The sequence below is a fragment of the Candidatus Paceibacterota bacterium genome, from assembly GCA_028714275.1.
GTDB lineage: Bacteria > Patescibacteriota > Minisyncoccia > Phycocordibacterales > CAINVO01 > CAINVO01.
The window spans coordinates 1-55,935 of record JAQTMP010000001.1 but is presented as its reverse complement, the minus strand read 5'-3'; the positions used below and the strand labels follow the sequence as shown (position 1 = coordinate 55,935).

General features: G+C 43.9%; 65 protein-coding genes and 1 pseudogene (1 of these 66 only partly in view). 57 read left to right on the top strand and 9 right to left on the bottom strand.

Annotated elements, in window-relative coordinates; translation table 11 throughout:
* From PHF79_00330 to PHF79_00290, 9 genes are all read left to right on the top strand, one after another.
* On the top strand, positions 1-317 hold the 3' portion of the coding sequence (locus tag PHF79_00330) for a reverse transcriptase/maturase family protein (protein ID MDD5318257.1). 685 nt of this gene lie to the left of the window's left edge; 317 of the gene's 1,002 nt are visible here — the last part of the coding sequence; its start codon lies off the left edge, out of view; its stop codon occupies positions 315-317.
* A 151-nt stretch (positions 318-468) separates the two neighbouring features.
* A complete protein-coding gene (locus tag PHF79_00325; protein ID MDD5318256.1) occupies positions 469-2,223 on the top strand; it encodes an ATPase, T2SS/T4P/T4SS family in 1,755 nt (584 codons plus the stop codon).
* A 46-nt stretch (positions 2,224-2,269) separates the two neighbouring features.
* A complete protein-coding gene (locus PHF79_00320) occupies positions 2,270-3,484 on the top strand; it encodes a type II secretion system F family protein (protein ID MDD5318255.1) in 1,215 nt (404 codons plus the stop codon).
* A 22-nt stretch (positions 3,485-3,506) separates the two neighbouring features.
* Positions 3,507-5,315 (top strand): prepilin-type N-terminal cleavage/methylation domain-containing protein, encoded by a 1,809-nt coding sequence (locus PHF79_00315; protein ID MDD5318254.1) that lies wholly within the window; start codon positions 3,507-3,509, stop codon positions 5,313-5,315.
* Between the two features lie 8 nt (positions 5,316-5,323).
* Positions 5,324-5,947, top strand: a complete 624-nt coding sequence (locus tag PHF79_00310) for a prepilin-type N-terminal cleavage/methylation domain-containing protein (protein ID MDD5318253.1) — start codon at positions 5,324-5,326, stop codon at positions 5,945-5,947.
* A gap of 2 nt (positions 5,948-5,949) precedes the next feature.
* Complete coding sequence (locus PHF79_00305) at positions 5,950-7,353, top strand: pilus assembly PilX N-terminal domain-containing protein (GenBank protein MDD5318252.1); 1,404 nt, start codon at positions 5,950-5,952, stop codon at positions 7,351-7,353.
* A gap of 18 nt (positions 7,354-7,371) precedes the next feature.
* On the top strand, positions 7,372-7,608 hold the full coding sequence (locus tag PHF79_00300; protein ID MDD5318251.1) for a hypothetical protein: 237 nt from the start codon (positions 7,372-7,374) through the stop codon (positions 7,606-7,608).
* Between the two features lie 32 nt (positions 7,609-7,640).
* Positions 7,641-8,489 carry a triose-phosphate isomerase gene (tpiA, locus tag PHF79_00295; protein ID MDD5318250.1) on the top strand — a complete coding sequence of 283 codons (849 nt, stop codon included), beginning with the start codon at positions 7,641-7,643 and terminating at the stop codon, positions 8,487-8,489.
* A gap of 34 nt (positions 8,490-8,523) precedes the next feature.
* Positions 8,524-9,666, top strand: coding sequence for a phosphoglycerate kinase (locus tag PHF79_00290; protein ID MDD5318249.1), 1,143 nt, complete (start codon positions 8,524-8,526; stop codon positions 9,664-9,666).
* A 116-nt stretch (positions 9,667-9,782) separates the two neighbouring features.
* On the opposite strand, the gene PHF79_00285 is transcribed toward PHF79_00290, so the two are convergent.
* A complete protein-coding gene (locus PHF79_00285) occupies positions 9,783-10,220 on the bottom strand; it encodes an HIT domain-containing protein (protein ID MDD5318248.1) in 438 nt (145 codons plus the stop codon).
* A gap of 53 nt (positions 10,221-10,273) precedes the next feature.
* Here PHF79_00285 and recJ point away from each other — a divergent pair, with 53 nt between their 5' ends.
* Genes recJ through PHF79_00270 form a run of 3 tightly spaced genes read left to right on the top strand, consistent with a single transcriptional unit; the run spans position 10,274 to position 14,553 of the window.
* A complete protein-coding gene (recJ, locus tag PHF79_00280; protein MDD5318247.1) occupies positions 10,274-12,097 on the top strand; it encodes a single-stranded-DNA-specific exonuclease RecJ in 1,824 nt (607 codons plus the stop codon).
* A gap of 44 nt (positions 12,098-12,141) precedes the next feature.
* Complete coding sequence (locus PHF79_00275) at positions 12,142-12,900, top strand: ribonuclease HI (GenBank protein ID MDD5318246.1); 759 nt, start codon at positions 12,142-12,144, stop codon at positions 12,898-12,900.
* Positions 12,901-12,960: 60 nt separating this feature from the next.
* Complete coding sequence (locus PHF79_00270) at positions 12,961-14,553, top strand: ComEC/Rec2 family competence protein (protein ID MDD5318245.1); 1,593 nt, start codon at positions 12,961-12,963, stop codon at positions 14,551-14,553.
* Here PHF79_00270 and PHF79_00265 read toward each other — a convergent pair.
* Positions 14,454-15,062: a Fe-Mn family superoxide dismutase gene (locus PHF79_00265; GenBank protein ID MDD5318244.1), complete on the bottom strand. Its 609-nt coding sequence runs from the start codon at positions 15,060-15,062 to the stop codon at positions 14,454-14,456. The two genes, PHF79_00270 and PHF79_00265, sit on opposite strands and share 100 nt — an antisense overlap.
* Positions 15,063-15,079: 17 nt before the next feature.
* On the opposite strand from PHF79_00265, the gene PHF79_00260 reads away from it, so the two are divergent.
* The 4 genes from PHF79_00260 to PHF79_00245 all read left to right on the top strand — a co-directional run bounded on the left by PHF79_00260 (position 15,080) and on the right by PHF79_00245 (position 19,753).
* Positions 15,080-15,838, top strand: a complete 759-nt coding sequence (locus PHF79_00260; GenBank protein MDD5318243.1) for a hypothetical protein — start codon at positions 15,080-15,082, stop codon at positions 15,836-15,838.
* 409 nt (positions 15,839-16,247) lie between these two features.
* The gene (locus PHF79_00255; protein ID MDD5318242.1) at positions 16,248-17,681 is read left to right on the top strand and encodes a hypothetical protein; all 1,434 of its coding nucleotides are present in this window, start codon (positions 16,248-16,250) and stop codon (positions 17,679-17,681) included.
* 261 nt (positions 17,682-17,942) lie between these two features.
* Positions 17,943-18,929, top strand: coding sequence for a hypothetical protein (locus PHF79_00250; protein MDD5318241.1), 987 nt, complete (start codon positions 17,943-17,945; stop codon positions 18,927-18,929).
* A 26-nt stretch (positions 18,930-18,955) separates the two neighbouring features.
* Positions 18,956-19,753 carry a CRISPR-associated protein Csx3 gene (locus PHF79_00245; protein ID MDD5318240.1) on the top strand — a complete coding sequence of 266 codons (798 nt, stop codon included), beginning with the start codon at positions 18,956-18,958 and terminating at the stop codon, positions 19,751-19,753.
* On the opposite strand, the gene PHF79_00240 is transcribed toward PHF79_00245, so the two are convergent.
* Positions 19,743-20,333 (bottom strand): HD domain-containing protein, encoded by a 591-nt coding sequence (locus PHF79_00240; protein MDD5318239.1) that lies wholly within the window; start codon positions 20,331-20,333, stop codon positions 19,743-19,745. The genes PHF79_00245 and PHF79_00240 overlap by 11 nt on opposite strands.
* A gap of 3 nt (positions 20,334-20,336) precedes the next feature.
* A complete protein-coding gene (locus PHF79_00235; protein MDD5318238.1) occupies positions 20,337-21,104 on the bottom strand; it encodes a helix-turn-helix domain-containing protein in 768 nt (255 codons plus the stop codon).
* A gap of 359 nt (positions 21,105-21,463) precedes the next feature.
* Between PHF79_00235 and PHF79_00230 the strand changes: the two genes are divergently transcribed.
* Positions 21,464-21,787: a CRISPR-associated protein Csx3 gene (locus PHF79_00230; protein MDD5318237.1), complete on the top strand. Its 324-nt coding sequence runs from the start codon at positions 21,464-21,466 to the stop codon at positions 21,785-21,787.
* 232 nt (positions 21,788-22,019) lie between these two features.
* Here the strand turns inward: PHF79_00230 and PHF79_00225 are convergent, their stop codons facing one another.
* Positions 22,020-22,280, bottom strand: a complete 261-nt coding sequence (locus PHF79_00225) for a DUF3850 domain-containing protein (GenBank protein MDD5318236.1) — start codon at positions 22,278-22,280, stop codon at positions 22,020-22,022.
* A 210-nt stretch (positions 22,281-22,490) separates the two neighbouring features.
* On the opposite strand from PHF79_00225, the gene PHF79_00220 reads away from it, so the two are divergent.
* The 4 genes from PHF79_00220 to PHF79_00205 all read left to right on the top strand — a co-directional run bounded on the left by PHF79_00220 (position 22,491) and on the right by PHF79_00205 (position 26,592).
* Positions 22,491-23,672 carry a hypothetical protein gene (locus tag PHF79_00220; GenBank protein ID MDD5318235.1) on the top strand — a complete coding sequence of 394 codons (1,182 nt, stop codon included), beginning with the start codon at positions 22,491-22,493 and terminating at the stop codon, positions 23,670-23,672.
* Positions 23,673-23,715: 43 nt separating this feature from the next.
* On the top strand, positions 23,716-24,258 hold the full coding sequence (locus PHF79_00215) for a nucleoside monophosphate kinase (protein MDD5318234.1): 543 nt from the start codon (positions 23,716-23,718) through the stop codon (positions 24,256-24,258).
* A complete protein-coding gene (locus PHF79_00210; protein MDD5318233.1) occupies positions 24,243-25,145 on the top strand; it encodes a hypothetical protein in 903 nt (300 codons plus the stop codon). The genes PHF79_00215 and PHF79_00210 overlap by 16 nt, the downstream gene beginning before the upstream one ends.
* Positions 25,146-25,245: 100 nt before the next feature.
* Complete coding sequence (locus PHF79_00205) at positions 25,246-26,592, top strand: aminotransferase class V-fold PLP-dependent enzyme (protein MDD5318232.1); 1,347 nt, start codon at positions 25,246-25,248, stop codon at positions 26,590-26,592.
* Between the two features lie 58 nt (positions 26,593-26,650).
* Here PHF79_00205 and PHF79_00200 read toward each other — a convergent pair whose 3' ends face one another.
* A complete protein-coding gene (locus PHF79_00200) occupies positions 26,651-26,893 on the bottom strand; it encodes a bL28 family ribosomal protein (protein ID MDD5318231.1) in 243 nt (80 codons plus the stop codon).
* A gap of 82 nt (positions 26,894-26,975) precedes the next feature.
* On the opposite strand from PHF79_00200, the gene PHF79_00195 reads away from it, so the two are divergent.
* The 6 genes from PHF79_00195 to PHF79_00170 all read left to right on the top strand — a co-directional run bounded on the left by PHF79_00195 (position 26,976) and on the right by PHF79_00170 (position 32,635).
* Complete coding sequence (locus PHF79_00195) at positions 26,976-27,566, top strand: site-2 protease family protein (protein ID MDD5318230.1); 591 nt, start codon at positions 26,976-26,978, stop codon at positions 27,564-27,566.
* Positions 27,567-27,614: 48 nt separating this feature from the next.
* Positions 27,615-28,031, top strand: coding sequence for a 30S ribosomal protein S12 (gene rpsL, locus PHF79_00190; GenBank protein MDD5318229.1), 417 nt, complete (start codon positions 27,615-27,617; stop codon positions 28,029-28,031).
* A gap of 21 nt (positions 28,032-28,052) precedes the next feature.
* Complete coding sequence (rpsG, locus tag PHF79_00185; protein ID MDD5318228.1) at positions 28,053-28,523, top strand: 30S ribosomal protein S7; 471 nt, start codon at positions 28,053-28,055, stop codon at positions 28,521-28,523.
* A gap of 166 nt (positions 28,524-28,689) precedes the next feature.
* Positions 28,690-28,974: a type II toxin-antitoxin system RelB/DinJ family antitoxin gene (locus PHF79_00180; GenBank protein ID MDD5318227.1), complete on the top strand. Its 285-nt coding sequence runs from the start codon at positions 28,690-28,692 to the stop codon at positions 28,972-28,974.
* A 405-nt stretch (positions 28,975-29,379) separates the two neighbouring features.
* The gene (gene fusA, locus PHF79_00175) at positions 29,380-31,524 is read left to right on the top strand and encodes an elongation factor G (GenBank protein MDD5318226.1); all 2,145 of its coding nucleotides are present in this window, start codon (positions 29,380-29,382) and stop codon (positions 31,522-31,524) included.
* A 406-nt stretch (positions 31,525-31,930) separates the two neighbouring features.
* Positions 31,931-32,635, top strand: a complete 705-nt coding sequence (locus PHF79_00170; GenBank protein ID MDD5318225.1) for a hypothetical protein — start codon at positions 31,931-31,933, stop codon at positions 32,633-32,635.
* Positions 32,636-32,721: 86 nt separating this feature from the next.
* Here the strand turns inward: PHF79_00170 and PHF79_00165 are convergent, their stop codons facing one another.
* A complete protein-coding gene (locus tag PHF79_00165) occupies positions 32,722-34,410 on the bottom strand; it encodes a prephenate dehydrogenase/arogenate dehydrogenase family protein (GenBank protein ID MDD5318224.1) in 1,689 nt (562 codons plus the stop codon).
* Positions 34,411-34,755: 345 nt separating this feature from the next.
* On the opposite strand from PHF79_00165, the gene tuf reads away from it, so the two are divergent.
* The 15 genes and pseudogenes from tuf (at position 34,756) to rplE (ending at position 42,681) form a co-directional block, all read left to right on the top strand.
* Positions 34,756-35,946, top strand: a complete 1,191-nt coding sequence (tuf, locus tag PHF79_00160; protein ID MDD5318223.1) for an elongation factor Tu — start codon at positions 34,756-34,758, stop codon at positions 35,944-35,946.
* Between the two features lie 159 nt (positions 35,947-36,105).
* The gene (gene rpsJ, locus PHF79_00155; GenBank protein ID MDD5318222.1) at positions 36,106-36,396 is read left to right on the top strand and encodes a 30S ribosomal protein S10; all 291 of its coding nucleotides are present in this window, start codon (positions 36,106-36,108) and stop codon (positions 36,394-36,396) included.
* A 36-nt stretch (positions 36,397-36,432) separates the two neighbouring features.
* Entirely contained in the window at positions 36,433-37,035 is a 603-nt protein-coding gene (gene rplC / locus PHF79_00150) for a 50S ribosomal protein L3 (protein ID MDD5318221.1), read from the top strand.
* Between the two features lie 9 nt (positions 37,036-37,044).
* A complete protein-coding gene (gene rplD / locus PHF79_00145) occupies positions 37,045-37,776 on the top strand; it encodes a 50S ribosomal protein L4 (GenBank protein MDD5318220.1) in 732 nt (243 codons plus the stop codon).
* 4 nt (positions 37,777-37,780) lie between these two features.
* Positions 37,781-38,080, top strand: a complete 300-nt coding sequence (gene rplW / locus PHF79_00140; GenBank protein ID MDD5318219.1) for a 50S ribosomal protein L23 — start codon at positions 37,781-37,783, stop codon at positions 38,078-38,080.
* A gap of 37 nt (positions 38,081-38,117) precedes the next feature.
* Positions 38,118-38,957: a 50S ribosomal protein L2 gene (rplB, locus tag PHF79_00135; protein MDD5318218.1), complete on the top strand. Its 840-nt coding sequence runs from the start codon at positions 38,118-38,120 to the stop codon at positions 38,955-38,957.
* A gap of 81 nt (positions 38,958-39,038) precedes the next feature.
* Positions 39,039-39,383 (top strand): 30S ribosomal protein S19, encoded by a 345-nt coding sequence (gene rpsS / locus PHF79_00130; GenBank protein ID MDD5318217.1) that lies wholly within the window; start codon positions 39,039-39,041, stop codon positions 39,381-39,383.
* Positions 39,384-39,418: 35 nt separating this feature from the next.
* Positions 39,419-39,796 (top strand): 50S ribosomal protein L22, encoded by a 378-nt coding sequence (gene rplV, locus PHF79_00125; GenBank protein MDD5318216.1) that lies wholly within the window; start codon positions 39,419-39,421, stop codon positions 39,794-39,796.
* A 4-nt stretch (positions 39,797-39,800) separates the two neighbouring features.
* On the top strand, positions 39,801-40,508 hold the full coding sequence (gene rpsC / locus PHF79_00120) for a 30S ribosomal protein S3 (protein MDD5318215.1): 708 nt from the start codon (positions 39,801-39,803) through the stop codon (positions 40,506-40,508).
* Between the two features lie 27 nt (positions 40,509-40,535).
* Entirely contained in the window at positions 40,536-40,967 is a 432-nt protein-coding gene (gene rplP / locus PHF79_00115; protein ID MDD5318214.1) for a 50S ribosomal protein L16, read from the top strand.
* Between the two features lie 19 nt (positions 40,968-40,986).
* Entirely contained in the window at positions 40,987-41,178 is a 192-nt protein-coding gene (gene rpmC / locus PHF79_00110) for a 50S ribosomal protein L29 (GenBank protein ID MDD5318213.1), read from the top strand.
* A gap of 56 nt (positions 41,179-41,234) precedes the next feature.
* Complete coding sequence (rpsQ, locus tag PHF79_00105; GenBank protein MDD5318212.1) at positions 41,235-41,504, top strand: 30S ribosomal protein S17; 270 nt, start codon at positions 41,235-41,237, stop codon at positions 41,502-41,504.
* Between the two features lie 17 nt (positions 41,505-41,521).
* On the top strand, positions 41,522-41,893 hold the full coding sequence (gene rplN, locus PHF79_00100) for a 50S ribosomal protein L14 (GenBank protein ID MDD5318211.1): 372 nt from the start codon (positions 41,522-41,524) through the stop codon (positions 41,891-41,893).
* 21 nt (positions 41,894-41,914) lie between these two features.
* Positions 41,915-42,124 (top strand): annotated as a pseudogene (gene rplX, locus PHF79_00095) (50S ribosomal protein L24).
* 11 nt (positions 42,125-42,135) lie between these two features.
* Positions 42,136-42,681 (top strand): 50S ribosomal protein L5, encoded by a 546-nt coding sequence (rplE, locus tag PHF79_00090; GenBank protein MDD5318210.1) that lies wholly within the window; start codon positions 42,136-42,138, stop codon positions 42,679-42,681.
* Between the two features lie 175 nt (positions 42,682-42,856).
* On the opposite strand, the gene PHF79_00085 is transcribed toward rplE, so the two are convergent.
* Positions 42,857-43,276 carry a hypothetical protein gene (locus PHF79_00085; GenBank protein ID MDD5318209.1) on the bottom strand — a complete coding sequence of 140 codons (420 nt, stop codon included), beginning with the start codon at positions 43,274-43,276 and terminating at the stop codon, positions 42,857-42,859.
* 395 nt (positions 43,277-43,671) lie between these two features.
* Here PHF79_00085 and PHF79_00080 point away from each other — a divergent pair, with 395 nt between their 5' ends.
* The 15 genes from PHF79_00080 (at position 43,672) to PHF79_00010 (ending at position 55,635) form a co-directional block, all read left to right on the top strand.
* Positions 43,672-43,950 carry a hypothetical protein gene (locus PHF79_00080; protein MDD5318208.1) on the top strand — a complete coding sequence of 93 codons (279 nt, stop codon included), beginning with the start codon at positions 43,672-43,674 and terminating at the stop codon, positions 43,948-43,950.
* A gap of 366 nt (positions 43,951-44,316) precedes the next feature.
* Positions 44,317-44,502 carry a type Z 30S ribosomal protein S14 gene (locus PHF79_00075; GenBank protein MDD5318207.1) on the top strand — a complete coding sequence of 62 codons (186 nt, stop codon included), beginning with the start codon at positions 44,317-44,319 and terminating at the stop codon, positions 44,500-44,502.
* Between the two features lie 32 nt (positions 44,503-44,534).
* Complete coding sequence (rpsH, locus tag PHF79_00070; GenBank protein ID MDD5318206.1) at positions 44,535-44,924, top strand: 30S ribosomal protein S8; 390 nt, start codon at positions 44,535-44,537, stop codon at positions 44,922-44,924.
* A 28-nt stretch (positions 44,925-44,952) separates the two neighbouring features.
* A complete protein-coding gene (gene rplF / locus PHF79_00065; GenBank protein ID MDD5318205.1) occupies positions 44,953-45,486 on the top strand; it encodes a 50S ribosomal protein L6 in 534 nt (177 codons plus the stop codon).
* Positions 45,487-45,509: 23 nt separating this feature from the next.
* A complete protein-coding gene (gene rplR, locus PHF79_00060) occupies positions 45,510-45,857 on the top strand; it encodes a 50S ribosomal protein L18 (GenBank protein ID MDD5318204.1) in 348 nt (115 codons plus the stop codon).
* 33 nt (positions 45,858-45,890) lie between these two features.
* Positions 45,891-46,586, top strand: coding sequence for a 30S ribosomal protein S5 (locus PHF79_00055; protein MDD5318203.1), 696 nt, complete (start codon positions 45,891-45,893; stop codon positions 46,584-46,586).
* A 9-nt stretch (positions 46,587-46,595) separates the two neighbouring features.
* Positions 46,596-47,039 (top strand): uL15 family ribosomal protein, encoded by a 444-nt coding sequence (locus PHF79_00050; protein MDD5318202.1) that lies wholly within the window; start codon positions 46,596-46,598, stop codon positions 47,037-47,039.
* Positions 47,039-48,316 (top strand): preprotein translocase subunit SecY, encoded by a 1,278-nt coding sequence (gene secY / locus PHF79_00045; GenBank protein ID MDD5318201.1) that lies wholly within the window; start codon positions 47,039-47,041, stop codon positions 48,314-48,316. The genes PHF79_00050 and secY overlap by 1 nt, the downstream gene beginning before the upstream one ends.
* A 357-nt stretch (positions 48,317-48,673) precedes the next feature.
* Positions 48,674-49,330, top strand: a complete 657-nt coding sequence (locus PHF79_00040) for a nucleoside monophosphate kinase (protein MDD5318200.1) — start codon at positions 48,674-48,676, stop codon at positions 49,328-49,330.
* A gap of 12 nt (positions 49,331-49,342) precedes the next feature.
* On the top strand, positions 49,343-50,116 hold the full coding sequence (gene map, locus PHF79_00035) for a type I methionyl aminopeptidase (protein MDD5318199.1): 774 nt from the start codon (positions 49,343-49,345) through the stop codon (positions 50,114-50,116).
* Positions 50,117-50,123: 7 nt separating this feature from the next.
* The gene (locus PHF79_00030) at positions 50,124-50,849 is read left to right on the top strand and encodes a hypothetical protein (GenBank protein MDD5318198.1); all 726 of its coding nucleotides are present in this window, start codon (positions 50,124-50,126) and stop codon (positions 50,847-50,849) included.
* A gap of 8 nt (positions 50,850-50,857) precedes the next feature.
* A complete protein-coding gene (locus PHF79_00025) occupies positions 50,858-53,605 on the top strand; it encodes a DUF87 domain-containing protein (protein ID MDD5318197.1) in 2,748 nt (915 codons plus the stop codon).
* Between the two features lie 53 nt (positions 53,606-53,658).
* Positions 53,659-54,186, top strand: a complete 528-nt coding sequence (locus PHF79_00020; protein MDD5318196.1) for an NYN domain-containing protein — start codon at positions 53,659-53,661, stop codon at positions 54,184-54,186.
* Positions 54,187-54,445: 259 nt separating this feature from the next.
* On the top strand, positions 54,446-55,225 hold the full coding sequence (locus tag PHF79_00015) for a hypothetical protein (GenBank protein ID MDD5318195.1): 780 nt from the start codon (positions 54,446-54,448) through the stop codon (positions 55,223-55,225).
* A 275-nt stretch (positions 55,226-55,500) separates the two neighbouring features.
* Positions 55,501-55,635, top strand: coding sequence for a hypothetical protein (locus PHF79_00010; protein ID MDD5318194.1), 135 nt, complete (start codon positions 55,501-55,503; stop codon positions 55,633-55,635).
* Here PHF79_00010 and PHF79_00005 read toward each other — a convergent pair.
* The coding region (locus tag PHF79_00005; GenBank protein MDD5318193.1) for a four helix bundle protein at positions 55,630-55,935 on the bottom strand (306 nt) is incomplete at its 5' end. The genes PHF79_00010 and PHF79_00005 overlap by 6 nt on opposite strands.

The window sequence follows — 55,935 nt, the reverse complement described above, 5'->3', positions numbered from 1 at the left end:
TGATCATGCACCACGATAAAGACACATTGCTCAAAGTTCTTCCAAAAATTTCCCAATTTTTATACGAAAATCTGAAACTTTCGCTTCATCCGGATAAAATCTATCTCAAAACCTTTTCATCAGGCGTTGATTTTTTAGGATGGGTACATTTTCCCACTCATCGAGTTTTACGGACCACCACCAAGAAAAGGATGTTTAGGAATATCCACAAAGACACAAAAAAGGAGGTAATCCAATCTTATCTAGGGCTTTTAAGTCATGGAAACACAGGGAAGTTGCAGAAAAAGGTCGCTAACCATCAGTTTAAAGTCTCTTGAGGGAGACTTGCGAGCTCGACGGAGCGAGCACGAGGAAAATCCTAGCAAGGATTTATCCGTGCTCCCGAAAGAGACTTTAGACTGATAGTTTCATTCTCTTGCCCCTAAAAATTTGATACAATATATATGAAAATACTTTTTCACCCTATTTATGCACATCGAAGAAGAGCAATTAAAAAAATTTATCCTGGACTCGGGACTGGTCAGTCGAGCGGATATTGACGCGGCGGAAATCGAAGCCAAAAAACGAGGGCAGTCGATAGGGGATATTTTGGTGAGCGGGGGAAAAGTTTTGGAGGATGATTTCCGCCGCATGCAAGCGTATCTATTCGGCATTCCTTTTATTGACTTAGCGGATCAAAAATTGGACTTTGATGTCTTGTCTACTATTCCAGAACCGATTGCCCGCAATCACAACATCGTGGCCTTTAAAAAACACAAAGACACTCTCGAGGTGGCTATGCTAGACGCCGAGGATCTCAGTGCCATTGATTTTATTAAGAAAAAAACTGGTTTAAAAATTCTTCCTCGACTTACCAACAATGATTCAATCAAGGCAGCCTTACTTCAATACCAGAAAAGCCTTAAGGCGGATTTTGGAGATATCATCCAAAAGGAAGCGGCTGGACTTAAAAATGTAGGAAATTCTTCTGGAGATGATCAGACAAGCGCAGACGATTTAAAAAAATTGGCTGAGGATCTGCCAGTGGTGCGTATTGTGGACACGCTCCTCAAGCACGCCGCCATTCAAGGGGCTTCGGATATTCACATTGAGCAGATGGAAACAGAGGTGGTGGTCCGTTATCGGATTGATGGTATTTTGCACGATGCCATGATTTTGCCAAAAAGTGCCGGTTCGAGCATTACGGCGCGTTTGAAAGTGTTGGCCAATCTCAAACTCGACGAAAAACGCCTTCCTCAGGATGGCCGCTTTAAAATAGATCTAAACGGGGAAAAAATTTCTTTCCGTGTCTCTGTTCTGCCAACCTATTTTGGAGAAAAAACCGTCATGCGCTTGCTGCGAGAAAATGCTTCAGGTTTTTCTCTCGAGGGTCTGGGTTTTCATGGTGAAGGACTTGAACTTTTGCATGAATCGACCAAGCTCACCACCGGCATGATCCTCACTACCGGTCCCACCGGCTCCGGAAAAACCACCACTCTCTACACCATGCTGGACATTTTGAACACTCCAGATGTGAATATTTCGACCATCGAAGATCCTGTGGAATATCAAATGAAACGGGTCAACCAGACTCAGGTCAAACCCGAAATCGGTTTTACATTTTCTTCAGGTCTGCGCTCACTTGTTCGCCAGGATCCAGATATCATCATGGTGGGGGAAATCCGTGACAATGAGACGGCTTCACTCGCCATCAATGCAGCTTTGACTGGCCACCTCGTGCTTTCGACACTGCACACCAACTCTGCAGCCGGTGCCATTCCTCGTCTGATAGATATGAAATGTGAGCCCTTCTTGCTCGTGTCGACTCTCAATGTCATTGTGGCTCAGCGTTTGATTCGTAGATTGACTAACGCAAAAGACAAATATCTTTTATCAAAAGATGAGCTTGCTCAGGTTAGTAAGAAGATTGATATGGATAAAGTTCTCAAGGTTTTGAAAGAAGAAAACATTGTGGCTGCTAATGCAGAGTGGAAAGAGATTCCTTTTTACAAACCTCGTCCGAGCGCGGATTCGGAAGACGGCTATGGAGGCCGCGTAGGTATTCACGAAGTGTTGAAAGTGAGCTCAGCGATCAAGGAGTTGATCATTCGCGGGGCTAGCTCAGATGAGATTGAAAAACAGGCGCGGAGTGAAGGCATGCTTACTATGATAGAAGATGGTATCTATCAATGTGTCAAAGGAGTCACTACTATCGAAGAAGTTTTGCGGGTGATTTCGGAATAACAAAACCGACGGGTCATGTTTTAGTTAAAATTTTAATAAAATTTCAATGAAATTTAAATATACAGCGGTCACCAAAGAAGGTCAGACCTATACTGCCGTAAAGGAAGCGGCGGATCGCTCAGCCCTTTTTCGCGAGCTGAAAAAAAATGAGGAATCACTCGTGTCTGTCGAGGAAGTGAAGGCGGGGATTGCCCATTTGGAGCTTTCCTTTAATTTTTTTAAAGGCATCAAACAGCACGAAAAAATAATTTTTGCCCGCAATTTGGCTGGTATGCTTGAGGCCGGGCTAGCCTTGTCCCGCGCCCTTTCGGTCATGGAGAGACAGTCAAGCAATACAAAGTTGAAGAAAATTTTAGGAGAGCTTAATGCTTCAATCAGCTCAGGTAAGACTTTTAGCGGGGCCTTGGCAGCCTACCCCAATATCTTTAACACGCTTTTTGTCTCGATGGTCAAGGCTGGGGAGGAAGGGGGGAATGTGGTCGGAGCCCTTCGCGAAGTGGCCTCTCAAATGGAAAAAAACTATACCCTTCAGAAAAAAATAAAAGGGGCCATGATTTACCCTGCGGTGATTGTCTCAGTCATGGTTTTGATTGGTATTCTGATGCTCGTATATGTAGTGCCTAGTCTGACTGCTACTTTCAAGGACGTAGGGGCTGATTTACCTAGCTCGACAAAGTTCATCATCTTTTTGAGCGATTTTTTAAAAAATAATTATATTCTCGCCCTTATGCTTGTGTTAGGGGTTGCCGCTCTTTTTTATTTTGCCGGAAAAACCCCTCAGGGGCAGAGGGTTTTTGATTATATTTTTCTCCACACTCCTGTCATTGGTCCTTTGGTCAAGGAAACTAATGCTGCCCGCACCACGCGCACCCTCGCTTCACTTTTGACTTCAGGAGTGGATATGGTCTTGGCCGTCAAGATCACAGGAGACGTGCTTCAGAATTCATATTACAAAGAAATTCTCAGAGCGACCGAAAAAATTGTTGAAAAAGGCGACCCTATCTCGACAGTTTTTTCTGAAAAAACCAATCTGTACCCAATCTTTGTGTCAGAAATGATGAGTGTAGGAGAGGAGACAGGAAAACTAGCCTCAATGCTTGGAAATGTGGCTGTTTTTTACGAAAATGAGGTGGAGCAAAAAACAAAAGACATGTCCACTATCATTGAACCTTTTCTGATGGTGATTATTGGAGCGGTGGTTGGATTTTTTGCCGTTTCAATGATCACACCGATGTATACCGTGATGAATAATATTAAATAAATCTTTTAAAGATTTTTTTAAAATGAAAAAAAATACATTACACATAGCCTCTTTTCAAAAAGGTTTTACCCTCATCGAAAGCTTGGTGAGCATCTTTATTTTTGTACTCTTGGCTTTGGCTGTTTATCAGACCAGTGCGGCCGTCATTCGGGAAACAAGAACTTTTCGAGAGACTACTACTATTTCAGGGTTGGCGGATCAGTACATGGAGGTAGTCAGAAATATGCCCTATTCTCAAATAGGTACCATCAATGGAAATCCCCACGGCAATCTCTATGACCAGCCCAACGCTACCACCACGGTCGTAAATGGGACCGCCTACCAAATTTATTATGTAGTCAATTATATAGATGATCCTGCCGATGGGACTATTTTGGCGGGTACCGATCCTGCTCCAAATGATTATAAGCAGGTCAAACTGTACGTTAAAAATACTGTCACAGGGGTGACGACTAGTTTTTTTTCCAATTTTGTTCCAAAAGGCTTGGAAAATATAAATAATGCGGGAGCATTTTCAATCAAAGTCTTTGACGCGGTCGGGCAGCCAATTTCCGGCGCCAGTATTTCTATCCGCAACGCCACTATCACCCCGGCCATCAATCTTAGCCGTATCAGTGATGCCAGCGGAAACTGGATTGAGGTGGGTCTTCCAGACGCAGCCAATAGCTATCACGTCGTGGTGACCAAAAATGGTTATTCGACAGATCAGACCTATCCTGTCAGCGGCAGCAATCCCAATCCGATCAAAGCTGATTCGACCATCGCCAATGGTCAAGTCACCCAGGTCAGTTTTTCGATAGACCAATTGAGCAATCTTGTCATTAATACTGTCGATCAAACTTGCAGCGCCCTTTCGGGGGTGGGTCTAAGAGTCCAAGGTTCAAAATTAATCGGGACGCCAAATGTTCTAAAATTTGACAAGACCTATACCTCGGATGGAAATGGGCAAGTTTCGCTTTCAAACCTAGAGTGGGACAATTATACTCCAAGCCTGATTAGCACGAGCACTTATATGGTTTACGGCTCATCACCCATCCAACAAATTAACATTTTGCCAAATACAAATCAGACTTTTGCTTTACTTCTTGGTCCAGAAACTGCCAATAGCCTTTTGGTGATTGTCAAAGATGCATCAACCGGGAATGCTATTGAGGGGGCCAATGTTGATTTGCAAACTCTCAGCCCTCAAACTGACACAAATAAATTGACAGGAGGGAGCAATTGGAGTCAGCAGTCGTGGACAGGAGGGTCAGGTCAAGAGAATTTTGTTGACCCAACGATGTATTCTCAAGATGATGGCAATATTAGTACCAATGATATTCCCACCGGCATGCGCTTGATCAGTAACAATGGTCAAGCGGTTGTTAATTCTGGTTCGCTGATCTCTTCATCTTTTGATACAGGAGCTACTACTACGACTTACACCAATCTAAACTGGCAGCCAACTTCTCAAGATCCCGCTGCCACTGTCAAATTCCAAATTGCCACAAACAACGACAACGCTACTTGGAACTTTGTTGGTCCTGATGGCACGGCCAGCACATATTATACGGTGCCAGGCACAAGTATTAGCCCTTCAAGCAACAACAATCGGTATATTCGATACAAAGCCTTCCTTTCGACCACGGATCTAGCCAAAAATCCTGTAGTCACCAGTGTAGGAATTAATTATGTCGCAGGTTGCTTTACGCCAGGGCAGGTTTTCTTTCCAGGTTTGACTGCTGGCTCCAATTATCAGCTGGTGGTCAGTATGCCAGGGTATCAGACCAAGACTATCAGCGACTTAAATATTAGCGGTTATAATATTTTACAGGTATCCTTAAGCCAGTAATTCGCTATATGCATAAGAAACATCAAAACTATGGATTTACTCTGGTAGAAACCCTCGTTACTATTTTTGTTTTTCTTATTCTCATGTCAGGAGCCTCGCTTCTGTTTAAAGAAATATACAGCGGCTCTAGTCAAAAAAATCTAGCTCTAAATAATATCGACCAAGCTCGATTGGCGGAATTTAATTTCATTAACGAAGTCAGAGATGCTACTCCCGGAAACGATGGCTCTTACCCAGTCAACCAGGCGGACAATTCAACCTTGGTTTTATATACTAGCTATGGAGCCAGCGGAAATGCGGTCAACCGAGTGCGTTATTATGTGTCTGGAGCGACTCTTTATAAAGGAGTCATCATACCCTCTGGCAATCCTTTGACTTACAATTCCGCTTCAGAAAAAATTACGGCGGTTCAGTCTGCTCTCGCCAATGGCAACGTGCCGGTCTTTTATTATTATGATTCAAACTATGCTGGCACGAGCTCTCCGCTTGTCCCTCCGATAAATTTAAATCAAGTTAAATATGTCCAAATCAACTTGGTCATTTCCAGCCAAGATCAAAGAAACGGCACCACTACTTTTTCAGTCCAGGCCGGCTCAACCATTAGGAGCCTTAAGACTAATTTAGGAAATTAAGTATGATTAAAAAAATAACATCCAAAAGCGGAGGACAAGGAGGAGATGTGTTGGTCTATCTTTTGGTTATTATTTTTCTTTTTTCAATCATGATGCTGCCTGTGGTGGACGCGGTGGTGTTAAAAATGAAAGTAGCTTCTACGACTATAAACAAAGAAGAAGCTTTGCAAATTGCCGAAGCCGGCATTGATTATTACCAGTGGCATCTTGCTCATTATCCGAGCGACTACACGGACGGGACAAATGCTGCCGGTCCGTATATTCATAGTTACTCTGATTTTGACACTCAGAAAGTGGTAGGCCAATACAGCTTGACGATCACTCCTCCGGCTGTCGGTTCAACTGTAGTCACCATCCAATCAACAGGTTCTACCATCGATAATCCCGCGATTACCAGGACCGTGACAGCCAAGTACGGAATTCCTTCACTGGCCCAGTATTCTTTTTTGAGCAATGACATTATTTGGATTGGCAGCAACGAAACAGTCGGAGGGCAATTGATGTCAAACAGCGGTATTCGTTTTGACGGGGTAGGCAATTCTCCTATTGGTTCGGCCAAGGCTACCTATACTTGCCCTTCTTCTCAAGGCAGCCCTTGTCCCGCAACTGAGAATGGGGTGTGGGGCAGTGCCGATCAAGCTACTAAAAATTTCTGGCAATTTCCTGTGCCCGCAGTGGATTTTTCGACTTTGACTTCCAACTTGGCCAGCCTAAAGAGTAGTGCTCAAAATGGGGGCATCTATTTACCTCCTTCTAATAGCCAAGGCTACTCGCTGGTGTTTAATAATAATGGCACTGTAAGCGTGTATAAAGTGACTAGTCTCGTTTCTGAACCAACAGGCTGGGATGTCTACGGGAACGCTCATAATGAAAATTTTGATTATAAAAATAGAACGTTGCAGTACACAAAAAGTATCCCTAGCAACGGCATTATTTATATAGAAGATAAAATATGGGTCGAAGGCACAGTCAACGGTCGGGTGATGGTGGCGGCTGCTTTGCTACCGTACAATTCTTCGACGGCTCCGACTATTTATATTCCAAACAATATTCTTTATTCAGCTAAAGACGGCAGTAGTGTGCTGGGGCTTCTTTCCCAAGGCAGTATCGTAGTGACTTACGGCGCCCCGAACAATTTAGAGATTGACGCGGCTCTGATCGCCCAAAACGGGAGCGCTCAATTTTATTATTATAAAAACAATGTGGTCAAAAATAGCATTACGGTTTTTGGTTCTATAATGACTTTTGGTCAGTGGACATGGTCTTGGGTGGACTCATTTAATAACGTGGTCTCTGGGTACGCAAACACTACAGATACCTACGATAGCAACCTCCTCTTTTACCCTCCGCCTAGTTTTCCAACTTCGTCTTCAGGATATCAGCAAATAAGCTGGACAAGTAATTAAAATAAATTCGAAAAATATATGAAAAATACACTTCAACCCCCTCCTCAATATATCCACGCCAACATTTCTGGCAATATTCAGGGTAATCTCAATCCAGCAGAAAATGCAACGGCTAGCACTACTGATTTAGCTACCCAAAACGGGCAACCTCTTGTCAAAAACGCCGGAAGCTATTTTCCTATGGTGTTTTTGACTCTTTTGGCGGTATTGGTGTTGGTGGCGGCTGCCCTTTGGATGATTAGAAGGGCAAAATAGAAGTTTTGATTGTGATATAATGCCTGTAACCTATGAAAAAGCGCTCTAAAAAAGTCTTGAAGAAAAAAATAAAGCCGAGGAGCAAAAAATCGGTAAACAAAATAGCAACAAAACCTAAAAAAATCATCATTGCCAATTGGAAGGAAAATCCAGGGTCACTGATGGAAGCCAAAAGTCTTGCGGTAGGGGTTCGTTCGTTTGCCCGTGAGCTCAAGAAAACGGTTCTTGTCATTTGCCCACCCCATCCGTTTTTGACAAGTGTAGCCGCTTATTTTTCGAGGACAAAAGATAGTAAACATATTTTTGTTGGAGCCCAAGACTTGTCTGCCAAAAAGGGTGGCTCATTTACTGGGGAAGTGGCCGCTTCCATGCTAAAAAGCCTCGGGGCAGGGTATGTGATTGTCGGACATTCAGAGCGCCGTGCCATGGGCGAGACGGATGCTATAGTCAATCAAAAAGTTTTGATTGCACTGGAAAACGGTTTGAAACCGGTGGTCTGTGTGGGAGAGTCAGCGCGGGATGATCAGGGGGATTATCTTTCTCATATAAAAAATCAAATCAAAGCAGCCTTGCAAAACGTCATCGGCAAAGACATAGCCAATATTGTGATTGCCTACGAGCCGCTCTGGGCTATCGGCAATCAGGCTTTTCAAGTTGTTACTCCTCATGATATGCACCAGATGAGTATTTTTATCAAAAAATATTTAATGGAGTTGGTGGGCGGCGCTCCAGCTTCAATGGTAGCCGTCATATACGGAGGCTCGGTCACAGCTGAAAACGTCAGCAGCATAATCAACGAAGGCCAGGCTGACGGAGTGTTGGTGGGCCGTGAAAGTTTGTCAGTCGAAAATTTTCGTCATCTTTTAAAAAATAGTGATTAGTTTATAAGAAATTATTAGGAATTTTATTTACTGTATGCTCATCCCAAAATCCATCACCACCTTGGAATCCCTTGCCGGTAAAAAAGTACTTGTGCGGGTAGATTTTAATGTCCCCATCGAAAACGGTAAAATCACTGGAGACACCCGAATCAAAAAAAGCCTTGCGACTATTGAGTTTTTACGCAATCAAAAGGCAAAGATTATCCTCATTAGTCACATTGAAGGCAAGGGCGGAGATTCCCTGCGGCCTATCTATGATTATTTAATGAAGATTTTTCCTTTAACTTTTGTTGAAGATATTTTTAGCAAAGAAAGTTTAGCCGAAATGTCTTCTATGGCGGACGGAGATATCATTCTCGTCGAAAATATCCGCCAATACCCAGAAGAAAAAAAGAATGATCGAGAATTTTCTAAAAAACTAGCTGGTTTTGCAGACATCTACGTGAATGATGCTTTTTCTGTCTCACACCGATCACATGCTTCGATAGTGGGGGTACCCGAATTTTTACCTCACTATGCTGGGCTGCTTTTGTCTGACGAGATCAACCATCTCAAAAAAATATTTCACCCCCCTCATCCTTTTTTGTTTATTTTAGGCGGCGCTAAGTTTGACACCAAACTCCCTTTGATTCAAAAGTTTTTAACGTTGGCTGACCATGTTTTTGTGGGAGGAGCTTTGGCCAACAATCTTTTTAAGGCGCGCAGATGGAATGTCGGAGCATCGCTTGTCTCAGGTGGAGATTTTTCGGTCACAGATATAGTAGCGGACACCAGGCTTTTGGTCCCGACAGATGTCATCGTGCAGGATAAAAATACTCAGGCTGTTTCAGCCAAGAAATCAGACCAAGTGGGTGACGCAGACGTCATTATGGATGCAGGTCCCGAAACCATGTCTATGCTGCAGACCATGATTGGTGAATCAAAATGTGTTTTGTGGAATGGTCCACTCGGAAATTATGAGCTTGGTTTTACGGAGCCGACTATTGAGCTGGCTAAAATTATTTCAGATGCGGACGGCTCTTTAGAAGCGGTGGTGGGCGGGGGAGATACTCTGGCCGCTATTAGCTCTCTCGGGGAAAAAGCTGAGTCAAAAATTAGTTTTATTTCTACTGGCGGCGGTGCGATGTTGCAATATCTTTTGGATGAGACGTTAGTCGGAATTGAAGCGCTAAAATAAAAGAAAAACTTAAATAAAATTAAGAACCCTTGAGGGAGACTTGCGAGGCTCGACGGAGCGAGCACGAGGAAAATCCTAGCAAGGATTTATCCGTGCTCCCGAAAGGGCTCTTAATTTTATTTAAGTTTTTCTTTTATCTTTTCTAAGACGCTTTCGGCTTCGCCAGGGAGGTAGCTTTTTTGGGCCCAGTGTTTGAAACCGTCATTATTGAAACGAGGAATAATATGAATGTGAGTATGAAAAATTATTTGGCCAGCCGCCGTTTCGTTGTTGATGTTAATGTTTACCCCGTCTGCATTTAGGGCGTTTTTGACTGCGATGGCGACTTTCCGGGCTGTGATCATGGTACGACAGAGAGTTTCATCTGGGGTGCCATAAATATTTTCAAAATGATCTTTTGGCACTACTAGGGTGTGGCCGTGATTGTTTGGATTGATATCCAGAAAAGCATAAGTGTCAGCATCTTCGTAGACTTTATATGATGAAATTGAGCCCTCAATGATTTTACAAAAAAGGCAATCTGGGTCGGTAATATAAGGGATATTTTTTAGCATGGGTTTATTATACCTAAAAAATAAACTTTTGCTGATTGTGCTAAAATACCCAAATGTTCGAATCCCAATCTCAGTTGTCTGAATACCCAGAGCTTTTGAGGCAGTTGCTTTCTAGGAGGGGTATCAAAACCACGCAAGCCGCTCAAGATTTTTTTTCCATAGACTATGCCAAGGGGCATGATCCCTACTTGCTGAAAGATATGCGAAAAGGGGTAGAGAGGATCACTCAAGCCATCCGCCAATGCTTTGAGGGCGTTCTTCGCCCAGAACAGATTTTAATTTTTAGTGATTATGACCACGACGGAGTGCCGGGCGCAGTGGTGCTTTATGATTTTTTTAAAAAAATTGGGCTGGGAGGAAAATCCGAAAATGGGAAAAATGATATTGGTGGTGTCCGCGTCTATATTCCTCAGCGCCACGACGAAGGTTTTGGTCTCAATCGGGAAGCTGTCGAAGGTTTTGCGCGAGATGGGGTGAAACTAATGATTACGATTGATTGTGGAATCACCGATGTGGAGGAAGTTGCTCTCGCCCAGAAGCTCGGCATGGATGTGATTATTACGGATCACCATATTGCTCCAGATGTTTTGCCTCCCGCCTATGCCATCATCAATCCAAAACAATCAGACTGTGAGTATCCTGAAAAAATGCTTTGCGGATCCGGAGTGATTTTTAAAGTAGTGCAAGCTCTTGTTACGCATAAGCCATTGCGAAATCTGCTTGCCGCTCGGGATATAGAGATTGTTGATGGCTGGGAAAAATGGTTGCTCGACATGGTAGGCATTGCCACCTTTTCGGACATGGTGCCTTTGCTTGGGGAAAATCGCATTTTTGCCCATTATGGCTTGAAAGTTTTACGCAAATCTCCCAGAGCCGGACTCGCCGCTCTTTTGAGAAAATTGAAAATAGATCAGAGATACCTTTCGGAAGATGACATTGGTTTTATGATTTCTCCCAGGATCAACGCGGCCTCGCGTATGGGTGTGCCGATGGATGCCTTTAAGCTGCTTTCAACCGAAGACGTCAGTCAGGCTGGAGCCTTGGCGGAGCATTTAGATCATATAAATAATGAACGAAAAGGAAAAGTGGCTTCGTTGGTTAAAGAAATTCGCAAGATTTTGGCAGAAAGATTCGAAAAGCTTTCAGCGGAGGTTTCAGTCATTGTGGCTGGCAATCCCAATTGGAGTCCGGCCCTGCTTGGTCTGGTGGCAGGCAAGCTCGTCGAAGAATATGATCGTCCGGTTTTTTTGTGGGGCAGAGATGGAGACGAGATGACAGGTACTATCAAAGGGTCATGTCGATCCAATGGTAAAATCAGTCTAGTGGATGTCATGAACGCTACGGATAAAAAAGTTTTCAAGGATTTTGGCGGACATGCTGGGGCTGGGGGATTCAGTGTGGAACCTGAGCAGATTCATTATTTTCAGACCGAGCTGGAAAAGGCGCTGGCCAGTCTTTCTACCAAAAATGACTTGAAAAATCTTGTAGAGGGGCAAACAGATCAAGGACAGGCAGAGGATACGCCACAAGAGGACGCCGAAATTTCTCTCGAGGATGTTACTTGGCAGACGTATACGTTGGTTGAAAAAATGGCGCCTTTTGGCATGGCCAATCCCAAACCTATTTTCCGCATTCGGGATGTGATCCTCGATGCAGTAAAACTTTTTGGCAAGGAAAAAAATCATCTTGAGTTGATAACCAAAAATATCGCGGGTAAAAAACTTTCAGCCATTGGTTTTTTTATGACCGAAGATAATTTTGAAAACAAAGCTCTGCGCGCTGGGGCCAAAGTGGACCTTTTTGTGACCATGGAGAAGTCTATGTTTCGAGGTTTTCCTGAGCTGAGGCTGCGGATCGTTGACGTAAAGTCAGTATAATCCGTTGGCCAGTCTGGTATAATAGCCTAAAGAATTTTAATAAAATGACTAAAAATAATGTGATGATTTTTACGGACGGTTCATCCCGTGGCAATCCAGGGCCAGGGGGTTTTGGAGCAGTGGTGGTCTATGCGGATTCGGCAGGACGAATACAGGTAGACGAGCTTGGTGGATCTGAGGCCATGGCCACCAATAATAGAATGGAAATGAACGCCGCCCTGGCAGCTTTAAAACATTTTGAAGATTATTTTGATAAAACCTCAGCTAAAGAGAGCCTTTATACTATATATACAGACTCCTCATATCTGATCAACGGCATCACGCGCTGGGTCTCAGGGTGGCAGAGAAATAATTGGCAAACCAAGGAAAAAAAAGAAGTTTTAAACAAGGATTTGTGGCAAAAGTTGGCGGATATCAGCTTGGGTAAAAAAATAAAATGGGAATACATTGGAGGTCACCGAGGAATCGCGGGCAACGAGCGCTGCGATGTCATAGCCACTGCCTTTGCCGATAATGCACCAGAATCTTTGTACAAAGGTTCACTCGAAGGGTATAAAGCTTTACATCACATAGATATTTTAAATATTAAAGTCGACCCAGTGCTCGATGGCGCCCGAAGTGCTTCCAAAAATAGAAGCAGCGCCAAAGCCTATTCGTATCTTTCCTTGGTTGAGGGTGTTTTACAAAAACATAAAACCTGGGCCGAATGTGAAAAAAGGGTCAAGGGGGCTAAGGGTGCCAAATATAAAAAGGCTTTGGACGCCAGAGAGGAGAAAAATATTATTGAAGGGTGGCAAAGATAGTTTGAGCAAATTTAGCATCTCTTCATCAAAATTTTAAGCGGGGTAGGTAAAATGATGGGCATGTATTACTACATGCCCATCGTTAGTTTTTGTGGAGCGATCGTATGGGCGGACACCCATCGATTTTTACTAAATAAAAAATTCAGCCTGGTTTTGATTTTATTGATAGGCGGAATCGCGACTTTTCTTCTTTCATTTTTCTTTTTACCTCAAGCCCATTTTCGTTTCAAAAAGTTTTTATTATTCCTTTTGATTATTTTTATCTTCGTAATGCTAGGAATATTTTTGACTTGGCACGCCCTTGAGAGCCATGTGAAAAATGGAGAAGCCTTTTTGGCTCAGCCTATCACTCTTGAGGGCATAGTGGTGGATGATCCAGAGCTCCGAGCCCACAATCGCAGAGTGACTTTTTCTGTCGAGACTCCCTTTAAAGCCACAATTCTTGTCTCCACTCCCATTTTCTCTCGCAACCTTTCCGATTTGCGTTACGGAGATCGTTTGCAGTTGTGGGGGCAGCTTAGAAATCCGGTGTCTTTTCAGTCGGGTGATGGCAGATGGTTTGATTACGAGGAATATTTGGCTAGTCAGGATGTTGATTATCTTTTTACAGCGCGAGACGGGGCAATCATTTCAAGAGATAACGGCAATATTCTTAAGGGTCAGCTTTTAAAATTCAAAAAACTTTTTCTGGGGAGATTGGATGAACTTTTGCCGGAGCCGTATAGCTCGCTGGCCGGCGGCTTGGTCATTGCTGGCAAGCGCAGCCTATCTGCTGATTTGCAAGAAAAATTTAAAAGGGTTGGCATTATTCATATTGTCGTTTTGTCAGGTCAAAATGTCACCATCGTGGCTGAAGCCATGATGCAGGTCTTTGCTTTGCTCCCGACTTTTATTCCGAAAATTTTTGGATCCATTGCCGGGGCTTTAGGGATTGTTTTGTTTTCCTTGATGGCTGGGGGCAGCGCCACAGTCATTCGCGCAGTGATCATGGCTTTGATCGCTGTGTTCGCGCGTGAAACTTCCAGATCCTACAATGCCTCGCGAGCCCTGTGGGCAGCCTGTTTCATAATGTTGTGTGTTACACCTTCGCTTCTTCTTCACAACCCTTCCTTTCAGCTGAGCTTTTTAGCTACTCTTGGTCTCATTATTTTTTCACCTCCCTTTGAACATCTCTTTAGATTTTTACCCGAAAAATATGGAATCCGGCCTTTGGTCGTAGCTACTTTTTCTACTCAATTTGCGACTTTGCCCCTGCTGCTCTACACCACTGGCGGAGTGTCTCTTGTCGCCCTGCCAGTCAATCTCCTAGTGGTGCCGCTCGTACCTCTGACCATGTTCTTTAGTTTTGTGATGGGGATTTCAGCTTTTGTTTCGGTTGTTCTGGCCTTGCCGTCAGTTTTTGCGGCCTATATTTTACTCGCTTTTGAGCTCGGGGTAGTCGACGTTGGTTCAAATCTTCCGTACGCCTACACAATACTCCACCCGTTTAGTTTTGGGTGGAGTATTGGGGCCTATATTTTTTTATTAGGTGCGGCGAGTGGCTATCACGCTTTTTACTTACCGACCGCCTCTGCAAAACGTTCTTCTACCACCTCGCCGTTGAGGTTGGTAAAAAAAGCTTCAACATATTTTTTCTTTTCTGAAGGCGGATAGTCCAGCATAAATGAGTGCTCCCACATATCGAGCATCAGGATTGGCTTGAGACCGGTGAGGTGTCCGAGATGCTGTTCATCAGCCCAAACATTGAGGAGAGTATCAGCGGTTGGATCGTAATAAAGAATAGCCCAGCCAATCCCGCGAGTCATGGCGAGGGTATTAAATTCCTTAAACCATGCATCAAAGTTTCCCCAGACACTGGCAATTTTTTTAGAGAGAGGACTTTTCTGATCAGCTTGCTTGGGCGCCCCTTCAAACTGCGCAAAATAATATTCGTGATTGCGCATACCGTCAAATTCGAAGCCAAAGCGTCGACGGAGCTCACCAATAGCGTAGACATTTTTTTCCGCTGCTTCTGGCGTAGCCGATAGCTCGGAAATCTTTTGCAGAATCAGATTGCTATGCTTGACGTATCCAGCATAGAGCTTGAGATGCTCAGTGATGGTGTTTGAAGAAATACCCGCAAGAGCAGGAATTTTAAATTTTTTTTCAAGATAGGTGTGCATATATTTTAAATTAAATTATGGCTAACAAAGACACTAGCAGTATATCACCGCGCTTTTGGCTTGTCTTTCTGGTGGCTTTTTTACCCATTATTTTCGGGGGTTATTTGGTGTGGATGGAGTGGCCGCAAGCCCATCTGCGGGTTTCGTTTTTTAATCTCGGCACGGCTAAAAATAAAAATATGTTGGTGCTGATAGAAGCTCCAAATGGGGTGAGGGTTTTGATCAATGCGGGCGACGAGGATCGAGCAGCCTTGTCTATCCTCGGCCGGAGTTTGCCAATCTATCAGTACAAGATTGACGCAGTCATTCTGACCGAAATGAAAAGAAAATATATTGGCGGTTTTCCTTCTGTGGCGGAGCGGTACGATGTGGGTAAAGTGCTCGCGCCTTTTTTAAATGTAAATACAGCATCGGTTTCGGAGGCGAGCTCGACATCGGATCAGCGAGCGATCGAGGCTGTGATGAGCAGTCTCTCAGAAAAAAAGCTTGAAGCAAAAATCGCCCTTCAAGGCATGAAGATTGTTTTAGATCAAAAACGTGACATCTATCTCGAAATTCTTTTTCCAGATCGGATTTTTTCCAGCGCTCGGCGAGAAATGCGTGAAGGAATCATTGTCAGTCGTTTGGTATATGGAAAAACCGTTTTTACTTTTTCGGATGGGGTGAGCCAGTCAATACGGGATTATTTAAAACTGCCTGCGGATGAATGGAGGGCATCTTCGTCTAGCGTAGAGAGATTTGAGTCGGATGGAGAAAAAATGTGGAGAATAAATTAGATTTTATCAGCTTTATTCCAGGTAAAATTAAATAAAGTTTTATGCATTTCATATATAGCTTGATCTTCGATGATCTCATTAGGGACTGGCTGTTGATCTGTTTCCTTGTCACAATCTCTAGCCCCTCAGTCGCTGGTAAATTTCTTATGTCCCGGATTTGAATGCCTATGGGAGGGGTACAGTCTTATTGGTACTAGGTACTATTTTTGTAAAAAACAGATAACAGTAATATCCAGTTTTTATAAAGAATATTTCTCTATTGTTCTCAATTTGAAACAAGAAAACTGGATGTGAATTAGATTAGATTTTGGTATAATCCTTTTATAAGTATTAGATTAAAAATTTATGTATGTACCTTCGTCTGATCAAGTGATTGAAATTGTAGAAAGGCATACCAAAAAATAATTTTATGAAAGAATCTGTTCAGGAACAAAATCTACCAAGAGTAGAGAGTAACTCTCAAAGCAGTCCTGAGTTGATAAAGAAAATATCGAGATCTCTGACGGAAAGACGTTTTCCTCTTAGTCAAAGAGGGGTCGAGGTAAAAAACAGTCTTAGTAATCAAGAAGTAACTGACATTTTACCCGAGAATCTTCCTACGGTAGAAAACCCGCATCTAGAATATTTTGAAGATCTAGATATACCAGATAGACGTGAATTGTTGGGAATGAAGTTAGCTAATGTACAAATAACAAAAGGCTGTCGACATGCTTGTACTTTCTGTGCGGCAGGGGCTTCTAGAACGGTAGAAACGATGCCGTACCAGGCGATTTTAAAGATTGGAGAACAGATGAAAGAAGTTGAAAATCAAGTAGTGCAAGAATGGGTTGCTTTTTGCAAGGAACTTGGGTGCCGACTAAATTTCGATAGCTCGTTTATGTATGATGATAAGTTTGGAGATGATTGGGATCTACAGAGGAAGAAACTCCAATCGGATTTTAGGCCATTAGCGAGGAAGGCTTTATCAGACTTTTTTGATAATGATGTAGACAAAGCCAATGAATATCTTATAAGTTTAATAAGAGAATTTCCACTTATTGAAGAATATTTTGAAAATCAGATGCGACAAACCCCTGAGCTCGTGTCTACAACAATAAAGGCTGTGAACAAGTCAGGATTAAGATACGATAGGAAATATTTTCTATCAGATCTTACAAGAGGTAGTGGTTTTCCTTTTCATGTCAGTCAACTTTTCTGGTCTATTGCGAATTACTATGACAGTGATCCATTTGATTATAAAGACAACAACTTCTCACATGTAGATGGGTCGCCTGCGGATTTTGGGGATGTCGCTTTAGCTTTAGCCACAAAAAAAAGACCTCTTCACATAACTACTGCTGGATGGTCAAAAACGGACCATGTTGCGCAAAATGCAGCTCAAAAAATAGTAAATCTTGGAACAGAATATTTTTTTAATACAAGGATTTCAGTAAATCAATTTGAAATAAGGGCTAGAAATAGAATGGATACATATATAGTCGATACAATTAACACGATCAAGACTTTATTACCCTTAGGCCCGCAAGTTATACTTTTTGGTGATAAAGATTTTGTATCCACTATGAGGGAAGAGCTTGAAAAGCATCTTAATAGTGATGATTTAAAAAAGATCCGTATAAACACGGGAAAAGTCTCAAATTATTCAGGACATGTAAAGTCAGAGCATGGAGAAAAAGATCATGATGTGATGGCATGTATGCCCGGTTACCATATTTGGCCAGATGGTACAGTGGCTGTTCAGAAAAAAATCGTTGAGGATGGTATCTTGAAGAAAGATGATCCGCTCGGTCTAGGAGTAGAAAGAGGGACCCGACCTATGCCAGTTGGAGAAAAAATATGGTAATACTTTAGATATAAAAAATTAACCCATCTTTTTAAATTCTCGGATAAGATTTTGTAAATTGTTAGCCAGCGGACCGTGAAAGGATCAGGATAACTTTTTGTAAAAATTCAAAAACAGTATTGGCCTATTTCTGAAAGAGTTTGTCTTGCTTGTTTTGAATTTGAAACACTAAAAAAGTTATGGTTATAGTCTGAATTTTGTTACAATTTCAACATACGATTTTAATATTTATCCTTAAATTTATAAATTAATTTATCCCATATGAACGAATCACCCACACAAGGTTTTGAATCACGAGAGCAATTTAAAGATTATCAGTACGGACTGATCGACCCTAGGCCCATCCCTGACGCGAAGGCAGCAAATGAAAAGCTCTTTGAAAATCCTCACGGAGTCCTCGGCATCGAAGTCACTATTCCTGCCTATGCTGAAAAATGTACGCTCGGAAATATCGACCCTCAACACTCGGATGGAAATGTAGATCTTGCAGCTATTGAAGTCGCTCAAACATTAGACCTTCCCGCGAGCGAAGCATCCATGGTTACAGTAAGAGCAGATCTCGACGCTCTTGGAGCAATGGCTCTTATAAAATATCGTGCAAGCGGAGGCCAAGTCACGCCAGAGATGGCTGCTCGTATTCAGGAAATTGCAACGACTGATAAATTTGCTCGAGGTGGATGGCCGGGTAAAACTGATTTACCAAGCAAGGAAAATCCTTGGCCTGCATCAGGGAGTGCTTCTGAAACTGAGTCGCTTGCCGGTATTGCCGCTCGAGTAATGGATTTCAAAGCACCTCTAGCTGACAGAGTAAAATCAATGGAAGAATATCTCACTGTCGGAACTGAGCCAGCTGGTTATCGAGAAAAAGTGGAGGCTGAGCGAGCTGACATGGTAGCTGCACTTGAAAAAGGAGCTATAAAAATAGAAGTGGTTGCCGATGGAAACATTGCATATGTAGAAAGCTCACATCGCGCAGGAACATCTCTCGGATATTCTCAAGCTCCAGTCGTCGTTGCCTTTAATCCTACGTTCAAGCAAGGACCTGGCGACGCATACAAGAAATATACCGTCTGTCAGTATGAGGGAACATGGGCCGATCTTGTCGCTGCAAAAAATGAACTGGCGCAACTCGAAGAAGGATGGGGCGGATCACCTACCATCATCGGAAGTCCACAAGGAAAGAGCTCAGAACTTTCTCCAGAGCAGGTAATAGGAATCGTGGAAAAGCATCTTAAGCCTCGCGAATAGCGTATTGTTCATGTTATTATTAAGTCATGAAATCTCAAGAGCAACCTCAACTACAAAATTTACAGGAACAACAGCAAGAGGGTGCTGTCGAGAGAATCCTTACAGGAAGAGAAGGACTTGATTTGCTTAAAGAATCAACATCAAAAGTTGAAGGTATTCGCTTGGTCGATTTTTTGCAAACACCAGATGGAAAAGAGATGTTGAAAGCAAAAAAGATAGTACTGGCAGGACCACAGCGTTCAGGAAAATCATGCTTTCGTCAGGGTGTTAAGAGCTCAATCGCAAGTACCCCAGGTGCTCCTTACCCATACATATTAACAGCTTGTCCAGACGGAGAAGGTTCTTGGTTTCAAGAAGCTATGAATGCTGATCCTGAAATGGCTGCAAAACTCAAGGCGGAATATAAGTCAAAATTTACTCCAGAGTTTGCAAAAAGAATTGAGGATTCGGTTAAAAAAATCAATTTACCTCTTAATTTTATTGATATCGGAGGAGTTATCTCTCCAGAGAATGAAAAGATATGCTCGGGGGCAAACGCTGCCGTCATTCTTTCTGGTCAAACATCTGTTGAAAACGGTTTGCCGGGGCAATGGAAAGAATTTTTTACCACACTGGGTATACCTGTAATTGCAGAGGTATATTCTGATTACAAAGGAACAGAAGATCTTGTTGAGGGTGTCGGAGAAGACGGTGTGTTTCGTGGCTCAGTCCATCATCTTGAAAGAGGCGAGTCTCTTGGAACCCGTGAGACAATTCAAGCATTCTCACGTTTTGTGATTAACTTAGGAAAAGAGTCTTCAGGTGAGCCTTCTCCTACTGAATAACCTTCTCTAGTTCAGTAACAATAGTAGCAAATTTTTGTGCGATCTCGTTACTTAGTCTTCCTGTGATTATTTTGTTAAATTCTTTATAAAACCAAATCTGCTTTTCTTTTGGTGCGTTAAATCTTTCCCATATCATTGATCCCGATTTTTTATAATCAACCAGTGTGTTTTCTATATTATGCAATTTGTCCGCTGAAGAAACCATAAGTGCTTCCGGAGATGACGTCTTTAAATGCTCAAGGTAGGCAATCTTTCTTTCCTCCCAATTACTTTTTGCGTCTGATTCTTCGAGGTCCCCGTCTTTTTCCTCAGATACTTCTTTGATGATAGAAACTATTTTTTCTCCAAAATCTTTAGTTAGTGCAGCCTCAGAATATTCGGAAGGGTCAGCATCCTCAAGTATATCGTGGAGCAGACCTGCAATGAGCACGTTTTCATTGGTGGTATATTCTGAAAGAATAACAAAGACAGAGAATGGGTGGCTGATATAAGGAAGGTCTGGATTGCCTTTACGGTATTGTTTTCTGTGAGCATGAGCAGAGGTCTGTATAGCTTTTTCTATAAGAGGAGTATATTTCATAATTTATATTTTATTATATTCGTACTTGGCCCACAATGCTTCAAAGAGCATCGAGCAGGTATCAGCAATGCCTTTATCTTCTATGATGGTTGTAATCATGCAATCGCTAAAAGACGTGAAGGCGACTTTGTTCGCATAGACGATGACCTGCGCAGAGTTCAGGAGTTCTTCTCGTGGAACGCGCCGACGCTCGATCAGATTATTTTTATCCCATTCCTGCGATATAGAAGAAGGGGTATTTTTTATAGGAACGATCAATCTGGTCTTTATTCCTGCTTGCGCCCGTTCCTCAAGAAGCTTCTTCGCCTTAGCATCGAGCTCCTCCGTATTGTTGTCGAATGGTGAGCGTATCAATTTGATATCCGATTTACTATGGATAATGTCCTTGTTCAAGATTCTTATTCCATCGAGTCCTTCATAGAATCGTACCGATGGTTTCCCACACGTAAGATTGAACTGAGCGCCGAGGCTGCTCACCGCTTCGTGGAGTGCCTGGTCAGCAATTTTGAGATCATCTTCTTTTCTTTTGACGATAATGTGGAGCTTGGAAGGATGGAGTGCGGTAAAGGTACTGACAGAGCCGGGGGAAGCATTCTCTATAACCAAGCCAAATTCAATAAGCTGCTTCAATATCTTGTATACAAGGCTACGATTTACCCTGCTTTCAGAGGCAATTTTTCTCGCCTGTAGCGTTCCTGAAGAGACAAGGCAAGAGTATACCCGTGCCTGCTCTCCTGTTAAACCAATTTGTTCCAATAATTTGGTGCTCATAAAGTGTTTTATATGTATAACAATAATAGCCTTATATTATAGGCTTTACTGGATATTGTCAATATCGTGGTGAAAATAGGCTTATATATAAGGGTTTAGTATTGCATTGTGCTTGACAAATAAACTGGATATGCTATACTTATATCAGATAAAGAGTTCATTGATTAAAACAGATGCAGGTAGAGATGGTGGGTTTGCTGGAGGTCTTGTAGTGTATTCTGAACGTAACAAGTGTTATATCTAGAATACACTGCAAGACACTTGTCCTGTATTTCGAAAAAGTTACCGAAATGGAGCTTTGGGCACATGTTGTGCTCTAGAAATGTAGGATAGGTTTTCCTTGTAGTGTTCTGATAAATATGAACACTACCACAGCCCCCACCGTCGAGATCACCCGCAACGCGGACGTCATCACCTTCAAGCATACCGCCGAAGGTGACGCCAGCGCCAAGGTTCGCGACACCGTCGCGCGCTTGGCCGAGATGGACACCAACGGCGAACTCGCCGGCGGTGGCCTCATCAAGGTCACGGGACCTTTGCTGGTTCCCGTCGCAGCTGCCTTCGGCCATGTCCTGGCGCACCGCTTCAGCGCGGTTGCGTTCTTCGTCCCTCCCATGGCTACCCATGTGGTCGCGATGGTTCATGGTCACGAAACCCTGAAGGTCGGCGACACTGTCGCCTAACCTTCGGGGAGGACTAAGGGATATATCTCCTTGCATCTGCAAATAGATTGGGTCACAGGAACATCAACCCTCCTGTAGAGAACCCGGCATATGCCAAATCTCAGCCGAAAGGCATTGGCGATTTAGTCGCAAGTGAAGTTTAGAAATAAACTTTGCGAGGATGTAGAAATACATCCTTTGCTCTCGGGATGTGTATCCCGACTGATGAGTCCGAAAGGACGAAAGCTAAAAGTTATTTTAAATAAATTGTCATGAATCCAAACTTTTCAATATCTTCATTTGACCATGTTCGTGGTCGAGGACTTCGTACAATGTCACTGACGGTCTTCTCTAATGTTCGTCCTGTGTATTCTTTTGTATCACCATCCCATTCTTTGTATACAATGACATCACCAGTATTGCATTCAAAATCAGCAAGTTTCATATCACAATTTTGTTCTCCCGCAAGTAACTTTTCAAAATATTCTTTTCTCAATTTCTTTTCTATTTTCATATGTAAATTATATTATGGTTAGTAAATATACTACAATTCTACCAGAAGAGTTCTACGTTACGAAGGGCATGTGCCCCGGTTAATTTTGTTTTACAGATATAACTGTAAGCTCTTTGAAATTACAACCACTTTCAGATCCTGTCACACAACCCAAACAGAAAGGACTTTCCCGTGAAAGAAACATATCGAACACTCCTGCGTAATCTGCCCGTGAGTATAAACAACTTGGCAGATCCAGTCATCCTTCGGGATTCGACTGCGGCAAAGCTTGATGCCTTGGTGGCAGACAAGCACACCGGTCCCGTTGGCATCATTACCAAAGGGAACCTCGACACGCCATGGTGGCGTGAACGTCTGACGCATTGGGCAGAAAATCTCAACCTCTTTGTCTTTGCTTCTATCTCGGAACTCCCGAAAGAAATGGAGCCAATGGGAACGGAACATCGCTACAGAACACTGCAAGCCGCACGCGAGTGCGGAGCATGGTCGGTATCGTATGTCCGTCCGATCATTCATACCGTGAATGATGACAAGGAAACGATCGGGCGAATCTTCCGCAAAAGCGTCGATGCTGGTTGCAACGCAATCATTTCTTCCGGTTTCCGAGGAAGTCATGATGTCGTGATCGCCAGCGGACTGGAACACATTGCAGCGCCAGACGGTCAACAGTGGATGAAGACTTTGAAACTCACTCCTCAGGCAACCGCAGAATATATGCGCGAGCTTGCAGGTGAGTTGAAAATTCCTTACTGGGTAAGAACCCAGTGTGCGATTTCATCGCTTCTCGGTAAAAAGAGAAGCTTGAATCCGTACCACACCGCTGCAAAGTTCGTGCGTTGCGATCTATGTCCCATTCAGAGCACTTGTGCGGGGCAAGCTCAGTTTGCACAACCATTACCGGGCTCTGTCGAATTGCTTCGTTACCTCGGCTTCAAGGTTGAAGTCCATACCGCCTCGGAACGCTACAAGAACTGTAATGTCGAAGTGAGAAGTCAGTGCAGCCTGTGTTGCACGAACTGTCCGGTTTCGCCTGCCAAATACGGAACGCCGTATATCAACATCAGAACTCATGATGGCCAAACACCTTCATGGGGAGAGATGAGTCTTGCCAGATTTATAACTGGCGGAATGTTGGCGACGGATCCACACATAGCACCCGGTGAGACATCGGCAGTCAGACTCCACCCTCGCTTCAAGATGCCTGACGGCGTGTCCGGACATGGTTCGCTCTACGGAGTGAATTCATGGATGGTCTGGAGCGAGTATCGCGCCAAAGAACATTGTTTCAAGTGCAGCTACTGCTTCTTGGCAATGTTTAAGGACGTGCTTCCGCCAGAGTTTCGGGTCACGGTCGGCATGTCGCCGTCGAGGATCCTCGACTACGAAAATTAGGAGATGGTTAGGAAAGGTTCAATCCCTCTTCTATAATGTATATATGAGAATTCTTCTTATTGGATTACCGGGTGCCGGCAAAGGCACTCAAGGCATACTGTTGCAGCGATGTTACGGTGTGCCCCATATCTCTATTGGCGATGAGGTGCGCAAGCATCTCAAAGCCGATGACGATCTTGGAAAAAGAATCGCGGAGTATTTCGAACGCAATGGTGACATCTGGCAACCGCTCGATGATGACCTTGCTGTCCAGGTTCTTCTCGGTTCGGACATTCAAGACAACTGGATCCTTGACGGATATCCCAGAAATCTCAACCAGTTTCTGCTTCATCCGGTAGATCCCACCCTCGTGGTGAATCTGATCATTTCGGAGGAAGTAGCAATTGAGCGGGTGCTCGGTCGTAAACGTCAAGGCGATGCGTTGGCAAAAGCAAAAGCGCGTCTCGCTGTTGAAGTGAATCGTTTGCCGGAGCTTCTCTCGCATCTCAAGCAAAAGTTTCGGTATGTGGAAATAGATGGAACACTGCCCGAACTACAAATCAACCAATCCATCAGAAAGGAGATCAGCCAATGCCAACAAAAATAAGTAGTGGGCAAAGATTCGAGGCTGGTCAACCAGCCTGTCCGGTAGCGTGCAAATACTGCTTCATTACGGAGCACGATGCACGCCGAGAGCTCTGGAACACCAACCCGATCGCGGGAGTAAACAGAGCCTCGACCTTCATAAATGTCACTCCGTGGATCGTTGATTCGGCAGAGGAGCAGGACCGATTCTTTCGTTTCCCGTTCGAGATCCTTGAGGGCGACTTCGTGGGTTTTACGGCAGTGACGGATCCATTCTGGCCGAAGCTCAATCGTTTCCTCTGGCACTTTTTCGAAACGGTATCGCCTATTGCAAAATTGGTGACGTGTGTAACGAAGTGGCCGATAAAGCGAGACGTGATGAAGAGACTTGCTCGAATTGAAAACTTCTGTTTGGTCGTCGGCATCACCGGCAACCATCCGCCAGTCGAAAAGGTCACGGTGCAACAGCATCTTGAAACCCTTCGGTTGGCAAAAGAAGAAGGTGTTCGAGCTTTGCCCATCTCGCATCCTTACATAGCGGAACTCTCCGACCTATCGTTCTTGCCCGAGCTTGCTAAGTTCGGATACAATGAATTTGATGTCAAAGGACTCCGCTACTGCGATGCGCAAATGGCCTCGTGGATTCCCGAAAAAAGCCGACGGCACTATCTCGGTCACGAGACGGAGGAAGTGCTACCTGAAGACGGATGGCGAAAGCTTGTCGCTGATTCGGGTTTCTCCCTCTTGTCGCCACGCCAGTGGTATTTGAGGGAAGGTCTGCATCGGACACCACGTCTGTCGAGAGAGGATGCTATCGCGAAGGTCGAGAGAGTTCTCGAGATCGCGAATGTAGTCAGCTCGGCAGACAGGGATGCCGTCTATAAAGCAGCGATCGAAAGGAGGTTGTAATCATGCTGGAATATGGCCTTGCCCTCTATTCCAGCACTTTTCCTAGCATTCTATTCTTTTAGAATTCTGAGAAAAGTGCGCAGGCACTTAACAATCAAATATGAAATTCCGCAATATATTTCCGAGGGTAATCGGCACGGACAAAAAAATAAAACTGCATAATGGAAAAACCGCGAAAGTGGTGCTGCTTAATAATGCCGCAACAACTCCTCCATTTGAGAAGACTTTGAAAAAAGTAAATACTTTCCTTGAAACATACAGCGCTTTTCATAGAGGTGCCGGTCCTCATGCACAAAAGACATACGAGGCCGTTCACGAATCCATGCAAACAATAAGGGATTTTTTGCAGGCAAGAAAAGATCAGTCAATGGTTTTTGCGCACAACACCAGTGCAGTAATTAATCTTTTTATTCGTCTACTAAGATTGGAAAAGGGAGATATCATCCTCACCTCTGACATTGAGCATACTTCAAACAATCTACCCTGGAGGTTCAATTCAAAAGCCACTGTCATTTATGTGAATTCTACACACGACGGGGCTTTGGATTATAAAGATTTTGAGAAAAAAATACTTTTACACAAAAATAAGGTCAAGTTGGTCGCAATCACGGGGGCATCGAACCTTACTGGATACGTTCCGAACATAAAGAAGATAGTCAGGCTTACTCATAAGTATAATGCCCTACTATTTGTTGATGCCGCACAACTTACTCCTCACCGCCAGATACGAATGAAAAGTGACGGCGTTGATGCCCTCGCATTTTCCGCCCACAAAATATATGCGCCGTTTGGCATCGGAGTGCTCGTGCTTCCTACAAGTATTCTTAATCGAAACCCTGTTGATCCAGGAGGGGGTTCAATCGACATGCTTTCAGAAGAAAGGGTTGTTTGGGCACCAATAGAGTCACGTCATCAGACGGGTACGTGGAACGTGACAGGAATTGTTGCTCTTGCAGAAAGCTGTCGCATTTTGGAAAATGTAGGATGGAAAAATATTTACAAGCACGAAGCTGAGTTGGTCAGCTATACAGTCGACAAGTTATCTGCAATAGACGGCATAACTTTGTACATATCTCCTAGTGCTTACAAAAAAGAGAATCGCATAGGTACAATTACTTTCAATCTCAAGGGCTACCATCATGCACTTTTGGCTACTATTCTCGATGCTGAATATGGCATCGAAACCCGAGCAGGTACAATCTGCAATCATCGCCTCGTTCGTCGATGGTTTGATATTTCAGATGCAGAACAAGCGCAAATCGAAAAAGAAATCGCCAAAGGGAAAAGACTCTCGTCCTACGGAATTGTGAGGGCAAGTATTGGAATCCATAACACAAAGAAAGACATTGATGTGCTGGTTCAAGCCCTCAAGAATATTTCAAGTAATGGGGCCTCACTCAAATATAGACCGAATCAATCAGAAGAAATATACGAACCGGTGTTGTAAGTCTATATCCCAATTTCTGGATGTAACATCTGTAGCGGGCACCTTTCTTATAATGTAATTAGATCAACTTCGCCTTCTTCAAGGTAGCAAAAGCGCCATTTTTCTGGATGGTTTTGATGGCTTTAGTAGAGAGAGTGAGGGTGATGAATTTTTTAAGCTCAGGAATGTAGATCCTCTTCTTTTGGAGGTTGGTGTATTTACGGACCATGCCGGTAGGATTGTACTGGGTAGCACGAGTACGGTTGGAATATCCGCCCCCCATCCGAGATGTTTTTTTAGTGATTGGACAAGCTTTAGCCATATATTTAGTGTGCTGGTCATGCTATCATAGCGATATCCCTTTTGCAAATATTATGTTTATATTTTCTTTAGCTATACTTATCATGTCTGTGGTAGTCCATGAGGTCTCGCATGGCTTGGCCGCTCTATCCCTAGGTGATCCGACAGCCAAATTACAAGGTCGGCTGACTCTCAACCCTATTAAGCATATCGATCCGGTCGGTTCTGTCATTGTACCTATTATATGTGCACTTTTGCCCGGATCTATTATGTTTGGCTGGGCCAAGCCAGTACCGTACAATCCTTACAACTTGCGCAACCAGCGTTGGGGAGAAGCAATCGTGGCTCTGGCCGGTCCTTTTTCAAATCTTATTATTGCTTTGATTGGGGGCACCATTATCAGGCTGGCTTTTACTGGTGTATTTGGACTTTCTTTACCTTTAGCTACCCTTTCCTTTATTACCCTTATAGTAGTCACCAATATTGTCTTGGCAGTCTTCAATTTAATGCCGATTCCCCCTCTAGATGGCTCAAAAATCCTTTTTTCTCTTGTTCCTGATAGATCTGGAGCCTTCCGTAGATTTCTCGAAAAGTATTCATTGCCTCTCATTCTTCTCTATATTTTCTTTCTGTGGAGGCTGGTCGCCATCGTAGTGCCCGTTATTTTCAGTCTTTTTACGGGCCAGACTTTTTAATCGCACTTGCAATTTTAAGGTAGCCATAGTAAAGTAGCGACTACACAAATGCCAACAGTCAACCAACTTCTAAAACGAAAACGTACTAAAACAGCCCGCAAGCCAAAAGCCATTGCTTTGACTCGGGGTTTTAACGCTATCAAAAATCATCCTACGTACTATCCCGCTCCTTTCAAACGAGGTGTTTGCACCAAAGTGACTACCAAAACTCCTAAAAAGCCTAACTCAGCTATTCGAAAAATTGCTCGCGTGCGTCTGACCAACGGTATGGAAGTGACTGCTTACATCCCAGGCGAAGGCCACAATCTCCAGGAACACTCAGTGGTTGTCCTTCGAGGGGGAAAGGTAAAGGATATCGGTGTGCGTTACACCATTGTGCGGGGTGTGCTCGATACTCAGGGTGTGGAAAAGCGCCGCAAGGTCCGCTCTATGTACGGTACCAAAAAGCCTAAAAAAGCCAAATAAAAAATCTGAAAAATAAAATTTATGCGAAGAAAAGTTAAAAATCGAAATATCGTCAAGCCAGATCCAGTTTTCAAATCTGAAAAGATTGAGAAGTTTGTAAACTACGTCATGGAACGAGGCAAGAAAAATGCCGCCCGCGCTATTGTCTATGGCGCTTTTGATGCCATTAAAGAAAAGGAAAAAGTTGAAAATCCTCTCGAAGTTTTTGATACAGCTCTCAACAACACCGCTCCGGCTATGGAAGTCCGCTCCCGCCGAGTTGGTGGCGCCAACTATCAGGTTCCCCGTGAAGTTCGACCTGAGCGCCGCAGCCATCTTTCTATGAAATGGATCATTCTCGCTGCTCGAGCTAAAAAGGGTCAGCCAATGCATCTCAAGCTTGCTGATGAAATCATCCTCGCATCCAAAAACGAAGGTGAAGCGGTCAAAAAGCGCGAAAACACTCACAAAATGGCCGAGGCCAACAAGGCTTTTGCCCACCTGGCTTGGTAATTTAAAAAAACAAAAAACCTCTTTCAGGAGAACGGATAAAAAGTCTGCTGACTTTTTTCCTCACGCTCGGACCGTCGTCCTCCGCGAGTCTCCTTCAAGAGGTTTTTTGTTTTTTTATACTACTACGTTACTTGACAATAATATACCAAAGTATATACTTTGGTATATGACTACAATCAATCACACAAAGACACTTATTTCTATAAAAATGGATAAGAGTCTTAAATTAGATGCAAAAAAAACCGCTGATGAGATGGGCATCTCTTTGAGTACAGTTATAAATGCCTTCCTGAGACAGTTTGTTCGTTCAAAGGAAGTGACTTTTTCAATAGCACCTCGTCCTACAGCTAGCTTAATTCGCTCAATTACTAGATCTGAGAAAGAGTATAAAAAGGGTCATTTTTACAAAGCAAAAAATATTGACGAGCTTGCAAGACAACTCATGTCTTAGTTTTCAATTTCAAACTCCTCATGCTGATTTATTCACCTGAATTTAAAAGACTTTTTAAAAAGTTGCCACATAAACAGCAAATCAAAGTGCTTGAACGATTAGAAATTTTAATCAAGAATGAATTTGAGTCAATTTTAAACAATCATCAGTTACACGGCGAGTATTCTTTATATAGGAGTATTAATGTGACATGGGATATTAGATTGATTTATAAAAAAGTTGAAACGAACTCATACATCTTGATCAAGGTAGGGACTCACAGTGCTCTATATAAGTAGCCTACGGTCCCTTTAATTTTTTGTTTGCCAAACTCCCCAAATAGTGCTATTTTACCACCACGACTTTCAATCTATTTTAGAGTCGATATTTATCATCACTATTATCATTTAACAATATTTATTTCAAATGGAACGCGACTATTCACTCGAAAAAACCCGAAACTTTGGTATCATTGCTCACATCGACGCTGGCAAGACCACTACGTCTGAGCGCATTCTTTATTACACAGGCATGAGCCACAAGATTGGTGAAGTGCATGAAGGTGAAGCTGTCACTGACTGGATGGAACAGGAAAAAGAACGAGGCATCACTATTACAGCTGCTGCTATTACCTGTTTTTGGAATCCAAGCTATATGGGCAAGGACCAGTCCAAGAAACATCGTTTTAATATTATTGACACACCAGGACACGTGGACTTTACCGTGGAGGTGGAGCGTTCTCTCAAAGTGCTCGACGGAGGGGTGGTGGTCTTTGACGGTGTGGCCGGAGTAGAGCCTCAATCTGAAACAGTGTGGCGTCAAGCCGACAAGTATCATGTGCCCCGCATTTGTTTTATCAACAAGCTTGACCGCACAGGAGGTTCTTTTGAACGTTCCTTCAGGTCTATTCTTGACCGTCTCAATAAAAGTGCTGTCCGGATGCAGCTGCCTATTGGCGAAGAAGACAAATTTGAAGCTGTTATCGATCTTTTGAAAATGAAGGCCTACGCTTTCGAGGGAGATATGGGTATTGATGTCCGCGAAATGGAAATCCCAGCTACTCATCTCGAAGATGCCAAAAAATATCGCGCCGAGCTTGTTGAAAAGATCGTTGAGCTCGATGAAGACTTGATGAATCGTTACCTCGAAGGCGGCGAGTTTACTATTGAGGAACTCAAAGCAACTTTGCGTAAAGGAGTGATTGCCAACAAAATCTTCCCAGTCTTTACCGGCTCGGCTTTGAAGAATCGCGGGGTTCAACTTGTCCTTGATGCCGTCGTGGAGTATCTTCCTTCACCTCTTGATGTTCCCCCAATCCAAGGTATCGATCCAAACACTGGAGATGTGATTGTTCGCCACGCTTCTGACAGCGAGCCTTTTGCTGCTTTGGCTTTCAAGCTCCAATCAGATCCGTTTGTCGGGCAGCTTACCTTCTTCCGTGTTTATTCAGGGACTGTCGAAGCCGGCTCATATTTATACAACTCGACCACTGGCAACAAGGAGCGTCTTGGCCGTATCGTGCGCCTTCAAGCCGACAAGCGTGAAGAAGTAAAAAAGGTTTTTGCCGGAGAAATTGCGGCAGCTGTAGGTCTAAAGGAAGCCAAAACCTCCCATACTTTTTGTGATGAAAATCATCCCATTGTGCTCGACCCTATTAAGTTTGCCGAGCCTGTGGTTTCCCTCCGTATCGAACCAAAAACCAAAGCGGATCAAGAAAAAATGGGTATGGCTCTTAAAAAATTGGGAGACGAGGATCCAACTTTCCGCATCTCAACCAACCCCGAAACAATGGAAACTATCATCTCAGGTATGGGTGAGCTTCATCTTGAAATCATGGTGGATCGTATGAAGCGTGAGTTCGGCGTAGAAGCCAACGTGGGTAAACCTCAAGTGGCCTATCGAGAGACTATTCTTGGCAGTGCGGAAGCAGAACACAAATATATTAAGCAGTCTGGAGGTAAAGGTCAGTATGGCCACGTCAAAATTGCTATCAAACCTCTTGAAAAATTGGAAGAGGGCGCCAAAGTGCCAAAAAATGTCAAGCGCTACGATGACTTTGAATTTATCGATAATATTAAAGGAGGGGTTATTCCTCAAGAATTTATTCCTGCTGTTGAAAAAGGCGTTCGCGAAGCGATGGAGCGCGGGATTGTGGCTGGATTTAAAATGGTCAACGTTTCTTGTGATTTGAACTTTGGTTCTTATCACGATGTGGACTCATCCGAAATCGCGTACAAGATTGCCGGTTCTCAAGCCTTTCAAGAAGCCGCTAAAAAAGCTCGCCCTGTCATCCTCGAGCCGATCATGAAGGTAGAAGTGGTCACCCCAGAACAGTTCATGGGAGACATCACTGGCTCACTTTCAGCCAAGCGGGCTCAGATCGAAGGCATGGAAGATCGCGGTATGAATAAAGCCATCAAGGCGATGGTGCCATTGTCAGAAATGTTCGGCTATACTACCTCTCTTCGTTCTATGACCGCTGGACGAGGTTCAGCTACCATGGAATTTGACCACTACGATGTGGTCCCTCCAAATGTGGAGAAGACTATTGTAGAAAATAGAAGCAAATAAAAAAAAGGAAGGCCTCTCTCACTAAAGCGCTCGATGACTCGCTAACCCGTTCGAGAGGCCTTCCTGTTTTTTTATTTCTATTTTCTACAATACTTTAAAATTGGAAAAGAAAAAATCGGCCGCACACATTGAAGTGCGGCCGATTTTGTTTGAGCTTTTGGCTTCCACAGCAGCAACAATTATGAGCCACCGGCGATGGCACCTGTTGCTTCATCCACTAACCGATTGTAGGAGGTGCGTAACTCATCGAAGTTTCCGCAACCCTTTCCAAGGAAGCGTCCCGCATAATAAAGGCAGGCGATCTTGCCTTCCTGAAACAGGGGAAGTCAATAGAGGCAGATTAGACATAAGGGATGTTGCAAAAATGGACGTTTTGGACTAGTCTTGCTTTAGATTTGAAAATTTTATGGAAAAAAATTCTAATGGTAGCGATCCTGTGATCGAGGCCTTGCGGCGAAGGCACGCTTCAGTCTTGGTGGAAATCTCCATCGAAGAAAAAAAACATGCGGGTCGGATTAGGCGCTTGGAAAAAGTGCTCAGTCATTTTTCCTCCTGTGCTCACGAACAGATCGAAGCCAGCGGGGGCCCCGGTGAAGATCTGGTCAAGCAGTTTCAGTTCTTTTACGGTTTTGACCAAAAAAAGGAGGAAGCTGTGGCGGCTCTTAAGGAAAAGATCGCGAGCAAGCCTGGGCAGCTCGTCCTGGTGGTGGCGATTGAAAGCTTGAGTCTCGATCTGGGCAGTGGAGAATATCAGACCTGTGAAAGGCCCCAAGTCGAATATTATCTTGGGCAGCTCACGGGTAAGCCCTCCATTCATCCGCCTAGCTTACAAGGCGGCTCGATTGTTTTTCCGACAGAGGGCTTTTTTTTGAAAAACCGAGAGTTCCGTCATGGCAATATCGGCGAGGGTCCAGGTACAACCAACTGGGTTTCAATGTTCGTGTATCGGCCTTGGATTTCCTCCACAAATGAACCCTATTCGCTTGAGGTCTTGGTGTTTATCGGCGACGACATCCTGGAAGCGGGTAAGCATATTCCGTGCGAATTCGTATGGGGGGATATTGTCGGCATTGTCGAAAAGCAGTGGCCGGGACAGTTGAAGTTTGAGTAAAAAAATACGGCGTGCAGGTCCCCTTGGACCAGCACGCCGTTTTGTTTTTGACTTTTTATCGCGCCCTCCCTCCTGCGCGAAGGTTTTTACCCCACTCGGCATCCGTACTTTTGTCGGATGACAGCTAGGGCCTTTTGGATCACCGGATGATCCTTGGGATCATCAAAACAGATCAGGAATTGATGCCGCCGACCTTGTTGGCGGTACTTAAATCCCGACTGATTGATGTTGGACTTTTTGAAAACATTGGCGATACCCGCCAACAGGCCAGCTTGGTTTTCTTTGTCGGTAAACTCAATTACCGCCACCTCGTCTGGATCCTTCCGGGCGATGTCAGCGATCAGCTCTTCCGAATATTGGTCGCCACCACGAATGGTGTTTTTTCCAAAATACGTCCGAGCATCTGCAATGACCCGTTTAATCTTTTCCGACCGTTTGTTTTTCACCATGAGGTCGAGCTTTTTAAAGGCCCGACGCAGGTTGCTCAGCATTTGAGGTGTGTTTTCATTTGCCTCGAGCATGTCGGTATAAATGCCGGTCGGCTTGGCTAGAAACCGCAAAAGCTGATTTATTCCCGGCTGGTAAAAGGGACTAGCGAAAGCCAGGATCTCCTTGATAGAGACTCCGCTTTCAATGGTTGCCAGTATTTTTACTTTGGTCAGGAAGTGCTCTTGCTGCTGGACTATCATCGCAATCCGGTCGTGCCTTTCCTGAGTCGTTGGGACAGTCTTCCCCCCTATGGAGTTAAGAAGTTCGTTGAGCCACTTTTTCCATTTGCAGATGCGCACTTTGCACACCGGGATGTTTTGCCCTTTCCAGCTTTTGGCCGAAGGAGCGAACATCATGTGGATGCTGGCAAACTCTGCCTGCGATTTTGTGAGCTCACGACAGACCGGCACCTTGACGGACGTCAGATCGATCACCAGCTGTTTTTTATTCAGCCAGCGGGCAAGCCTTTTGGCAATCAAAGGGGAAACTAGGGTTGGAGTGCTAATCATGACGACATCGCTCTCCTTTACTATTTTTTTCTGAGTTTCCTCAGGAGTTTCCACTTCGATGCAACTGACTGTGCATCCCTGATCCTTGAGTCGACGGGCCCATTGCCTTCCAAAGGCACCCTTTCCACCGTAAATGGCGATTTTTTTGGATGCAATGGAGTTGACGTGGGAAAGGGCAGCGAAGGTGGTCCGGTTTTTTGGATTTTGAATGTCTCTTGCCCGAATGGACAAGCCGTTTTCAGTCGCTGATTCTTCGGAGCAAATAGCCCCATAGGCTTGGTGCTTTTCACTTTTAGCCACCAATTCTGCTGCTGCCGAGGTTGAGGGGGCCCTGCTTCTTCCGAAGCAGTTTTTTTGGATGAATTCGCTGCATTGACCCAAGGCTTGGGGGTGAGAAATCACCCTTTCGACAGTGGATCCGTTGCGGGTAGCCAGGCAATATTTGATTTGCTTGGTAAATCGGCGCATCTCAAAAGCGTTGTACTCTCTGGTGACCCGATTTAGAGCCCCTGCAACGCCTTTGACCTTGCCGTGAATTGAATTCTCGACAGGGACGATAGCAAAGCAGGTTTCCCTCGTAAATTTTCGAAAAAGCTCGCGGTGGTTTTTGCAAAAGACCACCATATAGCCGGAGGTTTTCAGTCCATGGCTTCGAGCAAAAGTGCGCGCCGCCTTATGGGCATTGCTACCTTTTGGCCCTAAAGCCAGGATTTTTATCACCGGCCGCAAAATATTCACTTTTTGCATAGTTTCAGCCTTTCTTGATGTAAAGGGCATTTGATTTCTCTAAAAGACATACTACTCATAATTCTCTTATAGGCAAGCCTGTAGGTGACCTTTTTCGGACACGGATAAAAAGTCTGCTGACTTTTTTCCTCCCACTCGGACCGTCGTCCTCCGTGAGTTCCTCAAAAGGTCACCTACAGGCTTGCTTGTAAGAAAGATAATTACGCAGGAAGGGCTTTAAGATTTGACTTTCTAACAAGGTTTGCTATGATGACCCGTATCGCGTTTTGCGCCTTTTTTTGTCTACGAAAGAGACAAGAAATAAGCCAAACTTGCAGCATCAGTGCAAAAATTGTTAGCAAAATTTATTAATAATTATAAATAATTTTAAAACATATGGCAGAAATTTTTGATCGATCAAAGCCACACGTTAACGTAGGTACCATTGGGCACGTTGACCACGGCAAGACTACTCTTACAGCGGCTATTTTGAACGTTCTCAGTCGCGCAGGTAAAGATGTAAAACTCAAGGGTGTTGACCAAATTGACTCAGCTCCTGAAGAAAAAGCTCGCGGTATTACTATCGCTCTTTCTCACAACGAGTATTCTACTGATGCTCGACACTATGCTCATATTGATGCCCCAGGTCACGCCGACTATATTAAAAACATGATTACTGGTGCCGCTCAGATGGACGGCGCTATTCTCGTGGTAGCCGCTACTGATGGTGCTATGCCTCAGACTCGTGAACACGTTCTTCTAGCAAAACAGGTGGGTGTGCCAAAGATTATCGTTTTCTTGAACAAGTGCGACATGGTTGACGACAAAGACATGATCGACCTCGTTGAAGCTGAGATCCGTGAGCTTCTCGCAAAGCAAGGTTTTGACGAAAATGCTCCTGTGATCCGTGGCTCTGCTCTCAAGGCTCTTGAAGCCAAGGACAACAATGATGAGTGGTCAAAGAAAGTTCTCGAGCTTGCTGATGCTCTCGACAACTATATTCCAATGCCAGTCCGAGATACTGACAAGCCTTTCCTTATGCCGGTTGAAGACATCTTCTCAATTGAAGGCCGAGGTACTGTGGTTACAGGCCGTATTGAGCGAGGTATGATAAAAGTGGGTGAAGAAGTTGAAGTTGTGGGTATCAAGCCAACAGCTAAAACAACAGTCACAGGTATTGAAATGTTCAATAAACAGCTCAACGAAGGTCTCGCTGGAGACAATGCCGGTATCTTGGTCCGAGGTCTTAAGAAAGAAGATATCACTCGCGGTCAGGTACTTGCAAAACCAGGTACAGTGACTCCTCACACAGAATTCGAATCAGAAGTCTACATTTTGAAAAAAGAAGAAGGTGGACGACACACTCCTTTCTTCTCAGGTTACAAGCCACAGTTTTACATTCGTACAACTGACGTTACAGGTGAAGTGACTTTGAAAGAGGGTGTAGAAATGGTTATGCCAGGAGATACAGTTACATTCAAGGTCAAGCTTGTAGCCCCAGTAGCTCTAGAAGCTCAGACACGTTTTGCTATCCGAGAAGGAGGCAAGACAGTGGGAGCCGGAGTGGTTACAAAAATCATCGCCTAAATAAGTAAAATACGTAATACGTAAAAAATAATACGTAAAAATAAAATTAAAAAAATGGCAACAAAAACGGTATCAAAGAAAGCTCCAAAGACACCAAAGGCACCGAAAGCTTCAAAAAAGGAAGTAGGTGTAGCGCCTGAAGGTTTTGGTAAGCTTCGCATCCGGGTCCGAGCCTACGAATCAAAAATTCTAGATGCTTCGGTCAAACAAATCATGGATACGGCTATTCGTTATGATGCCAAAATTCTTGGACCTATTCCCTTGCCAACCGAAATTAAAAAGTATACAGTCAATCGCTCGGCCTTCGTGTATAAAAATGCGCGAGAACAGTTTGAAATGCGTGTCCACAAGCGTCTGATTGATATTGTCAATCCTTCACCCAAAATCATTGAAGCTTTGACCAACATGAGTTTGCCTTCCGGCGTGACCATTGATGTCAAGATGATGTAAGCAAAATATTCAGCCAAACTGAACGAAAACAAAACCATGAAATTCACACTAGGAACAAAAGTAAATATGACTCAAGTCTTCGATGAAGAAGGCAAGGTTTATCCTGTCACCGTCGTCAAGACAGGTCCTGTGGTGGTGACTCAGGTCAAGACCAAAGAAGTTGACGGCTATGAGGCTGTCCAGGTTGGTTTTGGCAGCAAAAAAGAAAAGCGTATCAGTCGACCAGTCAAAGGACACATAAAAGATCTCGGAAACTTCAGCGTTCTCCAAGAAGTGCGAGGTCCAGCTGGTGAGCTCAAAGTGGGCGACAAAGTACCAGCTGAAATCAATGCCGGTGACACGGTCGTCATCTCTTCTATTAGCAAATCAAAAGGTTTTCAAGGTGTGGTCAAGCGACACGGCTTTAAAGGAGGCCCTAGGTCTCACGGTCAAAAACACTCAGAGCGTGAGCCGGGTTCTATTGGTACTGCTGGATATCAGCGAGTCTTCAAGGCTCGTCGTATGGCCGGCAGAATGGGCGGGGATCGCATTAGTATCAAAAATGTCACAGTGGTATCTTTCGATCAAGAAAAAGGTGAAATGCTCATCAAAGGGGCAGTTCCTGGCCGCCGAGGGACTCTTGTCGAAATCAAAGGCTAAAATAAACATATGGAAACAAAAATCTACAGCCAAACAGGAAAAGAAACAGGCAGCATCACCTTGCCAGAAGAGATTTTTGGTTTGACCTGGAATGCTGACTTGGTCCACCAGGTGGCTCACTCAATGAAGACCAATATGCGTACTCCAGTCGCCCACACCAAGACTCGGGGTGAAGTGCGGGGAGGGGGAAAGAAACCTTGGCAGCAAAAAGGGACTGGCCGCGCCCGACACGGATCCACCCGCTCACCTATCTGGGTAGGTGGAGGTGTCGCTCATGGTCCTCGCAACGACAAAAATTTTGATCGCAAGGTCAATAAAAAAATGAAATCAAAGGCTCTCTTCACCATCCTCTCTCAAAAGCTTCGAGACGGTGAGGTTATGTTTGTAGATGCCATCAATTTTGCCACTCCAAAAGCCAAAGAAGCCAAGGCCGTCATCCTGAATCTTGGAAAAATAAAGGGTTTTGAAAAAATTTCCACCAAGAAGACCAACACAGCGTATGTAGCAGTCTCTACAAAAGATGATTCAATCAAACGTGGTTTTTCCAATTTCAAAAACATCGAGCTCGACGAGGTGCGCAATCTCAACCCATTGACAGCCCTACAGTACAAGTATATTGTCATCGCCAATCCTACCGAGGCCATCAAGATTTTTTCAGGTAAAGCTTCAGGAAAGGCAAATCTGAACACCACAAAAGTAATTTCAAAAACAAGCACAAAGAAGGCAACAACAAAAAAATAAATTTATGGCATCACTTTCTATCAAAAAACACGCAACTCAAGTCATCCGCACGCCTCATATTACAGAAAAGGCTAGCCGCGCTGTAGATGCTCAGAATGTCTATACTTTTCAGGTAGAAAAAGAGGCGACCAAAAAAAGCATCGCCAAGGCCGTCACTGAGCTTTACAAAGTGACGCCTCTGAAAGTGGCGATCGTAAATTTGCCTGCCAAGACAGTCATGTCCAAAGGTAAAATTGGTTCAACTAAAGCCATTAAGAAAGCTTACGTGTATTTGAAAAAAGGGGATAAGATTGATTTGATTTAATTTTCAAAAAATACCAAATAAACAATAATTAAACGATATGAAAAGCTATAAACCAACATCTCCATCCCGCCGACAAATGAGCAACATCTCATATCGAGATATTATTACAGCTACTGAGCCCCACAAAGCTCTGACGGGCGGTTTTCGACGCGCAGTGGGCCGCAACAACCAGGGCGTGGTCACCACCCGACACAAAGGGGGAGGACACAAACGCAGTTTCCGAGAGATTGACTTTACTTATGCCAAGCTTGATATACCAGCTATTCTTTCAACTATTGAATACGATCCAAACCGTTCCTCTTTCATTTCCCTTGTGACTTACAAGGATGGTGAAAAACGTTATGTTATATTGCCTAAATCCCTAAAAGTCGGAGACAGTTTCATTGCCTCAGAAAAGGCTGAAATCAAAGCTGGCAATCGTTTACCTCTCAAAAATATTCCCGTCGGTACTTTTGTTTACAATATCGAAGTCAAACCAAAAGGCGGCGGCAAGATTGCCCGCTCTGCCGGAAATTACGCCGAGGTGGTGGCCCACGATGAAGGCTACGCTCAGGTCAAAATGCCATCAAGCGAAGTCCGCAAACTTAAAGAGGATTGCTGGGCCACTGTTGGTGAAGTGTCAAACGATGAAAACCGTCTTCAAAATTACGGAAAAGCCGGACGCAGTCGCTGGATGGGTATCCGTCCTACGGTCCGAGGTACTGCTCAAAACGCCGTTGACCATCCATATGGTGGAGGTGAAGGACGTCAGGGACGAGGTCGCCGCAAAGCCATTTCAGTCTATGGCAAGCCAACAGGCAAGGGTCAGAAGTCTCGGACCCCAAAGAAATATTCAAATAAGCTGATTGTTTCTCGCCGTAAGGTAGGTAAGAAATAAGTTTATTGACTTTAATGATAGTTTTGCTAGTATGAACCAACTAGCTCATTTTGAGCTTTTTATTTACACAACCGTTAAAAAATGACCCGATCACTTAAAAAAGGACCATATGTCGATGAAAAACTCCTCAAGAAAATTGAGGGTAAAAAACCTGTAGAAACGGGGGTTATTCGTACATGGGCCCGACGCAGTCAGATCGCTCCCGAGATGGTCGGTTTCATTTTTGGTGTCCACAATGGCAAGCAGCATCTAGAGGTCCTCGTGACCGAAGAAATGGTGGGCCATCGTTTGGGTGAATTTTCTCCAAGCAAAAAATTCTTGCGACACGGAGGAAAGATGCAGAAAGAACAGGAAGCCGCTAAAAAAGAAGCTGAAATCTCAGCTGCTAAAGCCGCAAAAGCTACCACAGAGCCAGCCAAAAAATAATCTTTGGATAAATCTGAATAAAATATAAAAATCCCATGAAAGCTGCCTTACAAAACTATCGCCAATCACCTCGAAAAGTCCGTCTTGTGGCGGATGTCATTCGTGGAAAAAAAGCCAGTGATGCCCTCAAGGCTCTAGCTTTTGTGGAAAAACGCGCAGCTGAGCCGGTTTTGAAGCTTCTAAACAGTGCTATTGCCAATGCTAAGGCCAATTTTCAGTTAGAGGTTGAGGACTTGATGGTCAAAGAAGTACAGGTCAACAAAGGCGTCGTGCTAAAACGCATTATGCCTCGTGCTCGCGGGTCAGCTTCACGGATCAACAAGCGTTCAAGCCATGTTTCGATTATTTTGGATGTAGCCAAAAAGGCGATAGAAAAGCCTGCTAAAAAGAAAGTAACTTCAACGAAAAAATAAATATATGTCACACACCGTTCACCCTTATGCTCATAGACTTGGTATCATTCGCGATTGGAGATCACGCTGGTTTGGGGTAAACGCACAGTATCGAGAATATTTGAAAGAGGATATGCTTCTTCGCGAATGGCTTGAGAAGAAACTCCGTGGCAGCTACGTCTCTGATATTGAAATGGAGCGCAGTGCCAAAGCTCTACGCATTGTTCTCAAGACTTCACGCCCAGGTATGATTATTGGCCGGTCAGGCGAGGGGGCTGCCAAGCTTCGTGCAGACATTGAAAAGTATCTAGAAAAAATCTCCGCCAATTCTGCCAAAATACCAGGCTCCCTCAAAAAAGGGGCTCAAGAAAAGAAACAAGAGCTCAAGCTAGACATCGAAGAAGTCAAAAATCCAGAAGCCAGCTCAGCTATTGTGGCTCAAATGGTAGCAGAAGGCCTTGAAAAACGTATGCCTTTCCGCCGTGTCATGAAGCAGATGGTAGAAAAATCAATGGCTAGTCGTGAAGTTCAGGGTATTAAGATCTTGCTTTCAGGCCGTCTCGGGGGTGCCGATATGTCCCGAAAAGAAGAGCTTAAGAAAGGTCGTATTCCTCTCCAAACCTTGCGTGCTGATATCGATTTCAAACGATATGAGGCGCATTTGCCGTACGGAAATATTGGCATCAAGGTCTGGATTTACAAAGGTGAAATTTTTGAGAAGGATTTAAAATAAACCTTTTTATTCAATAAAAAAACTACTATGCTCGTCCCACGAAAAGTAAAACATCGAAAATGGCACACCGCCCGCAAGAATCCTAAAAAAGTAGGAGTCGCTTCTCGCGGCATCACTTTGGCCTTCGGAGCTTTTGGTCTCAAAGCCACAACCGCTTCCCGTGTTCGTTCCAATCAGCTGGAATCAGCTCGAAAAGTCCTTTCCCGCTCAGCTTCAAAAACTGGCCGTATTTGGATTCGAGTCTTTACAGATCGTCCTTACACTCAAAAAGCCGCTGAAGTAGGCATGGGTCACGGCAAAGGAGATCCCCAGGGCTATTGTTTTCAGGTAAAGCCAGGGCATGTTCTTTTTGAGATTGACGGGGTAGAGGAGTCGGTCGCCCGCGAAGCTCTCCGAAAGGCTGGTACCAAGCTTCCAGTGAAAACAAGGATTATTAGCCGTGCCCATACTCTCTACTAATCCGCATCCAACCAAACATATGTCTGAATACAAAGGAAAAAATCAAAAAGACTTAATCAAAGAGCTGACGGAAAAGAAATCAAAGCTCAACGAATTTAGATTTGCTGTAGCCGGCAGTAAAGCTAAAAACGTACGCGAAGGCCGTGTGCTTCGCCGTGATATTGCCCGCATCATGACTGAAATTTCTACCCCTTCAGCTTCCAAAAAATAATTTAAGTCAATTTTAATAAAAATTTAAAAAATACCATGCCTGAAAAAAAATCAACAATCAAAAAGACCGCAACTGATACGGATACCGCTGCAAAGGCGAGCAAAAAGCGCGTGCTTTCAGGTGTGGTCACATCAGACAAGATGAAAGATACTGTGGTGGTGAGAATCAGCCGCTTTGTAAAAGCGCCAAAGTATGGTAAATACATAGAGCGCTCAAAGAAATACAAAGCCCACAATCCTGGTAATACCAAGAAAATCGGGGACAAGGCAGATATTCAGGAATGTGCTCCTATTTCAAAGGATAAGCGCTTTACAGTCATCAAATAAAAAATTAACCAACTACCATGATACAGCCACGATCAATTGTAAATATTGCAGACAACTCCGGCGCCAAGATCGGACGTATCTTTAAGGTGCTTGGCAGTTCCAAAAAGCGCTACGCTGAGATTGGGGAGCTTGTTGTCCTTTCAGTCCAAAAAGCGGAGCCTCGCAAACAAGTCAAGAAAAAGGATGTTTTACAAGCTGTAGTTGTTCGCCAAAAGAAGGCTTTTCGTCGCAAAGACGGTTCCTACATTCGTTTTGATGAAAATGCAGTGGTTATTGTGGACAAGGTCAAGGGTGAGCCTATTGCCGGTCGCATCTTCGGACCAATTCCTCGCGAGCTTTCCGAGAAAGGCTACCAGAAGATCGCTTCACTTGCCCCAGAAGTCGTCTAGTTTTCAATCTAATAAAAATTTATGAATATCAAAAAAGGAGATTCAGTCATCATCATCACAGGCAAAGATAAAGGTGCTAAAGGCAAGGTGGTCAAGTCTATTCCCAAGGAATCAGCTGTGGTGGTAGAAGGGATCAATATGCGTAAGCGCCACAAAAAGCCAACCCGTAGCGGAGCCAAGGGTCAGGTGGTTGAATATGCCGCTCCCATCCATGTTTCAAACGTTAAGCTCGCATAAATTTTATGAAAACACAATCACACACTATAAAAGATAAAGAAAAAGCTCTTTTTGATGAAATGAAAGGAGATTTTGGTTTTAAAAACAAGATGGAAGCTCCTCAGCTCGTCAAAGTTGTCATTGGTTCGGCCACTGGCTCGGTCAAAGATGCCAACAAGAAGAAACTTATCGGCGACCGTCTTACAAAGATCACTGGTCAGAAAGTGGCTGAGAAAGCCGCCAAAAAATCAATCGCTACCTTCAAGGTGCGAGAAGGCGATCCTGTCGGCTATCAGGTCACTCTCCGTGGTGACCGTATGTATAGCTTTCTTGATAAGCTTGTAAACATTGCTCTCCCTCGTACCCGTGACTTCCGTGGCCTCAAGCCAGAAGCCATTGACGCTATGGGCAACTTTACCATTGGGGTTAAAGAGCACACCGTCTTTCCTGAAACTTCAGATGAAGAGCTCAAAGATGTCTTTGGTTTTGCGGTTACTATCGTAACTACTTCAAAGGATAAAAAACTTACTCGGGCGATGTTGGAGAAGTTGGGTTTTCTTTTCAAAAAATAGCCCAAACTAAATAGTGGTTTTTGGAGACACAGAAAATTTCTGCTGAAATTTTCTTTATCCTCGCCAACGCTTTGGCTGCGGGGTCTCCAAAAACCACTATTTATTTAGCGCAACTGTTTAAACAGAAAACCCACCCTCAACTGGCAGGATGGGTTCCTGGGTTGAGTGGCGGGTTTTATACTTCAGACATAGCCGAGGGCGCCCGAAAAATTGTCTGAGGATCGCATATTTCAATGCGTGCAAGATCATGCGGAAACTGACACAATGCCTGACTTTCGATCAGCCAAAGTGCAAATTCTGCAAGCATTGCTTTTTCTTCTTCTTCAGCTCTGGCGAAGGTTGCATAGCGGCGAAGGGTTACCTTTTGAAAAAGCTCCTCAGCCACCAGCTCGTACCGTTCACGTCTAGTACTAGAAAGGTGAGACATGTTTTTACCGAAGAGGTAGGCAATAATTATTTGGGCTAGATAGGCGCAGGCCTTGTGCCCGTTCTTCGCCCATTCTTCAGATGTTTCCTCGAGTCTGTAAATATCTTTGTGTGCTTCTTCGTGGAGAGCCTGACGCTCACTTCCACGTTTCATAAATGCTTTGGACATAATTTGTATCCTTTTGCTTGTTGAACGGTTTTCTAAATCAAAAGATACAATCAAATTATTATTTAGTCAAGTTTTCTTAACAGTTCAATACCTCAGCATTACTTTATTCGGCTGCGCACCCGGGAGAATGTTCGAATAAATATCACCTCGAGCGAATCAAAAAAATACCAGCAACAAGGAAAATTATGCCAAAAATAGGGTATAGGAAAAGATTAAGAAACAAAGTATCCAAATATCCAAAGACTCTTTTTACTCATAGTAGCTACATAAGGCGTATTAATCTAAGTATACCCTAGATGTTTCGTAAGGAAAAATGCTTTGTTGACATATATCTGTAATATATATAAGATATATACGTCTCAATAGACGATAATGTATGACAAACAAAAAAACCAATGAACACACAAATAATTTTTAATATAAATAGTAAACTTAAGGAGAAAGCTATGAAAAAGGCCCAAAATGAGGGGATTCCATTTTCTTCTGTGCTTAAGCTGGCTACCAAGGCTTTTGTTGATGGGCAGCTTGATATTGGCCTAGTTTCACAACAGAAAATAAGCGCTCAGACACGAGCCATGCTTATTCGTGAAATCAAGGATATCAAAGAAGGCAAAGATATATCCCCAAGCTTTAATAGTACCAATGAGGCTGTAGCTTATCTCAAGAGTTTGTAAAATAAATTTGTAAGAAATGCTGCAGATCAGATACAAAAAACACTTTACTAAGAAATTTAAGAAGCTTCCAAGCAAAATAAAAACGCAGTTTTACCGAAGATTAGAGGTTTTTCACAAAAACCAGTTTGATCCAGTCCTAAACAAGCATTCTGTGGATAGGGCGTTTCCCGATTGCCGGAGTATCAATATAACAGGGGATTATAGGGCCATTCTTATGATTGAGGCTGATCTGGTCATATTTATCACAATAGGGACCCATTCCGAACTATATTGACCCTAATAGGACTTGGGAGGGAAATTATTGACTTTATATTGGGTCCCTGCTAGTATAAGCGAACGCTCAAGTGAGCTATTTTTTTACACATTATGGCAAAAACATCAACTAGAGTAAGGGCATTAAAAACACCAAAATTCGCGTCTCGCGTGGTGCGACGTTGTTTTCGATGCTCACGAAAAAACGCTTTTATGCGTGATTTTGGGCTTTGCCGTATTTGTTTTCGTGAAGCTGCCAACGAAGGCCGTATCCCGGGCATCAAAAAATCATCTTGGTAATTCCTGAAAAACCTTAAAATACCTAAAAATAAATGAAAGACTCAATCGCAGAATTAATCACAAAACTCAAGAATGCCAATGTTTCAGGCAAGGAGACTGTTTCTTTTCCATATTCAAAAATGCGTGAGCAAATTCTCAACACTCTAGAAAAGCGTGGTTTTGTTAAAGCTGTTGGCAAAAAGGGCAAAAAGGTCAATAAGGCGCTTGAGGCAGCCCTTGTCTATGAGGATGGCAAATCCCGCATCCAAGGCGTGTCTCAGATTTCAAAGTTTTCAAAACGCATTTATTACAAAGTATCTGATATCAAGCCTGTGCGAAACGGTTTTGGCGCCTTGATCATCACTACTCCCCAGGGAATCATGACTGATCTCGAAGCTCGCAAAGCTAAAGTCGGAGGTGAGCCTCTCTTTAAAATTTGGTAAAAATTCTAAATTCATTTAATTAAAATTTATGTCACGAATCGGCAAAAAAATCATCACAATCCCGGCAAACACTACAGTCACTGTGGATGGCGGTCGAGTGACTATCAAAGGTCCAAAAGGCGAGCTGACTCGAACTTTTCGTGACTCTGTAGAGGTAAAAGTAGAGGGTAATACCGTCATTCTCAATCCAAAACGTAACGACATCGCTACGCGGGCTCTTTGGGGGACTTATGCTTCGCACCTTATCAATATGATGGAAGGAGTGACGGCTCTTTTTACAAAGAAACTCATCATTGAGGGTATTGGTTACCGTGCAGAAGTTGCCGGTGCAGACCTCACTCTTATTATTGGCTTTTCTCACCCGGTAAAAGTGGCCATTCCAAAAGAGCTTAAAGTTACTTCAGAAAAAGGCGTCATCACTATTGTTGGTGCAGACAAAGAGACCGTGGGTGAGTTTGCGGCTACTATTCGCTCATGGAAAAAACCAGAGCCCTACAAAGGCAAAGGTATTCGTTACGAGGGTGAAGTAATTCGCCGCAAGCAAGGCAAAAAATCTGTCTAAAGTCTAAAATTTAAAATATATTTATGATTAACAAAAGCAAACATCAGCAACGAGAAAGACGACGCAAGCGCATTCGCGCCAAGGTTGCAGGCACTGCCGAGCGTCCTCGCTTAGCCATCTTTAAATCAAACAAAGCGATCTACGCCCAGCTCATCAACGATGATGCGGGGACTACTCTTGCTTCAGCTACGTCTTTGGCGATGAAGGGTAAAAATAAAACAGAGCAGGCCAAGATGGTGGGCGTTGCCGTAGCGAAAGCGGCCGCGGAGAAAGGTTTGAAATTGGCTGTGTTTGACCGTGGCGGCTTTATTTACACCGGCCGTGTCCGAGCACTTGCAGAAGGGGCTCGTGAAGGCGGACTTGTCTTTTAACTCATTTTCTATACACTAAAACCCACAAATACTATGTCTACTCCCGATACAGAAACAAATACAAATCCCACAGAAGCTACAGTAGCTGCACCAGCAGCCGCTCCTTTTGCAGCTGCCGCAGCCGCCAATCCTACTCCAGGCCTAGGAAGAGGGGGTTTTCGTAGTGGTGGCCCAGGAAGAGGGGGTGATCGTGGCGGAGACCGTGGCGGCCGAGGCGGCAGTCGTGGAGGCCCCCGACGAGAGCCTCGTGCCAAGCCCGAGTTTGATCAGAAGATTCTTGAAATCCGCCGCGTGACTCGCGTGGCTTCAGGAGGACGTCGCTTTAGTTTTAGTGTCGCTATTGTGGCTGGGGACAAAAAAGGCCGTGTAGGTGTGGGTACAGGCAAGGCAGGAGATACTTCCTTGGCTATCGAAAAAGCTTTGAAAAATGCCAAGAAACACATGATCACTATTAAAACTACATCAGACATGTCTATCCCTCATGAAGTTTCTGCAAAATATTCAAGCGCTCGCCTTGAAATCATGCCGGCTAAAGGCAAAGGGCTCGTGGCCGGATCAGCTATTCGTATCGTGCTTGAGCTTGCCGGAGTCAAAGACATTGTGGCCAAGCTCCTTTCTCCAAGCAAAAACCAGCTAAACATTGCTCAGGCTACCATAAAAGCGCTTTCAGAATTAAAGCTTCGTACTTCGAAAGCGACCGCAGCCCCTTTGGCAACAGCGACAAAATAATTCAAATATATGCAGACACACAACCTAAAACGAAGATTTAAAAATAAGAAAAGTACTCAAGTAGGTCGCGGAGGTACTCGGGGTAAAACATCTGGACGAGGAACCAAAGGTCAGAACGCTCGAGCGGGTCGCAAAAAGCGTCCAGAGCTTCGTGATATTATCAAGAAGATTCCAAAATTGCGTGGACGAGGACGCAACTCAAACCTTTCTATTCAAAACAAGCCAGTTGTCGTCAACCTAGATGCTATCGAACGTCATCTCAAGGCTGGTGTGGTGGAGGTAAATCCTACAACTCTAGTCGCTTCAGGACTCGTCACTTTTTACAAAGGTAAAAAGCCAGTAGTTAAGATTTTGGGTACGGGTGAGCTGACTCGAAAGATCGTGGTCACTTCATGTGCCGTTTCCGCTAGTGCTAAAGCCAAGATTGAGAAAGCGGGAGGTGGAGTAAAATAATGAATACTTTTATCGAAAAATGTAAGTTGGTCATCCAAGATCGGACTTTGCGCAACCGAGTCCTTTTTATGCTTGGCTCACTTGTAGTTTTTCGTCTTCTTGCTGCAGTGCCAATCCCAGGTGTAGATATTGCCAAGCTCAATATATTTTTTAATAGCAACCAATTTTTTGGTTTGCTCAACGTCTTTTCCGGTGGAGGACTTTCTACCCTTTCTATTGTGATGCTTGGTGTTGGTCCTTATATCACGGCTTCTATTATCATGCAGCTTTTGACCATGATGTCTCCAACTCTCAAAGCTATGTATCAAGAGGAGGGGGAGCTTGGTCGCAAAAAATTTAGTCAATACTCACGTATTTTGACCGTCCCTCTAGCTTTCATCCAGGCTTTTGGTTTTATTGTGCTCTTGGAGCGACAGGGGGTTGTGGGAGCTTTGTCAGGCATCTCTTTGATCACCAACGTTATTACTATCGTCTCTGGTTCTATTCTCCTCATGTGGGTTGGAGAGCTTATGACAGAGTTTGGCATTGGCAACGGCGTTTCGATGATTATCTTTTCAGGTATCGTCTCTCGGATTCCTCAAGCTCTCAACCAAACCCTCTTTAGCTTCGACCAGAGTCAGATCCCTATGTACACTGGTGTCTTTATCATGACCTTGGTGGTTATTTATCTAGTAGTAATCGTGACCGAAGCTGAGCGCCCACTCCCTGTCACTTATTCAAAACGGGTTCGGGGCAACAAGGTTTATGGAGGTATCTCTACTTACCTCCCTCTTCGCCTCAATCAAGCTGGAGTGATCCCTATCATCTTCGCCCTCTCTATCCTTCTTTTTCCTCAGATGATTTTCAATCTTTTGAGCCATCTCGGCAATGCCACTATCAGTGGTATTTCAACCCAGATTTTGAATATCATAGCCAACCAGTGGGTCTATGCCGGTGCTTATTTTATGCTCGTATTCCTCTTTACGTATTTCTATACTGCTGTCACATTTGACCCTCACATGATTTCTACCAATCTCCAACGAGGCGGCGCTTTCATTCCCGGCATTCGTCCAGGTGAGCCTACCTCAGAATATTTATCCAAAGTAGTTACTCGTATTACCCTTGTCGGAGCCATCTTTCTCGGTGTCATCGCGGTTTTGCCCGTTATCCTGCCTTTGATTGTGCCAGGCGTGCCAAAATCTCTAGCTGTAGGAGGTACCGCGCTCTTGATCGTGGTTTCAGTTGTTCTCGATCTTGTTAAAAAGATAGATGCTCAGATTTCCATGCGGGAGTATTAGAAATTCTCCAAAAGACCTTTCTCACTAAAGCGCTCGAAGACTCGCTAACCCGTTCTAAAGGTCTTTTGGAGAATTTTATTTTATTTTTAAAATTGCTTTTATAAATAAATATTCCCCGCCTTGTGGGCGGGGCCGGCAGGGAATCACTTGATTCTCTGTATGTGAAAGTATACTAACAAATCAGCCGATAATCTGTCAATAAGATAGAATATTGGTACCCAGAAGTAAAGACTTTTTGGAGACCCCGCAGCCAAAGCGTTGGCGAGGACAAGGAAAATTTTAGCAAAAATTTTCCGTGTCTCCAAAAAGTCTTTACTTCTGGGTACCAATTTTTCTCCATTTCTGTATAATAGCCCTATGAAACAACCCCAGACCTTTATTTTTATAGGCCGCTCAGGCTGTGGTAAGGGCACGCAGGCGGAGCTTCTAAAGGAGCACTTAATAAAACAGGACAAGATAGCGATTGAGGCTATGGAAAAGGAGACGGGAGAGGTTGTTGCGCCTGAAAACCAAACAAGTGTGTATTACCTGGAGACAGGCTTACATTTCCGGAGTTTTATGTCCGAAAAGGGTTCGTCCAATAAATTGGCTAGTGAAGTGTCAGCTTTAGGAAATCGCCAGCCAGATTTTTTAGCCATCTGGATGTGGTCCAATCTTTTGATCAGAGAATTCAACCCTAAAGATCAGCTAATTATCGATGGGTCACCCCGTTCTCATGAGGAAGCGGTTATTTTGGATACAGCCATGAGGTTTTATAAAAGAGAAATGCCCTTTGTGGTTTACCTGGATGTTAGTCGCGAATGGTCGCGTAAGCACCTGCTTTCGCGGGGGCGTGAGGACGATATTGATATTGCCATGATTGAGAAACGCCTAGACTGGTACCAGCGGGATGTTATTCCAGCTATCAATTATTTTAAGGAAAATGAGAATTATCATTTTTTACACATAAATGGCGAACAGCCAGTCGAGAAAGTGCAGCGTGATTTGATCAACGAAATCAATTCTCGCATCTAACACCTTGAGCCAATGATTACTATCAAAACACCCGAAGATATCGCAAAACTCCGAAAGGCAGGGAAAATCCTAGCTCAAATTTTAAAGGAACTATCAGAGACAACTGTGGAGGGTATTTCTACCAAGGAAATTGATGATAAGGCCAATGAACTTTGTAAAAAATATAAATCGGTTCCAGTTTTTCTAAATTATCAACCATATGGTGCCGATCGTCCCTATCCTGCAAGCATTTGCGTCTCCATCAATGATGAAATTGTACATGGTATTCCAAATGAAAGGCCTCGGATCTTGAAAACGGGCGACGTCGTCACTCTGGACATGGGTATTTCGTATCAAAACATGATTGTGGATAGCGCCACGACTGTCGGGGTTGGAAAGGTAGACGCGGGCGCCCAAAAGCTCATGGACGTCACGCGGGGGGCCTTGGCCGCTGGCATCAAAGCCTCACAGGTGGGCGCCCGCACCGGTGACATTGGCCTCGCTATTGAAAGTTTTGTCAAAAAAAACAGCAAGTTTGGTATCGCCGAAAATCTAGGCGGACATGGAGTGGGCTATGAAGTACATGAAGACCCTTTTGTGCCAAATATTGGCAAAAAAGGTCAAGGTCCCGCTCTCAAACCTGGCATGGTCATAGCCGTGGAGCCGATCATCAATGAAGGTACCCCTCGCGCTACTATGGATAGTGATGGTTACACCTATCGAACAGCCGATGGTAAGCGTAGCGCTCAGTTCGAACACACTATTGTTATCACCGAAAAAGGCCCAGAAATTTTGACTGTGCTATAATTTAGACATGAACAGTTTGAAATCTCCGGAAAATTCCGAAAATCTTCAAGAAGAAATTCCAAAGAGCGAAATCGGTAAAATCGAAAAAATGAGACAAGCTCCGTTGGGGGAGGCTATTTTAATTGCTCAAAATAAAAGAGTCAATCCCCACGTCGAGCGAGAGGCGAAACGTTTGCAAAATTTGCGCTTAGAGCTGGCTCTTTTCCCAGATTTTGAGGAGGGAAGTGAGAAAGCCGGCCAAAAAAAAGAAGCCCGGGAGACTCTAAAATACATAGAGCAGGACTCGCGTTTCGAATCTATTTTGCAGGAGCTTCAATATAGCTGGGAACAGCTCCTTGGGGATGCGCCCAATCGAGAGGTGGACCTTCACAATTACATGGAAAATGGCGTAGTTAATGGTAAAAGGGTCAAAAGCGGCAGGGAACGCGCCTTTGAAATATTTTCAGAACGTTTTCCAACAGAGGCGGCTGAGTATGACGAGGCTGAAAGAGTTCGGGTCTATGAAGATTATAAAAAGGATCCAGCTGTCAAAAAATTGGAGGGCCAAATCAAAGAAATCAACGATGGAGACTTTGTGGGCAACAATTTTAACGAGATGAGGTCCAAAAAGGCTAGAGCCGTTTCAGAAAAATACAAAGCCTTTTTTGAACAATATCCTGAAAAAACCGAAAAATACGCTGAGAGAAACCTACCCTTCAAAGTCGCTTACGAAGAGTACAAAGGAGGTATATAATGTAGCTCATGGAAAAGTTTTCTTCACCTCAAGAAGAGCTGACATATTTACGCGAACAAGTCGCGGCCAAAGAGCGTGCCCTCAATGAGCAGGGTGTCGAAAATAAGCTTGAGCATGTGATCAAGCATCAAGTGAAGACCTATCGTGCAGCAGAGCCTTCAGAGGTCCTTCATGAATCCTTCAAGATTCCTGAGCAGAGCCGTGATGAGATTGTGCTTGACCTTTCACCTGAGCCTCACGACAAGCAGATTGAGGCTTTGCTGCATATTCTTTATGAGAAAGGCGTCATGAATGTCCTTTCAGTGATTGAGGGGATGAACAACCCACATCTCGAGGATGATTTTCATCGTTTTTTGGTTGAGTACATCAAAAAAGGTTTTCCTGTCGCTGGGCTAAAAGAGGGCACGCCCTTTTCTAAATCGCTTAGGCACACTCTTTTTGAAGTAGCCTTGCCTGAAGTAAAAAAGGAGGAGCAATCAAAACAGCTCAAGGAGCTTATTTCCTCAATGGAGCAGTTTTATGCCGGCATGCTTTCAGTTGAGACGCGGGCGCGAGACGACCATTTTTCGATCGAGCTTGCCGTCCGAGAAGGAAGCCATGAATTTATTTTTTATGTTTCGGTGCCAGATGAAAAAGCGGCGCTTTTTGAAAAGCAAATCCTCTCTATTTTTCCGGACGCCAAGCTGATCGAGCAGAAAAATGACTACAATATCTTCAATCCAGCTGGGATTGCCCTTGGCTCATTTGCTACTCAAGCAAAAAATCCTATTTTTCCTATCAAGACCTACGAACAGTTTGACTATGATCCTCTCAACGTCATCCTCAACACTCTTTCAAAGCTCAAAAAGGACGGTGAGGGGGCCTCTATCCAAATTGTCATAAATCCTCGAGGGGCTTATTATGTTGGCCGTTACAAAGAGGCCCTTAAAGAAATCACTAAAGGCGTGTCCACCAAAAAGGCCATTGATATAAGGCATACTTTTTTGGGTGAGTTTAGCAAGGTCGGGGCGGATTTGATGAAAGACTTGATCAAGGGGCCTAAAGAAAAAGATAAAGAAAAACCTCAAGTTGTCGATGAAATTGCAGTAGAAAATATAAAATTAAAAATCAGCACCCCGATCGTCGAAGCCAACATCCGCATCCTCGCCTCAGCCGAAAACCGGGCCCGCGCGGCGGATATTTTGACAGACATAGAGTCTTCTTTCAATCAGTTTGAAAATACGCTGGGCAACACCTTAAAATTCAAACGAGCGGAGCGTCCTGCGGACTTGAAAAAAGTGATCCGAGATTTTTCCTTTCGTTCCTTTGAAGAGGTTTCAGCCATGCCTTTGTCCTTGCAGGAAATCACTTCATTGATGCACTTTCCAGGGGAAAGTGTGACCTCGTCTCCTCAGCTCAAGCAGTCAAAGGCGGGCACCGCCTCCGCACCGCTCGGTCTGCCCACCGAAGGTATTTTGCTCGGCATCAACAAGCATCGCAATCTTGAGACCCCTATATATATTGCTCCTGAAGATCGTTTGCGTCATATGTATGTCATCGGTCAGACAGGTACGGGTAAAACGACGCTACTCAAGAATATGATCATCCAGGATATCAAAAACGGAGAGGGGGTGTGTTTTATTGATCCGCACGGTTCAGACGTTCAGGATATTTTAGCTAACATTCCACCCGAGCGCTATGAAGATGTGATTTATTTTGATCCTGCCCACACTGCTCGCCCAATGGGTCTCAACATGCTCGAATACAATCTTGATTTTCCGGAGCAGAAAACTTTTGTGGTCAATGAGCTTTTCAGTATTTTTCAAAAACTTTATGGCGCCGTGCCTGAGTCTATGGGTCCGATGTTTGAGCAGTATTTCCGTAATGCCACAATGCTCGTCATCGAAGATCCTGAGAGCGGCAACACATTACTCGATGTGTCTCGCGTGATGGCCGTTAAAAGTTTTCGCGATCTCAAAATTGCTCGTTGCAAAAATCCGGTGGTGGTCCAGTTTTGGCGAGAAATCGCGGAAAAAGCTGGAGGGGAGGGCGCTCTTCAAAATATGGTGCCATATATCACCAGTAAATTCGACGTCTTTTTGGCCAATGAAATCATGCGCCCTATTATTGCTCAGGAACATTCCGCCTTTGATTTTAGAGATATTATGGACAAAAAGAAAATCCTGCTGGTCAATCTTTCTAAGGGCCGTCTTGGAGCGATCAACTCCAACCTCATTGGTCTCATTCTTGTCGGCAAAATTTTGATGGCTGCTCTTTCCCGCGTGGATTCTTTTGGAAAGGCGGCGTTGCCTCCATTTTATTTGTACATTGATGAGTTTCAAAACATTACTACCGATTCCATCTCTACTATTCTTTCCGAAGCTCGCAAATATAAACTTTCCCTCACTATTGCCCATCAGTTTATCGCTCAGCTCGATGAAAAAATCAAAGATTCCGTTTTTGGCAACGTCGGCTCGATGGCAGTCTACCGTGTTGGTTCTGATGATGCCGAGTTTCTGGCTAAGCAATTTGAACCAGTTTTCACGGCGCAAGATATTATGAATATCGACAATCACAATGCATACCTGCGGCTTCTTGTTGACGGTCGCCCTACTCGTCCATTTAATATTGAAAAGGCCGGTTTTCCTCCGAAAGGCCGTCCAGAGCTAGTGGACAAGCTAAAAGAGCTTTCGTATCTAAAATTTGGTCGTGCTCGGGAAGAAGTTGAGGAAGAAGTGTTGAAAAAGTACAAAAAGGAGGAAGTGAAAATTGTGTAAAAATTTATCTTTTATTTATATAAATAGAGGATCAGGTGTGTATTGTTGTGTGCATGATACACGAATACATCAAAGGAGACCTAGCTGTTTTTATAGATGCCTCAAACATCTATCATTCTCAAAAAACATTAGGCTGGAAAGTCGACTACATAAAACTTATTGAATATTTAAAAGCTGAAGCAAAACAAGCTGGCTATATAGTCTCTGCTACCCATTTTTATACAGGAGTTTCACCAGAAGACACTAAGCAAAAAGGTTTTTTAACAATACTACAAAATGCAGGATACATTATTCATTCAAAAGAGTTAAAAATTATTCAAAATAGGGATGGAGGAATTTTAAAGAAAGGAAATCTTGACGTTGAGTTGACTCTCGATGCCTATAGATGGAGGGAGGATTATAGGGATATTATTTTATTTTCAGGAGATTCAGATTTTGCTCAGTTGGTCGATCTGTTAAAGATTAAAGGGAAAATGGTGCTCGTGTGTTCAACAAGGAACCATGTATCCATTGAACTTATTCAGCGAGTAAAGTTTATCGACCTAGATAAACTAAGAGGGTTTATTCAAAAAGATGAATAACGTCAAAGGGCCACCTTGCGGTGGCCCTCGATGTAAAACATATACATAATACACCTAGCACTTTTAAAGTCAAATTTTTTAAAAACAAAATATAAGCCAGTAATATAGGGCTGTAATGTCCATTGCTTTTTATATTAAACGTGATATAATATAGGTAAACAAGTCAGCGGAGTGCTCGCTTTTAGCTAGCACAAAGCCCTTAAAAAATCTCGAGCAATCCTCGAGAAAAAATCATAAATAAAATAAGAAAGGAAACGTCATGGCAACAATTGTCACAGGCGAAATGTATCAAAAAGTTGATGGTCAGCTGTTTGAACTTAAACGGCAGATCCGTCAACCGAATGGTTATCCGTTTGATCCGCAACTTCTCTCGGCGGGCTTGCAAGAGCTCATCGAAGGGTGTTTTGGATCAAGACAACAGCAACAGGTCACCACACACCCCTCCTTCAAGGTCTCGGAAACCAACCTCAGCGAGGCAATCAAACAGGCTGAAAAGTTTGCGAAGAAAATCCTCGGTGTCGCTGGCGGTCTGGACCTGAAAAAGAAATTCGGATTTCCAGAGGATTTGCCATGGCAGAACGTCATGGTCATCTATGATCCTGGCACTCTGAACAACCGTGATGCCGTGCAAAAGGCAATCAAGGATCAGGGGATCGATGAGTGGGAGGAAACTGATGTGATGAACTATTCTGGATCGGAGGCCACTGGGCAGCCGACTCTACACATCATCGAAAACTCACTTCGTCCCAGTCTTGATACCATGAACAAGTCACCGGACATGCTCATGGAAACAGGACGCATCTGGCTCACTCTTCGCAGGTATGCTTTGGCCTTTGGCCTCCGCTACCTTGTATTGAAAGACTACCTGGATCCCGAGACGTGGACATGGTGTCCGAATAACCGCTTGCCATCCGGCGATGTGGCCCGCGGCGGCTGGCGTCCGTACTCTTCGCAGGTCAAGTTCTTCCGGAGCAGCTCCAGCTTTCGGTGCTCCGGCGTGGGGGCTCGTTCGGCAATCCCCGTTCCGCTTGCACCTTAAAACTTGTTCCCTTGGCCCCATTAGTTTGGGTCCTCGGACAAGAAAAAGCGTAGATCACACTCACTTGTGGTCTACGCTTTCCTTTTTATATATAATACATTTGGCTTTTAAATTGATCTATGTAATATAGATAACAATTTGCCATTATAAAGAAATTGCTTGTCTTATTTTACACAATGCACGATATTCCACGTGGTTAACCCAGAAAATTGATCAGCTATTTTTAGTTTTTCGATTTTTGGCGATATGGAAAAAATAAGACAAATAATGAGCGCTTGCCATCCGGCAATGTGGCCAACGGCAACTGGAATCCGAACAATTCGCAGGTCAAGTTCAATTGGAACAACTCCAGCAATCGGAACTCCAACATGGGGGCTCGTTCGGAAGTTTCTACACGGGGGAGTCTATAGAGACTCCTTTTGTGTTATATAAGTAATCCATCCGTTAATCATTTTAGAGATTTCTACGATTTGTTCGGAGAGACGCAGGTATGTTTTAAGATCTAGGATATGGATTTCATTTTCAGTGCGAACAAGGTGTTTGAGGACCTCTGTTCTTACTCGCAAGAATTCAAGTACGGTTTTCTTTTGTAGCTTTGATTTGAATGCAGCTTCTATAGAAAGGGAGAGCATTTCTATACAAGTATCTTCGACCGTAGTGTGGAGGCCTAGTTTGTCTCGTTTGGTAAGTTTGGCACTTATGATATAAAT

Coding starts and splice junctions, on each gene's coding strand:
- PHF79_00325 (MDD5318256.1), top strand. CDS start 469: ATGCACATCGAAGAAGAGCAATTAAAAAAATTTATCCTGGACTCGGGA.
- PHF79_00320 (MDD5318255.1), top strand. CDS start 2,270: ATGAAATTTAAATATACAGCGGTCACCAAAGAAGGTCAGACCTATACT.
- PHF79_00315 (MDD5318254.1), top strand. CDS start 3,507: ATGAAAAAAAATACATTACACATAGCCTCTTTTCAAAAAGGTTTTACC.
- PHF79_00310 (MDD5318253.1), top strand. CDS start 5,324: ATGCATAAGAAACATCAAAACTATGGATTTACTCTGGTAGAAACCCTC.
- PHF79_00305 (MDD5318252.1), top strand. CDS start 5,950: ATGATTAAAAAAATAACATCCAAAAGCGGAGGACAAGGAGGAGATGTG.
- PHF79_00300 (MDD5318251.1), top strand. CDS start 7,372: ATGAAAAATACACTTCAACCCCCTCCTCAATATATCCACGCCAACATT.
- tpiA (MDD5318250.1), top strand. CDS start 7,641: ATGAAAAAGCGCTCTAAAAAAGTCTTGAAGAAAAAAATAAAGCCGAGG.
- PHF79_00290 (MDD5318249.1), top strand. CDS start 8,524: ATGCTCATCCCAAAATCCATCACCACCTTGGAATCCCTTGCCGGTAAA.
- PHF79_00285 (MDD5318248.1), bottom strand. CDS start 10,220: ATGCTAAAAAATATCCCTTATATTACCGACCCAGATTGCCTTTTTTGT.
- recJ (MDD5318247.1), top strand. CDS start 10,274: ATGTTCGAATCCCAATCTCAGTTGTCTGAATACCCAGAGCTTTTGAGG.
- PHF79_00275 (MDD5318246.1), top strand. CDS start 12,142: ATGACTAAAAATAATGTGATGATTTTTACGGACGGTTCATCCCGTGGC.
- PHF79_00270 (MDD5318245.1), top strand. CDS start 12,961: ATGTATTACTACATGCCCATCGTTAGTTTTTGTGGAGCGATCGTATGG.
- PHF79_00265 (MDD5318244.1), bottom strand. CDS start 15,062: ATGCACACCTATCTTGAAAAAAAATTTAAAATTCCTGCTCTTGCGGGT.
- PHF79_00260 (MDD5318243.1), top strand. CDS start 15,080: ATGGCTAACAAAGACACTAGCAGTATATCACCGCGCTTTTGGCTTGTC.
- PHF79_00255 (MDD5318242.1), top strand. CDS start 16,248: ATGAAAGAATCTGTTCAGGAACAAAATCTACCAAGAGTAGAGAGTAAC.
- PHF79_00250 (MDD5318241.1), top strand. CDS start 17,943: ATGAACGAATCACCCACACAAGGTTTTGAATCACGAGAGCAATTTAAA.
- PHF79_00245 (MDD5318240.1), top strand. CDS start 18,956: ATGAAATCTCAAGAGCAACCTCAACTACAAAATTTACAGGAACAACAG.
- PHF79_00240 (MDD5318239.1), bottom strand. CDS start 20,333: ATGAAATATACTCCTCTTATAGAAAAAGCTATACAGACCTCTGCTCAT.
- PHF79_00235 (MDD5318238.1), bottom strand. CDS start 21,104: ATGAGCACCAAATTATTGGAACAAATTGGTTTAACAGGAGAGCAGGCA.
- PHF79_00230 (MDD5318237.1), top strand. CDS start 21,464: ATGAACACTACCACAGCCCCCACCGTCGAGATCACCCGCAACGCGGAC.
- PHF79_00225 (MDD5318236.1), bottom strand. CDS start 22,280: ATGAAAATAGAAAAGAAATTGAGAAAAGAATATTTTGAAAAGTTACTT.
- PHF79_00215 (MDD5318234.1), top strand. CDS start 23,716: ATGAGAATTCTTCTTATTGGATTACCGGGTGCCGGCAAAGGCACTCAA.
- PHF79_00210 (MDD5318233.1), top strand. CDS start 24,243: ATGCCAACAAAAATAAGTAGTGGGCAAAGATTCGAGGCTGGTCAACCA.
- PHF79_00205 (MDD5318232.1), top strand. CDS start 25,246: ATGAAATTCCGCAATATATTTCCGAGGGTAATCGGCACGGACAAAAAA.
- PHF79_00200 (MDD5318231.1), bottom strand. CDS start 26,893: ATGGCTAAAGCTTGTCCAATCACTAAAAAAACATCTCGGATGGGGGGC.
- PHF79_00195 (MDD5318230.1), top strand. CDS start 26,976: ATGTCTGTGGTAGTCCATGAGGTCTCGCATGGCTTGGCCGCTCTATCC.
- rpsL (MDD5318229.1), top strand. CDS start 27,615: ATGCCAACAGTCAACCAACTTCTAAAACGAAAACGTACTAAAACAGCC.
- rpsG (MDD5318228.1), top strand. CDS start 28,053: ATGCGAAGAAAAGTTAAAAATCGAAATATCGTCAAGCCAGATCCAGTT.
- PHF79_00180 (MDD5318227.1), top strand. CDS start 28,690: ATGACTACAATCAATCACACAAAGACACTTATTTCTATAAAAATGGAT.
- fusA (MDD5318226.1), top strand. CDS start 29,380: ATGGAACGCGACTATTCACTCGAAAAAACCCGAAACTTTGGTATCATT.
- PHF79_00170 (MDD5318225.1), top strand. CDS start 31,931: ATGGAAAAAAATTCTAATGGTAGCGATCCTGTGATCGAGGCCTTGCGG.
- PHF79_00165 (MDD5318224.1), bottom strand. CDS start 34,410: ATGCCCTTTACATCAAGAAAGGCTGAAACTATGCAAAAAGTGAATATT.
- tuf (MDD5318223.1), top strand. CDS start 34,756: ATGGCAGAAATTTTTGATCGATCAAAGCCACACGTTAACGTAGGTACC.
- rplC (MDD5318221.1), top strand. CDS start 36,433: ATGAAATTCACACTAGGAACAAAAGTAAATATGACTCAAGTCTTCGAT.
- rplD (MDD5318220.1), top strand. CDS start 37,045: ATGGAAACAAAAATCTACAGCCAAACAGGAAAAGAAACAGGCAGCATC.
- rplW (MDD5318219.1), top strand. CDS start 37,781: ATGGCATCACTTTCTATCAAAAAACACGCAACTCAAGTCATCCGCACG.
- rplB (MDD5318218.1), top strand. CDS start 38,118: ATGAAAAGCTATAAACCAACATCTCCATCCCGCCGACAAATGAGCAAC.
- rpsS (MDD5318217.1), top strand. CDS start 39,039: ATGACCCGATCACTTAAAAAAGGACCATATGTCGATGAAAAACTCCTC.
- rplV (MDD5318216.1), top strand. CDS start 39,419: ATGAAAGCTGCCTTACAAAACTATCGCCAATCACCTCGAAAAGTCCGT.
- rpsC (MDD5318215.1), top strand. CDS start 39,801: ATGTCACACACCGTTCACCCTTATGCTCATAGACTTGGTATCATTCGC.
- rplP (MDD5318214.1), top strand. CDS start 40,536: ATGCTCGTCCCACGAAAAGTAAAACATCGAAAATGGCACACCGCCCGC.
- rpmC (MDD5318213.1), top strand. CDS start 40,987: ATGTCTGAATACAAAGGAAAAAATCAAAAAGACTTAATCAAAGAGCTG.
- rplN (MDD5318211.1), top strand. CDS start 41,522: ATGATACAGCCACGATCAATTGTAAATATTGCAGACAACTCCGGCGCC.
- rplE (MDD5318210.1), top strand. CDS start 42,136: ATGAAAACACAATCACACACTATAAAAGATAAAGAAAAAGCTCTTTTT.
- PHF79_00085 (MDD5318209.1), bottom strand. CDS start 43,276: ATGTCCAAAGCATTTATGAAACGTGGAAGTGAGCGTCAGGCTCTCCAC.
- PHF79_00080 (MDD5318208.1), top strand. CDS start 43,672: ATGAACACACAAATAATTTTTAATATAAATAGTAAACTTAAGGAGAAA.
- PHF79_00075 (MDD5318207.1), top strand. CDS start 44,317: ATGGCAAAAACATCAACTAGAGTAAGGGCATTAAAAACACCAAAATTC.
- rpsH (MDD5318206.1), top strand. CDS start 44,535: ATGAAAGACTCAATCGCAGAATTAATCACAAAACTCAAGAATGCCAAT.
- rplF (MDD5318205.1), top strand. CDS start 44,953: ATGTCACGAATCGGCAAAAAAATCATCACAATCCCGGCAAACACTACA.
- rplR (MDD5318204.1), top strand. CDS start 45,510: ATGATTAACAAAAGCAAACATCAGCAACGAGAAAGACGACGCAAGCGC.
- PHF79_00055 (MDD5318203.1), top strand. CDS start 45,891: ATGTCTACTCCCGATACAGAAACAAATACAAATCCCACAGAAGCTACA.
- PHF79_00050 (MDD5318202.1), top strand. CDS start 46,596: ATGCAGACACACAACCTAAAACGAAGATTTAAAAATAAGAAAAGTACT.
- secY (MDD5318201.1), top strand. CDS start 47,039: ATGAATACTTTTATCGAAAAATGTAAGTTGGTCATCCAAGATCGGACT.
- PHF79_00040 (MDD5318200.1), top strand. CDS start 48,674: ATGAAACAACCCCAGACCTTTATTTTTATAGGCCGCTCAGGCTGTGGT.
- map (MDD5318199.1), top strand. CDS start 49,343: ATGATTACTATCAAAACACCCGAAGATATCGCAAAACTCCGAAAGGCA.
- PHF79_00030 (MDD5318198.1), top strand. CDS start 50,124: ATGAACAGTTTGAAATCTCCGGAAAATTCCGAAAATCTTCAAGAAGAA.
- PHF79_00025 (MDD5318197.1), top strand. CDS start 50,858: ATGGAAAAGTTTTCTTCACCTCAAGAAGAGCTGACATATTTACGCGAA.
- PHF79_00020 (MDD5318196.1), top strand. CDS start 53,659: ATGATACACGAATACATCAAAGGAGACCTAGCTGTTTTTATAGATGCC.
- PHF79_00015 (MDD5318195.1), top strand. CDS start 54,446: ATGGCAACAATTGTCACAGGCGAAATGTATCAAAAAGTTGATGGTCAG.